Below are 57,671 nucleotides of genomic sequence, written 5' to 3' on the forward strand. Positions count from 1 at the left end.
CTCAAATAAAGAAATTTAGGTGCCTATATCGGTGGTGTCCACCTCTTCCCATTCCGAACAGAGAAGTTAAGCCCACCAGAGCCGATGGTACTGCGGTAACACGTGGGAGAGTAGGTCGGTGCCAAATCTTAAAAGAAACCCTTTAACAGAAATGTTGAAGGGTTTTCTTCGTTTATAAGCATTCTCTTCCGTAGCATTCGCTTTCCAGCACAGTCTTCTTAATGTCCTTGATCCCTTAATGGTGAAAGGGGATTGTAACAGCGGTTATTTCTGCCATTAAAGGGATTAAGATGGGTTAAGGGCCTGTTCCCGCAGATTATGCTGATCTCCGCTGAGTTTTTACACCTTCCGTCCCAGGTTCACTAGCCCTGATGGCAGCGGAAATCCCTTTTTGGCAGGGGTAGATTGTCTATCCCAAGGGTTTCCAAAAAGGATTGCAGCGTACAGCAGGACGGAACCGAACATACATGTTACTGTTACTGCGCTCCTAATAATCAAAAAATTAATCTTTAGATTATGCTTAATAAATAATATTGAATTTTAAATGTGGAGATTAAGCATTAGCTTCTTCTTTAACTGCTAACTGACCACAAGCAGCATCAATGTCTTTACCACGGCTACGGCGGATGTTGGTGTTGATCCCCTGGCTTTTCAAGTAATTAGAAAAAGCATCGATCTTATCGCCTTCGGCATTGGTGAAATCAGCGAAAGAAATGGGATTATATTCGATCAGGTTTACCTTGCAAGGAATATGTTTGCAGAATTTAGCTAAATCCATAGCATCCGAAATTTCATCGTTAAAGTGATTAAAAACAATGTATTCGTAAGTTACCGGATTTTTAGTTTTAGCGAAGTAGTATTTTAACGCATCGGCTAATGCTTTTAACGAGTTGGCCTCATTGATTGGCATGATCTCGTTACGTTTTTTATCATCAGCGGCGTGAAGTGAAAGTGCGAGATTAAACTTAGCACCGTCATCGCCCAATTTTTTGATCATTTTAGCAATACCCGCTGTAGAAACCGTAATACGCTTATAACTCATGTTTAAGCCATCTGGTGCAGTGATACGCTCAATCGATTTCAATACATTGGCGTAGTTTAACAACGGCTCTCCCATGCCCATATACACGATATTGGTAAGGGGATTGTTGTAATTCTGTTTAGCCTGCTTATCAATTAATACAACCTGGTCATAAATCTCATCAGCGTTTAAATTGCGCTTACGGTCCATGTAGCCAGTTGCACAGAACTTACAGGTTAAACTGCAGCCTACCTGAGAGCTTACGCAAGCGGTCATACGGTCTTCTAAAGGAATTAAAACCCCCTCTACAATATTACCGTCTGCTAACCTGAAAGTGTTTTTAATGGTATGGTCGTTACTAAACTGAGAATTGTTAACCTGAACAGCATTAATGGCAAAAGTTTCGTCCAATGCTTTACGAAGATCTTTAGAAAGATTGCTCATCTGCTCGAAACTTGTAGCCGATTTCTCCCAAAGCCATTGGTAAATCTGTTTAGCCCTAAATGCAGGTTGTTGCATCGCTACAAGATGTTGTTGCAACTGAGGTAGATCCAATGCACGGATATCGGTTTTTTTTGCTGTTACCATTTGTTGCAAAGGTACTTAAAAAAGGTGTAAGGCAGAAAGACAGAAGCTTGAGGGTGCCTACAAGATGCCAAATTTTACAATTAATTAGCTTTATCTTCCTCTGCCTCTTGAGTTTGACTTGCTGATAGCTTTACCTTTGGCAGGTCTGGAATTTCTGTTTCCCGCATTGCTTTTACCTGTTGGTTTTGCCACTGAATGACCTGCGCCCTTTTTTCCTGTTGATTTTGGGCCAGACGGCTTTGGTTTAAATGCCTTTTTTGGCTGTTCTTCTTTAAGTTCAGGGATTTCTTCCCACGTATTTGTTTTTTTCTTAGCGGTTTTAGGTTTTATTTTGGCCTCTGATGATGAATTTTCAACACTTTTGGTGATGCTTTTCATCTCATCCTCGGTAAGTTCTCTAAATTCTCCTGTAGGAATACCTTTTAGATTGATATTCATAATGCGCGTACGCTCGAGCTTGGTAACCTCATAACCAAAATGCTCGCACATTCTACGGATCTGCCTGTTTAAGCCCTGAATTAAGATAATATTGAATACAAATGTGCTGATCTGCCTTACCTTGCATTTACGCGTATTCACCCCTAAAATTGGAACACCATTGCTCATCTCGAAAATAAAATCTTCCGTAATCGGTTTGTTTACCGTTACCACATATTCCTTTTCGTGTTTATTACCCGCCCTTAAAATTTTGTTAACGATATCGCCGTTATTGGTCAGGAAGATTAAACCTGAAGAATCTTTATCCAATCGGCCAATTGGAAATATTCTTTCGCTATGGTTAACATAATCTACAATATTATCGCGTACGCTGCCTTCTGTGGTACTGGTAATGCCGACAGGTTTATTAAAAGCCAAAAGGATGAAATTACCTTCTTCTTTAGGTTCGATATTATGGCCATTTACCATCACTTTATCGCCTGCAAAAACTTGATCGCCTATTTTAGCCCTTTTTCCGTTGATGAAAACTGTGCCTTTTTCAATATAACGGTCTGCTTCACGGCGTGAACATAATCCACTTTCACTGATGAATTTATTTAAACGGGTTGCAGAGTTATTGTTCATACTGCAATTTTACGGAAATAAATCGTGTTATCCATTCTCCATACTGGCAACAAATGAATTGATGGTGCTTTTGAACGCGGTTAAAGTTTCCTCATCGGTAATTGCTGCCTCGTTATTGATCTTCGCTTTTGCAAATGAGATAAGCTGAGGCGATACCCTTGCTTCAATTACCGTTAAAATATCAATGATGGATTGATAAGCTTTTTCGCCTTGGGTTGAAGCAACAAGTGCTAAAACGGGTTTCCCTGAAAATGATGCTGAACTTACGGTCCAGTCGAGGAGGTTTTTTAACGAACCTGGTAAACCCATTGCGTATTCTGGTGTTGAGATGATGATTCCATCTGCCTTTTTGATGGTTGAGCGAAGTTCTTCGACGGGCTGTGGTGGATATTCCTGGTCTAAATCAGGATTGAAATGTGGGATATCTGCAATGGATGGAAAGTTTGTTACCTCGAAGTTTCCACCCAAAAACCTGGAGATGGCAGTTATGTAAAGTGCATTGGTTGATACTGCTTTCGTGCTTCCAGAGATTGCCAATATTTTTTTCATTGCTAAAAGTAGCAAAGCGTAAATGGAATATCAAGGTAGTCTGGTAATCGTGTTGTCATTTCAAAACGGGCCATCGAAACGCATCAGGTTTCAATAGCCCATTCGAAAAAATTATTAAGAACTAAAAGTTTTGATCGTCCGCACTTGGACCATAACTTCCTGGGATTGGGATATCCAACAGTCTTAAGTAAACGCCTAACTGTGCCCTGTGGTGGGTGGTTTGGCTAAGTGAATGGCGGATGGTTTCATATTTAGAATAATCTGCCAAGACCTGTTTGCCCATGCTCAATACCCAACGGCCATTTAGATCTTCTTCTGTAGCTTTTTCCAATTCTGCTTTTCCCAGTGCATAATTCTCCTCTAGGATTTTAACCAGGTCACCGGAGCTTTCTACAGGTTTTTCTACATATGGTGCTGTTTCAAAATCCAGTCCATCCGTAGTTAAAGCCAGTGAAACCCAACTCGGCAGATCAGCAATATGAACTGCAAGCGATTTCATTTTCATGCTTTTTTCGTGTGGTGCCCAGTCAAATTTATCTACAGGTACAATGGCCAGGAATTTTTTTGTTGTATTAAATTCAGCTTCTAACTCTTTCAATAATAATTTAATGATTTCCATATTTTTCTGTTTTGTTTTTTCTGCGGTATTTAAATCCATTAGTAGTAAATCAGCTATACTCATGATTTTGATGTTTAGTTACACAAAGAAAATACAGCCCACTGACAACCCTATGGCAGTGTGAAAAATATTTTTTTAATAATTTACAGGAAGCAGGTGCATGTATTCACTTAGCGGCATGTGCTGCATTTTTTTGAAAGGAATACCTAGATTTTTAAGGCAGATAATCCGGGTGAGGTTAAAATCACGGTATTCATTCCGGTAATGGCACCAGGCAATTAAATGCCAGCTAAAAGCATAGAAAATCAATCCAATTGGCTCTACTTCTCTTTTGCTCACTTCCTCCTTATTGTTTTTATAATCGAGTTCGATCATGTGTTTTTCGGTAATGGCGTGTTGAATAAGTGATAGGTATTCGAAGTTAAAATTTAACCTTTCCGGAATCTGAAGTTTAATATGTTGGTTTAAGGTTTCGAGCTTTTCTTTTTGTCCCGATTTTAATACCGCCTTTACTTTTGTCAGTGCTGTAGAGTAATGGGTGCGGATGGAATTATCAGCAAATCCGTTCACCAAACTTTCAACCAATAGCAATGCATTGGCTTCATCCATATTAAAAGAAACTGGGGGCAGGAAATAACCCTGAACCAGATAATAACCTTTATGCTGCTCAAAACTTACCGGTATTCCTTGCTCGCCTAGCGCTTTAATATCGCGATAAACCGTGCGTATGCTCATATCAAACCTTTCCGCAATTTTTTCTGCGGTAATGTATTTTCTGGATTGAAGCAGGGTTAAGATTCCGAAAAGTCGGTCGATACGGTTCATAGTTTGTTTTTTTAGGCATTTAAAATTAAAGTTTTTTAATCAATTTTTCTTGTGGTACGTTATTTGTAAAAGATAAATACATATCAATTCTACAAGTTAAGCCGTTATAATGATGGTTTATTGTATATAATCTGAATTAAATGGCTGTTATCCAAAAGCGTTTCTTCCGGGCAGTAAAAAGTAAAGTAATTATAGGTTTCCTGTTTGCCTGTTTTGCATTGTTACTGGCTTGGGGTATCAGTAAATTTGCTTTTACACGGATGCTGGATACTGTTGAAGAAATTTCGGCCCCAAACGACCGCTTAAGGATTGTAAATGATCTCTCACATAAGATTGCCAGGTTAGATCAGTTACAAAGGGATGAAGCTTTCAATAAACAAGGTACCTATAGTTTTCTTAAAGAGTCGCGTAAGTTGAGGGCTAGTTTAGATACCTTACGTAAATTGTACAAGGGCGATTCCGCTCAGTTGGCCAGGATAAAGTCGATCAAGAATCTGTTAACCGACCGGGATAAACAATTTATCAATTATTTAAAAGTGAGAGAAACATTGGTGAATACCAAATCTTTCTCTAATGAGGTTCAGAAATTAAATGAACTGGTTGCCACACGTACCAGGCAAACAGACAGTGCGGTACTGACCACCGAGACAACTACATCAACCACTACGGTTGCACCTGAAGAAGAACAGAAATCGAGGGGTTTTTTGAGTAAACTGTTTGGCAAGAAGAAATCTGATGTGTATAAAATCATTAATGAGGAATTTAAGGTAAAGCGCGATACGCTGAATGCTAAAGCTGAAGATAGCATTATGAAGAGCATGACGGGGGCCTTAAAAAATATCGAACTGGAGCAACGCCAGAAAAGCCAGAAATTTTTAAAACGCGAAGCAGACCTGTCAAATGCCAGTAATGCCCTGACTGCCCAGATGCTACAGATTTTAAGAGAAGTGGAGGGGGAGGCAGTGGCTCAGATAGATTTAAACGGCATCCAGGCCAAAGAGGTGGTTAATGATGGGATTACGCAGATCACAACCATTATCATTATCTTTTTTCTCTTAACGGTTATTCTGCTGTATTTAATTTTAGCTGACATTACAAAAAGCAACAGGTACAGAAGGGCATTGGAGCTTGCTAAAGATGAAGCAGAATACCATGGTAAGGCTAAGCAACGGTTTCTATCGAACATGAGCCATGAGATCAGAACGCCACTGCAGTCTATTTTAGGCTATGCCGAACTGATTACCCAGCAGGATGTACCGAATAAGAAAGATGTGGATGCCATTTATCAATCTTCCATTCATTTACTTCAGATTGTGAACGAGGTATTAGATTATAACCGGATTATTTCGGGCGAATTTAGTTTTAATAACCAAGTGTTCAACATCAAAAAAGCTTTAGATGAGGTAGTTTCGGTAATGCGGCCTTTGGCAGAACAGAAATCACTTCAGTTAAATACAGCACTTGATCTTGCCGATCTGGAATTTGTAAAAGGCGATGCTTTTAGGCTAAAGCAGATTTTATTTAACTTATTGGGGAACGCCGTAAAATTTACGTTGAAAGGTGAAATTAGACTTTCTGTATCGTATAAAAAGCAAGGCGACGATCTGCATTTTCATTTTACTATAAAAGATACCGGAATCGGTTTTGAAGAAAAAGATATTCCCAAAATCTTTAATGAATTTGAGCAGATAGAATCTCCAGAAAAATACATTATTAACCAGGCGGGCACGGGTTTGGGACTGCCTATTGTTAAATCTTTGATCGAAACACAAGGAGGAAGAATTTATGTGAAAAGTAAACCGGGCATTGGTACCACATTTAATATTTACATGAAATATGAAAATACTACCGAGCGTGTAAACGATACTTTAGATTTAGAACATTATGCGATTGTAAATCCAGGCACGGTTTGGGTAATTGATGATGATAAACTCATTCTGGATTTATGTGGAATGATTTTTCAGAAAAACAAAATCCCGTTTAGAAGCTTTACCCAGGTAGCCGATATCCTGCACGCAGCACCTGAGCCGGATTTAAAATATGTGCTGGTTGATATGCGCATGCCCGAAATGACAGGGTTCGAACTTTGCCATTTATTAAAAAAGAAACTCCCGGCGCACATTAAATTTTACGCCATTACTGCACAGGTTTTACCGGAAGAACGTGAAATGGTTTTGAGCGAGGGCTTTGATGGACTGATCATGAAACCTTTTAGGGCCGTTGATATCCTATCTATATTTGATAGAACCGAAATTTTAACCCAGCAGCCTGAATTCGATTTTTCTTCCATTGAGAAAATGACCTTTGGCGACCAGCAAATGCTGGAGAAAATATTGAACCGTTTTAAACAGGATTCTATAGATGATGCTGCAGCGTTGAAAAAACATTTGATCGATAATGACTTAGATCAGGCCAAGTTACTGGTTCACCGCCTTGCAGGACGAACGGCGCAAATGGGTTCGAAGACTTTAGCAAACGCATTCCGCACCCTGGAATTAGAAATTGCCGAAAAAGGCTTAACCACCAATATTAAATCTGAAGTTTTATTACAGATCAGAAAACTGGATAGCTTGATTGCCTTTATGGAGGAAATCGACTACGCCAATGCCGGATAATTATTCTATGCCGTAACGCTCCATCTTGGCGTAAAGGGTTTTACGGTCGATGTTTAAAATCTTCGCGGCTTTTGATTTGTTATGTCTCACTTTGATCAGCGTTTCAGTAATCAATGCTTTTTCATTCTGTTCGTTTACCGCTTTAAGGTCGGATGAATTACCTGGAGCTGACTGTTGACGGATAGAAATCATCATTTCATCAGGTAATGCACCAATCTGGGCAACATCGCCCGGGCTTAATAAAACCATACGTTTAATCACATTGCTAAGCTCGCGCAAATTTCCAGGCCAATCGTAACTAAGCAAAAGTGTTTTTGCCTCATTAGAAACACTTTTCACATTCCGTTCTAAATCTCGGTTTGATAGCTGTATAAAGTGGTTGATAAACAGTTCTAAATCTCCACCTCTATCTCTCAATGGCGGAAGCTGGATTTTGAACTCATTTAAACGATGATATAAATCTTCTCTAAACTCACCCTGTTGCATACTATTAGACAGATCATCATTGGTAGCCGTAATGATGCGAACATTAACAGGGATTTGTTTGGTACTGCCCAAAGGCTGGATTACCCTTTCTTGCAAGGCCCTAAGTAATTTAATCTGCACTTCGTAACTTAGGTTACCCACTTCATCTAAAAATAGTGTTCCGCCATTTGCAGCCTCAAACTGACCTTTTTTATCATTTAAAGCGCCTGTAAAAGCACCTTTTACGTGTCCGAATAATTCGCTGGCCGCTAAGTCTTTTGATAGTGCACCACAATCTATTGCTACGAAAGGTTTATCGGCACGCTTGCTCTGCTGGTGCAGGGTTCTGGCGGCAAATTCTTTTCCTGTACCGCTCTCGCCCTGTATAATTACCGACATATCAGTTGGGGCTACCAAGCTGATGTGCTCATACAGTTTATCTGCAACGGCACTTTTCCCTTTTATAAAATCACTGTTTGTTTCTTTTGGTTCAACACTTTTTAAATCCTTTTTAGCTAAAGAATTTTTGATCACCATTAGTAATTCATCTGGATTAACCGGCTTGGTAATATAATCAAAAGCACCCAATTGGATAGATCTGACTGCGGTCCGAACGTCATTAAAACTGGTCATGATGATTGCAGGTATGGATAGACCCAGATCACGGATGTGGCTAAGCACTTCAAGACCTGTCCCATCCGGAAGACGGTAATCGATTAAAAGTAAGTCGAATTCATTGTTTTCAACTTGCTTAAATGATTGCTTTACTTGGGTTACAAGGGTAATCTCATGACCGTTTTTTGTTAAAAAACCTTCAAGTAATTGAGCAAATGTAGTATCGTCTTCTAAGATCAGGATTCTCGCCATGTAACAAAAATAAGAAAAGCCGGACATAATCCGGCTTTCTTATAATAGGTAGATGTAATTATTTGGGTTTTTATTGTACTGGCTTACCGTCTTTATCAATTTTAACCGAACCAGTTTCTGCTTCTTTTTTAACATTGATTAAGTAGTACTCCTTTGTTCCTTCTTTAACAGACCAAGCTTCAGTAGCAGTCCATCCTTTATATGCATCAGATTTTAACGCTGTTGTAACGGGAGCAGGAAGTTCTTCCAATTTAACTGGAGTTTTAACTGCGCTATCTTGAACTGCAACAATTGCAGCATTTTTAATTGTATTTACTTCACTTGCCTGTACTGCTGAGAATCCTGCAAAAGCTAAGAACGCAGCTGATAAAATTAATTTTTTCATGATATTATTTTTTAGATAGTATTATTTTTTATTTTGCGCAGCCCGAAGGCCACGCTTATATTGATTATGCCTGTGCGGCGTATTTATTGAGGTTATTGTACTGGCTTACCGTCTTTGTCGATTTTAACTGAACCAGTTTCTGCTTCTTTTTTAACATTAATTAAATAGTATTCTTTCGTACCTTCTTTAACAGAGAAAGCTTCAGTAGCAGTCCAACCTTTGTATGCATCCGATTTTAATGCGGTGGTTACTGGTGCAGGAAGTTCTTCCAATTTAACTGGAGTTTTTACGGCACTATCTTGAACTGCAACAATTGCAGCGTTTTTAATTGTATTTACTTCACTTGCTTGAACTGCTGTGAATCCTGCGAATGCTAAAGTAGCGGCTAAAATGATCTTTTTCATGGTATATAATTTAAAGTGTTTGTAACTTGCGTTACGTCAATATGCTTGTTAATTATTATTTAATTATGGAACGATTATTTTTGTGTTGATTATTGAACTGGTTTACCGTCTTTGTCAATTTTAACAGAATTGGTTTCTGCTTCTTTTTTAACGTTGATTAAGTAATACTCTTTTGCTCCTTCTTTCACCGACCAGGCTTCAGTAGCGGTCCATCCTTTGTAAGCATCAGATTTTAATGCTGTTGTTACTGGCTCAGGAAGTTCTTCCAATTTAACAGGAGTTTTCACTGCACTATCTTGAACTGCAACAATTGCAGTAGTTTTAAAATCTTTTACCTCACTTGCCTGTACTGCTGAGAATCCTGCTAATGCTAATACTGTAGCTGCTAAAACGAACTTTTTCATAGTATATAATTAAAAATTTAATTTGTGTAACAATACTTGCTAATGTTTCACAATGATGCCAAACCGTTGATTTTAATTAACTATCTGTTTTTTAGGTGTTTGTGTGTGTGCCAAGATTTTGGCATTGTAGAGCTTCTCCACAATTTGTGGTGAATGACTACAAGTTTTGGCGTTATTTTTTGATAATTGGAAATGCAGATTGCATGTAGAGCGTTCTTGTGCGTCAGATGCAACATCTGACGGATTTTAGAAATTTTTTGGAGTTAATTAGCTGTCAGATGGTAATATCTGACAGCAAGCCAGAAAAAAATAATTTTCAATTTTTAAAAAAGAAGATTTTTTTCTATCATTGCAGCCCGATTGAAAGCCTCCTTAGCTCAGCTGGTAGAGCAACTGACTTGTAATCAGTAGGTCATTGGTTCGATTCCGATAGGAGGCTCTTTTTCTTTCCCCATTTTCCAATTTCTTTTAGAAGCGTAATTTCAAAGATCATTTCATTATCAGAATAGGCCTGGCTTAGAAAAATATTTTATTTGCTCCGGTTATTCCGCTAATTTGCGGTATGTTAAAATACTTTTCAGCCGATTGGATATTCCCTGTTTCATCACCGCCGATTAAAAACGGAGTGGTAGCCGTAAATCCAGATGGTGAAATTGAGGAAGTGTTAACCCCGGAAAAGGCCGCAAGTCTTGGTTTAGCCATTACAAAACATAAGGGATCAATCGTTCCGGGTTTTATCAATACCCATTGCCATTTAGAACTCTCGCATATGTTGGGGCAAATTCCAGAGCAAACAGGTTTGGTAGAATTTGTACAAAGTATTATTAAAAGCAGGCAGGGCGATATAGAAGAGATTAAAAAGGCTATGTATGCCGCTGATCAGAAAATGTTCGAAAATGGGATTGTAGCTGTTGGCGACATTTCCAATCAAATCTCGTCAAAAGAAGTAAAAGAGAATAGCAAAATATACTACCATACTTTTATCGAAGCCATGGGTTTTAATCCCGAACGGGCAAATGCGATAATGGATTATGTAAAGGAAATTAAGCAAGGTTTTGGCGCTTTGCCCACCTCAATTGTACCACACGCACCTTATTCGGTATCGCCTGAATTATTTGGATTGATAAAAGTGGAGGCTGAAAGAGATAACGCCTTTATTAGTATTCACAATCAGGAAACTAAAGATGAAAATGCTTTCTTCGAAAATAAATCGGGTGGATTTTTAGGGCTATACAAATTTCTAGGGCTCGATATTTCTTTCTTTACCCCCTCCAAAAAAGCATCTTTACAAACTTGGCTACCCTATATTAAGGAGCAAAAAACTTTGTTGGTGCATAACACGGTTTCGAGTCAGGCTGATATCGCCTTTGCAAAAGAAAACAACAATAATTTATATTGGTGCCTTTGCCCGCAAGCCAACTTATATATCGAAAATGCTTTACCCGATGTTGATCTGTTAATTGAAGAAAATGTAAAGATTACTTTAGGAACAGATAGTTTAGCAAGTAACCATCAACTTAATATCCTATCAGAAATGATCACGTTACAGAAATATAAACAGGTTCCTTTTGAAAAACTTTTGCGGTGGGCAACTATAAATGGAGCTGAATTTTTGGAGCTTGATCGACAAATTGGAACAATAGCGATTGGTAAAAAGCCAGGATTGAATCTAATCCAGCTATCCGCTGATTTTACGATTGAAAGCGACCATGTAAAGCGGTTAATTTAATATCTGGATATTATACATTAGTTATTTCTTATATCAATCTTAAAAAGTGTGTTTTAAAGATGATCTGTTCTCATGATAAATTTTAATGCCATTTAGCCTTTTAACATTAAAAATTTGATATTTTAAGGTTAAGTACTTTAAAATTGGACAGGATATTCTCAGGATAGCAGATATTTCCTAATTTGTCACTCATTTTGTAAAGTAAATATTTTCGATGAATCCAATCTGTAAACTTTTCAATATTAAATATCCAATTATCCAGGCGGGAATGGTTTGGTGTAGTGGGTGGAGATTGGCATCGGCAGTTTCGAATGCAGGAGGCCTTGGCATTATTGGAGCGGGTTCAATGTATCCTGATGTTTTAAGATCACATATCCAGAAATGCAGGTTAGCTACCGATAAACCCTTTGGTGTTAATATTCCATTGCTCTATCCCAATATTCAGGAAATTATAGATGTGGTAATTGAAGAAAAAGTTAAAATCGTATTTTCTTCTGCTGGCAATCCCGCCACATGGACGAGTTTTTTAAAAGAAAAGGGTATTACCGTTGTTCATGTAATTGCCAATACAAAGTTTGCCATAAAAGCGCAGGAAGCTGGCGTTGATGCTATTGTTGCCGAAGGTTTCGAAGCAGGTGGGCATAACGGTAGGGAAGAAACCACCACCATGTGTTTAATTCCGATGATAAGGGATGCTGTTAAAATTCCGGTTATTGCGGCTGGCGGCATTGGGAGTGGAAAAGCCATGTTGGCTGCATTTGCTTTAGGTGCAGATGCGGTTCAGGTAGGTTCGGCCTTTGCTGTTGCCGAAGAATCATCTGCTCATCCGGCATTTAAAAATAAAATTATTGCTGCTGCTGAAGGCGATACTAGGCTGGCCATGAAAAAACTGGTTCCGGTGCGGTTGCTGAAAAATGAATTTGCCGATGCGATATCGGTAGCAGAAGCTGAAGGCGCAGACCGGGGCCGCTTAATGGAGCTTTTGGGCAGAGCAAGGGCAAAAGCAGGAATGTTTAAAGGCGACATGGAAAATGGAGAACTCGAAATCGGTCAGGTTTCAGCTATGCTGGATGAAATTAAACCTGCAAAAGAAATCCTGGAAGAAATATGGTCAGGTTTTAGGGCCGAACTGCAAAGATTTAACAGTTTACAAAGCGAATTGGACTTATAAACATATGGATACACAATTGCTTTACTAACTTTGCAACAATAAATTTTAGCATGAGCGAAAAAAATATAAAGTCTCCACAAGGGGATTTAGGGATAAAACACCTCAATATAACAATAACAGGTAAAGTACAGGGCGTTGGCTTCAGAGAAACCACAAAAATTATTGCGAACCAAATGATGGTAACCGGTTTTGTAAGGAACGAAAAGGACGGATCGGTTTATATTGAAGCAGAAGGCGAAAATATTTTTCTGGAAGAATTTGTAAACTGGTGCCACGAAGGGCCAGACCGCTCGCGGGTAGAAAATGTGGCGGTAAGCGATGGTGAAGTAAAAAACTATCGTAATTTTGAAATCTTAAGAAAATAAATTGCTGAATTGTTGGATTGCTATATTGTTCCACTAAGGAGCCTATCTCAATACGCAGTACTCAAATCTCAATCATAAATGTCTGTATATAAAAAGTTTCTTGGACAAACCATGGTTTATGGTATCAGTACCGTTTTTTCCAGGTTGTTCAATTTTATCCTCACGCCTATCTACACGGGCGTTTACCAAAAAGGTGTTTATGGCATTTTCACAAATATGTATGCCAATGCATCGTTGATTAATGCAGTTTTAGCCTTTGGGATGGAAAGTACCTATTTTAGGTATTTGAATAAATTTGATGATAAAAAGCAACAGGTATATAATAATTCATTTCTGTGCATTGCTTTCATTTCATCACTTTTCTTAATTACAGGTTTAATTTTTTCCTCTTCAATTGCGGGTTATTTAGCCACAAAAACATCCGAAATTGCAGATTATAAACAATACGTAAGTTTCTTTTTATGGATCCTTTTTGTTGATGCTATTTGTGTAATCCCTTTTGCCAAATTGAGGGCCGATGGCCGGCCATTTAAATATAGCGTTGCCAAATTTTTGAATATTGGCTGCTTTGTTGGCTTTAATCTTATATTCATTTACCTGATTCCCGCGATCATCAAACACAATTGGATAGGTACAGAATGGTTTGCATCATGGTATAGACATCAATGGATCGGTTATGTTTTTGTAGCTAACCTTATTGCTTCTGTTGTTACCCTGATTTATTTGCTTCCCGAATTTATGAAGTTACAATTGCGTTTTGACGGTAAGCTTTTTGGTAATATGTTTTCTTACAGCTGGCCAATTTTAGTAGCGAACCTGTCATTCATCGTAAATGAGAACTTGGATAAAATAGTACTTCAAAAACTATTGCCACCCGAAATTGCCGATGGAGAGGTTGGAATTTATGGTGCAGTATGTAAAATAGCAATTTTCTTAAGTATTTTTATCACCGCTTTCAGGCTGGGTGCCGAACCGTTTTTCTTTAGCCATGCAAAAGAGAAAAATGCAAGGGATACCTATGCTACAATTTTGAAATATTTCGTAATTGCCCTATCTGTTCTTTTTATTGCCATTATTGCAAATATCGAACTGCTAAAATTTTTCATCCGCAAACAAGAGTATTGGGTAGGTTTACCAGCAGTTCCTTATTTATTGTTAGGCTATGTGTGCCTGGGAGTTTATATGAACCTGTCTATCTGGTACCGGCTATCCGATCAGACCCGTTTCGGACTTTATATTTCTGTTGCAGGAGCTATAATTACAATTGTGCTCAATGTGGTTTTAATCCCACGCTTTAGCTATATGGGCTCTGCCTGGGTAAGTATGCTGGCTTATTTTGTGATGATGGTTTTATCTTATGTGCTCGGACAGAAATATTATCCCATCCCTTATAACCTCAAAAAGATTTCAGCTTATTTAATTATTTCAACAATAATTGTGTTCTCTTCATTTTTTATCTTTAACCGGAACATTTATATTGGCAATGCCATGTTGATTGTTTTTGTTGCGGGTATTGCCTATTTTGAAAAGAATGATTTAATGAAAATACTGAAGAAAGGTTAATAATGACAAGGCTCATCTTTTAAGTTGATGGCCCATAGTCAATAGCCATTTAACTATGAGCTATTAGCCATAAACCTAAAGAACACATCTCAGAAAAAATGGAAATAAAAATTATCAATACATCCGAACACCCACTTCCACAATATGAAACTGCACATGCGGCTGGTATGGATCTGAGGGCATCAATAATAGAAGAAATGATATTGAAACCTTTGCAGCGCTTATTGGTGCCAACAGGTTTGTTTATTGAATTACCGATTGGTTACGAAGCACAAATCAGACCCAGAAGCGGCTTGGCCTATAAACACGGTATTAGCATTGTAAATGCTCCTGGTACAATTGATGCCGATTACCGTGGTGAAATAAAAGTTTTATTGGTAAATTTATCAGACACAGATTTTAAAATCGTTAATGGTGATAGAATTGCTCAAATGGTTGTGGCAAAACACGAAACTGTTAGCTGGCACACCGTTGAACAATTAGGGGAAACTGCACGCGGCGAAGGTGGCTACGGACATACGGGGAAATAAGTTTGGAGTTCACAGTTTTTCAGTTTTGAGTTAATTTTTGGATGAATAAAATGATATGAAATACAAAGTGCATTTTCTTGTTGGAGCCACTTTAGTGGGCTTCCAGGCCTTTGGGCAGGGAACGGTTACGCCAAGTACCAATCGCGATAGCAATATGGTAAAACAATTGTTTTTTGCGGGCTTACGGGAGAAAATGTCTGAAAATTATGTTGTTGCCTCCACCAATTTCAATAAAATTGTTGGCTTGGATCCAAATAACCATGCAGCCTATTTCGAGCTGGCCAATGCAAACCTGCGTTTAGATAAACTTTCGGAAGCTGAACAGCATATAAAACAGGCAATTAAATTAAACGCCGGCAATTTATGGTACTGGCGCTTACTCGGTGAGGTATACAAGCGCACCAATAAAATGCCCGAACTGATTGAAGTGTTTAATCAGCTGATCCGTCTCGATTCTGAAAACGATGCCTATTATTTTGATAAAGCCAATGCACAGTTCTTGGGCAATCAGCTGGATGCTGCAAAAAAGACCTATGATGAAATTCAGGCTAAATTTGGCGAATCAAGAGATCTGGTAAATGCCAGAAAGCGTCTGCAATCTAACGGGAATGCCACTGAAAGTGATATTGTTAAATTACTGGAAGGCAATCAGGCTGATGTAAAGAACTATTTATATGCTGCAGGTTTGCTTTTGCAGAAGGGAAATGATCCCGAAGCATTAAAGGTATTAACTAAAGCACAGCAGCTCGAACCCAATAATTTTGAGGTAAACCTGGCTTTGGCTGATATTTACCGTAAGCAGAAAAATGATGAAGCTGCCTTTTCTTCCTTAAAATTGGCTTTCGAAAGTAATGAAATGCCACTTACGGAAAAGGTGAAGATTGTCGCGGCACTTTTTCCGAAACTTAACCTACCCATTGTTGCCAAAAATGTAACTGAACTAAGTAAACTGGTTGCAGAAAAAAATCCGGCTGATGCAAAAGCATTGGCACTTTATGGCGATGTACTTTATCAGCAGAACCACTTAAAAGATGCATTGTCCCAATATCAGGCTGCTTTAAAACTTAACGAACAGGTTTATGTTGTGTGGGAACAGGTTATTAATATCCAAACACTGCTTGGACACTATGAGGAAGCGATAAAGGTTGGCGATGAGGCTCTAAGCATTTATCCCAACCAGGCCAGCTTATATTATTATATGGCTTATGCCCTGTTTAAAACAGGTAAATATGAGCCCGCTCAAAGCAATTTAAAAACCTCCTTACAGTTGGATGTGGAGAATAAAAGCCTGCAGGCACAGATTTATGCACTACAAGGCGATATCTACATCAACCAGAATAATTTTGCCTTAGCTAAAACAGCTTTCGAAAAAGCCATTTCAACAGAACCCGATAATTATCTCATCATGAATAATTATGCCTATTATCTGGCGTTAAGAAATGACGACTTAACCAAGGCGGCGAAATATGCAGAAACAGCGGCCAATGCTATGCCTAATAATCCTTCAATTGTAGATACCTACGCGTTTATTCTGTTTAAACAGCAAAAATACGATCTGGCGAAAACATGGATCGAAAAGGCTTTGCAAAACAATAGCAGTAAAAACAGTGTTTACTTGGAGCGATATGGCGATATACTTTTTATGAAAGGTGAAAAGGATGCTGCATTAATCCAATGGCAAAAAGCAAAAGAGGCTGGAAACGGATCAGAAGTATTAATTAAAAAGATAAATGAAAAGAAGTATTTTAAATAGCGCATTCCTGTTAGGAGCTGTAATTTTTGTTTCGGCATGTAAACCTAAAAAAGAAATTGTAGTGGCTCCTCCCACCAAAACAGAAACCAAAACTGATAATTCTAAAGCAGAGGCCTTAACACTACTAAATAGCAAACAACTTAAATTTAATACACTTTCTTTAAAAGCAAAAGCCACTTTAGATATTGCCGGTGATGTGAATGATGTAACCATGAATTTCCGAATGAAAGACAAGGAAACCATTTGGGTTAGTATTACGGCTCTAGGCGGGGCATACGAGCCAGCAAGAGCATTGATTACGCCAGATAGCATTAAAATTATGAACAGGGCAAAAAGTGAATATCTAAAAAAACCTTTCAGCTATATTTATAACTTCACCAATAAACAGGTTAATTTTAACACCTTGCAAGCCATTCTAACGGGTAATGCCATGGGCGAGTTTTTAAAGCCAGAATCGGATGTTAAACAGGAAAATGGTGTTTGGGTGGTTTCCGGAAGCAAATCGGAGTTAGATTATAAATTGCTTTTTAACACACTTTTTAAAGTAGCTGAAACCAATTTAAATGACACTAAAAACGGTCAGGCGCTAAAAGTTACCTATACCGATTATCAAAAATTAAACGAATCATTATTTCCTAGCGCATTGCAGATCAAAACACTATCTAAAGCAAAGCGGATAAACATCGACCTACAGTTTGTGAAAATTGATGGCAATGTTCCTGTCGATTTTCCGTTTAATGTACCAAAGAGATTTACGGTTGTAAAGTAGGCTTAAAAACTACATTCACATATGCTATCAATGATTTGCCAGGTTAGGTACTGCATTAGTACAGCGGCGCTGGCAATCTTTGTTATGTATGAAGATTGAGTGAAGACAGTTCTGTAATAAGTAATTATGACTTTAGTATCTCGATTTTAATATTTTTACTACAAAAATTTTTATACTTTTGGCTTAATGAAGCTACAAAAACTCCTATTTATCCTTTTTTTAAGCGTGTTAACCCTTTCGGCGGTTGCACAAACTGAAAGCCAGCTCAGAAGGAAAAAAGAAGCTATACAACGCGAAATTGAACAGCTTCAAAAGAATTTGAATAAAACTGCGAGTGGTAAAAAGCTTACTATACAGCAGATTAATACTATAAATGCCCAGATTAGATTGCGCCAGGATAAAATCGGTACAATCAACTCTGAAATAAAAAATCTGGATAACCAAATCTCTCAGAACACAAATACCGTACATACGTTACAAGGTCAGTTGGGCGATCTTAAAAAAGAGTATGCGGGGATGATCCGCTTTGCACAGCGGAACAGAAATTCGTACGATAAAATGATGTTCATTTTTGCAGCAAAGGATTTTAACCAGGCATATAAAAGAATAAAGTATTTACAGCAGTTTAGTCAATACCGTAAAAAACAGGCGGGATACATTGAGAATACGCAGCAAGATCTGAACGGCAAGATTAAGGTTCTGGATAAAACACTCAGGGAAAAAAGTGATCTGTTGAAGGAACAGGAAAGAGAGCGTGAGCGTTTAAGCAAGGATAAAAGTAAACAATCAGTAGAATTAAACAAACTGAGCAAGGACGAAAAACAGTTTAAACAGGATATTACCAGTCGTAAAAAACAACAGGCTCAGATAGACAGGGCCATTAGTGCTGCAATTCAGCGGGCAATTGAAGAAGCGAGAAGGAAGGCCGCAGAAGAGGCAAGAAGAAAAGCTGCTGAAGAAGCACGGATTGCGGCGGCAAAAGCCAAGGCTGAAAATAGACCTGTACCTACTGCACCAGCTACACCAACCGCTAAAGCAAAATCGACAGGAGAATTGCTTACTGCAACACCTGAGGCAGCCAGATTATCGGCAGGTTTTGAAAATAATAGAGGAAGGTTACCTTGGCCGGTAGCAACAGGAACAATAACCGAAAGGTTTGGTTTACATAAGATCGACCAGGCAAGTTATACCAATGATGGAGTAGATATCACTACCACTGATGGGGCAGCTGTTAGAAGTATATTTGCAGGTAAGGTTGTTATGGTGCAAAATATTATGGGTAGAACTGCTGTAGTAATTAACCACGGCGAGTACTTTACAGTATACCAAAACTTAAGATCGGTTAGTGTGAGTGTAGGTAATTTAGTTGAAACCAAACAGGCTATTGGAATTGTAGCAAATACTGGTGACGACGCCATTTTAAAATTCCAGATTAGAAGAGGCCAGGGAACTTTAAATCCTGAAGCTTGGATTAGTAAATAAACTTAAGACAAGTTAAAATGTCTATATTTGTATAAATTATATTAGTGATGTATCAAGGCACGTTATTAGAGTTTTTAAACATGGGTGGATCAGAGATCGTACTCATTTTAGTGGTGGTTCTATTGTTGTTCGGAGGTAAAAAATTACCTGAACTTGCAAGAGGACTAGGGAAGGGGATCAGAGAATTCAAAGATGCCTCTGATGGTGTAAAGCGTGAAATCCATCGGAATATCAATGCCATGGATTTAGATAAAGAAGAAGCAGAAGAAACAGCGGTAAACCATAGTCAGCGTCATCATCCAACAGAAGAATCACCGGTTGATGAAAAAATAGAGGCAAGTGAGTCACACATTGATCTGAGCAAGCCTACTGACGAAAAAATTGTAACTGACAAAGAAAAAGTTTAAACAAAAAAATCATGTTAAATACAACAATAGCAGCAATGCTTGGAACACCAGAAATTATCATTATTGCGGTAGTGGTATTGTTATTATTTGGTGGTAAAAAAATTCCTGAACTAATGAGAGGTTTAGGTAAAGGTGTTAAAGAATTTAAAGATGGTAAAGATGGCGTTGATGGAGAACAGGTAGATCCGTCTAACCGTGATAAAACCGTTTAATTGCAATAATTTTAGTTTTGAAGAAATACAGCTCTCTTAAAGAGATTCAAACACTCATTGCGCAAAAGCAATTAACTTTACCCGATTTATTAGCTTATTATTTTAAGCAGATTGAAAATAATGAACACCTCAATGCATTTAATGAGGTGTTTTTTTTATCGGCCGAAGTTCAGGCGAAAGCGATACAGCAAAAAATAGAAGAAGGTACTGCAGGTAAACTTGCAGGGATGGTAATTGGTATTAAAGATAATATTTGTTATAAAGACCATATCGTTACTGCATCGTCAAAAATGCTAGAAGGTTTTGTATCTCCATATTCTTCTACAGTTGTGCAACGATTGTTACAGGAAGATGCCGTTATTATCGGCCGTTTAAACTGTGATGAGTTTGCTATGGGCGGCTCTAATGAAACTTCATACTATGGGGTTGCTAAAAATGCTGCAAATCCCGATCTTGTTCCAGGGGGATCTTCAGGTGGCTCAGCTGTAGCCGTTCAGGCCGATATGTGTTTGTCTGCCCTGGGTACTGATACTGGTGGCTCGGTAAGACAGCCAGCTGCATTTTGCGGCCAAATTGGGCTTAAACCTACTTACGGGCGCATTTCAAGGTATGGTGTTATCGCCTATGCTTCTTCTTTCGATCAGGTTGGGCCAATTACATCATCAGTAGAAGATGCTGCCTTGCTTTTACAGGTTTTAGCCGGCGCTGATGATTACGATTCTACTGTTTCTCCAGTTGCAGTGCCTGATTACCCTGCTCATTTGAATGAACATAAAAAACAAAAAATAGCGGTATTAAAAGAAACTATTGAGAGCGAAGCCCTCGATCCCGAAATCAAATCGGCTATTTTAAAATCAATCGAGCAGCTCAAATCAGATGGCCATACTGTTGAGTATGTTTCTTTTGATCTGTTGGATTATCTGGTTCCGGCCTACTATATCTTAACAACGGCCGAAGCATCTTCAAATCTTTCGCGTTATGATGGCGTTCATTACGGACATCGTAACCTGGAGGCGAAATCGCTAAATGAACTTTATAAATTATCACGCGCCGAAGGCTTTGGCGAGGAAGTAAAACGCCGCATCCTTTTAGGTACTTTTGTTTTAAGTGCTGGATATTACGATGCTTACTATCAAAAAGCACAGCAGGTTCGCCGGTTGATCAGAGAAAAAATGGATGTTTTGTTTCAGGATTATGATTTAATTCTTTCTCCTGTAGCACCAACAGCAGCTTTTAAAATTGGCGATAATGTTCAGGATGCAATTGTGATGTATATGGCCGATATTTTTACCGTATTGCCTTCTTTAAGTGGAAATCCGGCTATTGCTTTGCCGCTAGGCAATAATGCCGCAGGATTGCCGTTAAGTATACAGTTTACAGCCAAACATTTTGAGGAAGATAAGCTTCTGGCTTTTTCTCAGGCATTTTTATCATAGTTTTATCGTCATTGCGAGTTACAAAGCATTATAGTTAAGTATGGCAATGGCATTTTATTAACTGTTTTTCTAGGCATTGTCTAGAAGGTTCGCAGGTTCTTACTCTTTTCTTAATTATGGAAAGAAAAGGAATCTGTATAAAGGTTTGTGGTGACACATGCCACGGTTAATGAAAATTTGAACCAATAGCCCATGATTAAAAAATTACTTTTTGCTTCAATTTGCGCTTGTTTAGGATACATTTCTTCTTCTTCTGCGCAACAAACGCTCAAACTGGATAGTCTTCCGAAGATTCACAACAACATTTTTATCAATACTGATACCGTAGCTGTACCGGCTGTTTCAGAAAACCCATTAACCATGGGCCAGAACTTTATCTATAAACTCAGGCTCGATTCTATTGCTAAAACAGTACCCCTTCCTTACAACGAGTACGTTCAGCAGTATATCGATATTTATGCCAAGCGTAAAGATATGTTCGGGAAAATGATCGGCTTATCTAGTTATTACTTCCCGATTTTTGATAAAGCCTTAAAAGATTATAATATTCCACAGGAAATAAAATATTTAACGATTGTCGAATCACAGATGAATCCGCATGCCATTTCTAGAGTAGGGGCTACGGGTATCTGGCAGTTTATGTTCGGTACCGGCAAAGCCTATGGCCTAAAGATGGATAATTTTGTGGATGAACGTAAAGATCCCATCCAGGCCAGTTATGCAGCGGCAGCCTATTTTAGAGATGCTTTTGAAGAGCTTGGTGATTGGCTGTTGGCCATTGCCGCTTATAACTGCGGAAAGGGGAATGTTAACCGGGCTATTGATAAAGCAGGATCGAGGGATTTTTGGGTAATCAGACAGTTTTTACCTAAAGAAACCAGAAATTATGTACCAGCATTTATTGCCGCGGTTTACGTAATGAATTATTCTGGCAAACATCAGATTACCGCGCAGGCCTCGAGCATGTTCTTAAAAACCGATACGGTTCAAACTACCCGTTTCGTGTCGCTATCTACCCTTGCAAAAGTGTTAAATGTTGATGAAGCGGCGATTATGGCCTTAAACCCATCGTACAAGAAAAAGATTGTAAATGGTACCGATGATGAGCCGAAGCGTATTGTAATGCCCAAGTTGAGGGATGTTGATTACGCAGGCATTTACGATGTGCTCAACAACCAGGAAGTGGATGTAAGCATGAAAGTGGTGGCTGCGAGTACTGATGATGCAAGAGATTTAAGAAAGAAAAAAATTAAAAGTATAGCTACGTCCTCAGTAGTTTATCATAAAGTTACCTCAGGACAGAGCTTAACAACTGTTGCTGATAAATATGGTGTAGAGGTGCAGGATTTAAGGGTTTGGAACGGTTTAAAAACCAAAACGCTGGTGCCGGGGCAAAGACTAAAGATTTATGCCAAAAACCGGATGCCATTAAAAGCACCATCATCGTTTTTAAGTTATAAGGTTAAAACCGGCGACACCCTGTCTGAAATTGCAGAGAAATTTGACGGTGCAACCGTTCAGAGCATCAGAAGAGACAACCGTTTATCAAAAGCTGGTTTGCAAGTAGGGATGATCCTGAAAATTAGCAGGGGTTAGTAGGGACGACCGAACAGTGGTATTCATTTCTTGATCAAATATTTAAAATTCTATCAGCAATGCTTGGTTTAATCCAATTAGTGTAGCGGTAGCTTAGTGTAACGTCTTATTTAACTTTTTTGAAAGGCTTTTTATTTTATGCCTCATAAAAAGAATTGTACCTTTGCCCCCGTCACTAATAAGTTACGTAATGAGTAAGACCACTAGAAAGCAAGATGCGCTTGATTACCACTCGCAAGGCCGTCCAGGAAAGATACAAGTAGTACCCACAAAACCTACAACATCGCAAAGAGATTTAACTTTAGCGTATTCCCCTGGCGTTGCAGAGCCGTGTTTGAAGATTGCAGAAAATAAAGAAGATGTTTATAAATATACCGCAAAGGGTAACCTGGTTGCGGTAATCAGTAACGGTACAGCCGTTTTAGGCTTGGGCGATATTGGCCCGGAAGCCGGAAAACCGGTAATGGAAGGAAAAGGTTTACTTTTCAAGATATTCGCTGATATCGATGTATTCGATTTAGAGTTGGATACCAAAAATGTTGATGATTTTGTGAAAATTGTTAAGGCTTTAGAGCCAACTTTTGGTGGTGTTAACTTAGAAGATATCAAAGCCCCAGAATGTTTCGAAATTGAGCGTCGCTTAAAGGAAGAAATGAACATTCCGGTCATGCATGATGATCAACATGGTACAGCGATTATTTCGGCTGCGGCATTGTTGAACGCTTGCGAAATCTTCAAGAAAAAAATGGATAAGATCAAAATTGTAGTTAATGGTGCTGGTGCCGCTGCAATTTCTTGTACCAAACTTTATGTTTCTTTGGGTGCTAAAAAAGAGAACATCGTTATGTGCGACCGTTCTGGCGTGATCCGTAAAGATCGTGAAGTACTTGACGATATTAAAGCTGAATTTGCTACCGACAGGAAAATCAACACTTTGGCAGAAGCCATGAAAGATTCTGATGTATTTATCGGTCTTTCATCAGCAGATTGTGTTACAGCAGAAATGCTGACTTCGATGGCCAAAAACCCTATCGTTTTTGCGATGGCCAACCCTAATCCGGAGATTGCCTACGAACTGGCGATTAAAACCCGTAAAGATATTATTATGGCTACCGGCCGTTCTGATTATCCGAACCAGGTAAATAACGTTTTAGGTTTCCCTTATATTTTCCGTGGTGCGCTAGATGTTCGTGCAACAGGAATTAACGAGCCGATGAAAATCGCTGCCGTTAAAGCCATTGCAGAATTAGCTAAAAAATCTGTTCCAGAGGCTGTGAACTTAGCTTACAACGCCCGTAACCTTAAATTTGGTAAAGAATATATTATTCCAAAACCTGTAGATTTCAGGTTAATTACTGAAGTTTCTATCGCGGTTGCTAAAGCAGCAATTGAAAGTGGAGTAGCCCGTAAAACTATTACCGATTGGGATGCCTATAGCGAAGAACTGAGAAAACGCCTGGGTTTGGATGATGCCATTATGCGTGCCATCACTACCAAAGCTAAAACAGATCCAAAAAGAGTGGTATTTGCTGAAGCCGATAATTACAAGATTTTAAAGGCCGCACAGATTGTTAACGACGAGAATATCGCAATTCCGATACTTTTAGGAAATAAAGATAAAATACAGGCGATTATTGATGAGCACGGTTTAGAGTTAGAAGGTGTTGAGATTATCGATCAGATGCAGAACCCTGATAAAACCAAACAATATGCCGAGGCGCTTTATCAAAAACGTCAGCGTAAAGGGGTTTCATTAACTGATGCCACTAAATTATTGAGAGACCGTAACTACTATGGTGCATCGATGGTTGAGTTTGGCGAAGCAGATGCGATGATTTCTGGTCTGACCAAAAATTATGGATCTACCATTAAACCTGCTTTACACGTAATCGGTGTTGATCCGAGTGTAAAACGCGTTGCTGGTATGTACATGATGATGACCAAAAAAGGTCCTGTTTTCTTCGGCGATACCACCGTAAACGTAGATCCAACTGCAGAAGAGTTGGTAGATATTACTTTATTGCTTGATAAATCTGTTAAGCAGTTTAACATCAAGCCGCGTATTGCTTTATTATCATATTCGAACTTTGGTTCAAATGATGGGGTAACCCCAAATAAAGTAAGAGAAACGGTTAACCTCCTGCATAAAAATCACCCAGAGGTAATTGTGGATGGAGAGATGCAAGGAAACTTTGCCATTAACAACGAACTGCTGAAAGATAATTTTCCATTTAGCACTTTGGCCGATGCTCCTGCGAACACTTTAGTGTTCCCAAATCTGGAGTCTGGAAACATTGCATACAAATTGTTACAAGAGTTAGGCGGTGCCGAAGCGGTGGGTCCGATCTTGTTAGGATTGAATAAACCTGTTCATATTGTTCAATTAGGTAGTTCTGTACGCGAAATCGTCAATATGGTTACCATTGCTGTTGTAGATGTGCAAGCAAAAGAAGAAATTGCAACATCGAAACGAAAAGGTATATTTGGAAAAACAACTAAAAAGTAGAATTACATGTACGCCTATATTGATGGTAGATTGACATTCAAGAACCCAGCCTATGTTGTGGTTGAAGCCGGAGGTATAGGCTATCATATAAACATTTCTTTAAATACATACAGCGCTTTAGCTGATGCAGAAAGGTGTAAACTATACACCTGGCTGCATGTAAAAGAAGATGCACATACATTATACGGCTTCGCCGATGAAGGCGAACGCCGTTTATTTTTACATTTAATATCGGTATCGGGAATTGGGCCAAATACGGGCAGAATGATTTTATCATCCATCACACCTGTTGAAATCCAGACCGCAATTGTTAAAGCCGATTTGCCTCTAATTCAAAGAATTAAGGGCTTGGGAGCTAAAACCGCACAACGCCTGGTTTTAGAGCTACAGGACAAACTAAAAAAAGAAGGTGTAGATTCATTAATTTCTATGCCTCAACACAATACTGTTAAAGATGAAGCGTTATCAGCATTGGTAATGCTCGGATTCGCCAAACAAACCGCCGAAAAAACTATTGACCAGATTTTAAAAGTGACAGAGGGAACACTTTCGGTAGAGCAACTAATTAAACAAGCTTTAAAAACTTTATAGATCTACTGCCTTTGAAGAGAATATCTACATTTCTGTTTCTCATCCCTCTTTTCTTAATTGCTTCTCAAAACGCTTTCTCTCAAGTTGTTCCAAGCAAAACGGATACTATTACCCCCAAAAATAATTTTAGTTTACGTGAAAAAGAACATTTAGGACTTAGTCCGGCCGTTAATCCGTTTTATCCGGCACCTAGCAATTTAAAACGTGTTGTAGAATACGATGCCAAGAATAAACGTTATGTGGTAAAGGAATTAATTGGCGAAAAATTTGTTTTAAACACACAATACTTAACCATTGATGAATACCAGCGATTGGTTAACAGTGAGATAAAACGCGGTAACTGGCGCAGCATTTCAAATGCAGAAGTAAGTGATTACAGAAGCACTGGTATTATTCCGCAGATCCAGGTCAACAGCAAAGCTTTCGAAAAATTATTTGGTGGAACAACCATTGATATTCAGCCCCGTGGAGAGGCAGAACTCACCTTTTTAGGTCGGGTAAACAAGAATGAGAACCCGCTTTTTAACGAAAGGCAAAGGGTACAGACCAATTTCGATTTTAATCAAAGGATCCAGATGGATCTGGTTGGTAATATCGGAACCAAACTAAAAATCAAAAGTAATTACAATACCGAGGCCCAATTTGATTTCGAAAATCAGATTAAGCTCGATTATACCGGCGGACCTGATGATATTATCCAAAAAATTGAAGCAGGTAATGTAAGCTTGCCTTTAAATACCTCTTTAATTACCGGAACCCAGGCACTCTTCGGTATTAAAACACAGTTGAAATTCGGGCGTTTAAACGTAACAAGTGTTTATACTCAGCAAAAATCTCAATCACGGGAAATTAAAATTACCAATGGGGCGCAACAAAATACCACCACGGTAAATATTGATAGCTACGAGGCCAATAAACACTATTTTCTCTCACAATATTTTAGGAATAACTACAATAAAAACCTGGCCAACGCACCTATTATTACCTCTCCGATTCAGATTACCAAAATTGAGGTATGGATTACCAATAAGGCAGGTAATACCACCGACTCCAGAGATGTATTGGGTTTAATGGATTTGGGTGAAAATGTTCCTTTTAACAATAATTTAATTACCGGAGGAACTTCTGGCTTGCCGGCAGGAACTACAGCTACGGGTTTCCCGCAACAGTCAAACAACTTGATCTCGCAGTTAAATGCTTATCAGGGCGGTGCCATAAGACAGACAAATTCCAATGCCGTCCTTTCTTTCTTCCAGACAACACCTGCCAATAGCAGCAATACCGATAACTTTGCCAAACTGGTTTACGCCAGGAAATTAACGGAGCGCGAATTTACCTTTCAGCCGCAATTGGGTTATTTGTCGCTGAACAACCCATTAAATGCCGATGAGGTTTTAGCTGTTGCCTACCGCTATACCTATAACGGCGTAGAGTATCAGGTTGGTGAGTTTTCTACCGATGTTTCATTTGATGCGGCAAATCCAAAAGTACTTTATGCTAAATTGTTAAAGAACGAAACCACCAAGATCCAACTGCCAACATGGGATCTGATGATGAAAAATATTTATTCTATCGGAGGGTACCAGATCAGCAGTCAGAATTTCAAACTGGATATTTACCGTATCGATAACGAAACCGGTGTGGATAACCCGGTAATGACTGAAGGACAAAATACTGCAAATAAGCAGTGGATTGCCTTAACCGAATTTGATCGTTTGAACCAGCAAAATGAGCGCAGGCCCGATGGAGTTTTCGATTTCGTGGCCGCAAATAATGCTTTTGGTTCTTATTCTACCGCAAGCAATGCCAATCAGGCGAGTATGTTCGGCGTGGGGAGCAATGGGCAAACTTCATTGGTTACCAATACCAATTCGGGTTATATCACTATCGATCCGGCAAATGGAAGGATTATTTTTCCTGTGATTGAGCCATTTGGTAAAGATTTAGCTGCAAAGTTTTTGCCGAGCGAGCAGGCTTTGATCAATAAATATACTTTTACTGCACTTTACGATTCAACCCAAACCATCGCTAAGCAGCTGTTTCAAAACCAGAACAGGTACACTATTAAGGTAAATTACCAATCTGATATTTCTTCTGAATTTAGTTTAAATGCCATTAACGTTCCAGAAGGATCGGTAAAGGTTTTTGCCGGAACAATGCCATTAACCGAAGGGGTAGATTTTACTGTCGATTATCAGGGGGGGCGGGTAAGCATCATCAACCAGGCACTTTTGGTGTCTGGTCAGCCGATTCGTATTACTACCGAAAACAGTGAAACCTTTGGCCTTCAGCAACGATCACTTTTTGGAACCCGTTTAGATTACCGTGTAAACAATAAACTAAATCTGGGTGGTACCATTATGAATCTAACCGAGAAACCTTTAACCCAAAAGGTAAACATCGGCGAAGAGCCTATTTCAAATACCATTTGGGGAGCAGATATTAACTACAGCTCTCCATCAAGATTTTTAACAAAACTGGTTGATAAACTTCCGTTCATTTCAACCAAAGCACCTTCGAGTGTAACGTTTTATGGAGAGTTTGCGCAATTGATCCCTGGGCATCCAAGAGCGCTGAATTTTGCCGGCAGTAAAAATGGAGTAAGTTATTTAGATGATTTCGAAGCATCCAGATCGGTAATCGATTTAAAGAGTGCCATTGCCTGGCAGCTGTCAGGTACGCCACAGCTTTTCTCAGAGTTTGATAAATCCAACGACTTATCTTATGGTTACAATCGGGCAAGAATTGCATTTTATAACATCGACCCAACTTTTTATAATTCGGCGGCATCTACCACTCCGTCCAATATCAGAGGCAACCGGGGAGAACTTTCCAATCACTATGTGAGGGAGGTAATTGAGCAGGAGGTTTTTCCGTTTAAAGAAACGGCAACCGGGCAGGCCTTAAACATTACCACTTTTGATGTGGCTTATTATCCAACTGTTAGGGGGCCATATAACTTTCGTTCAACAGATTTTAGGCCCGATGGAACATTATTGCAACCTAAAAATAATTGGGGAGGTTTCCAACGAAAAATCGAAACCAACGATTTTGAAGCCTTAAATGTGGGCTTTATTGAGTTTTGGGTAATGGATCCGTTTATCTATAAACCAAATTCTGCCGGTGGCGACATGTATTTTAACCTGGGGAATATCTCAGAAGATATTCTTAAGGATGGCCGGAAATCGTTAGAAAACGGTCTGCCAGCCACAAACGACCCAAGCAAATACGAAGAAACTGCTTGGGGCCGTGTACCCAAATTGCAACCCGTTGTACAGGCTTTCGATAACAATGCCGGTTCGCGTAGGGCACAGGATGTAGGTTTGGATGGATTATCAGATGCTGATGAAAAAGTAAAATTTGCTGCGGCAATTACGCAGATTAAATCGCAGTTAAATGCCACCGCTTCTGCCGCGCTTGATGCCGATCCATCATCAGATAATTATACTTATTTCAGAGGTCCGGCATTAGATCAGATCAACGCGGGTATTCTTAAACGCTACGAAAAATATAATGGAACGGAAGGAAACTCTAAAACTTCGCAACAGTCGCAAGAAGAATTAGGACTTGAAAATTCTGCATCTACTTCTTTACCCGACGGGGAAGACATCAACCGCGATAATAACATGACGCAAAGTGATGAGTATTTTCAGTATAAAGTTTCGATCCGCCCGGGAGATTTAAATGTTGGTCAGAACTTTATTACCGATAAGGTTACCTCGCAGGTAAAATTGGCCAATGGAAATACCCAGGCCGTTTCATGGTATCAATTCAGAATCCCGATCGGTCAGTACCAGGAGAAAGTAGGTGGGATCCAGGATTTTAAATCAATCCGTTTCTTCAGGATGTTTATGACCAATTTCGCTGATACTGCCGTGATGCGTTTTGCAAAGTTGCAGTTAATCCGTGGGGAGTGGAGAGAGTATAATGCGTCCAACCAAGCTGCACAGGTAATCGTTGATCCATCGTTGCCTGCACTTACTCCTGATAATTCGACTATTGAAGTTTCCACAGTAAACATCGAAGAAAATGGAAAACGTTCACCGATTCCATATGTTACCCCTCCGGGCATTCTTCGCGAGCGCGACTATAGCAACTATCGTGGCGATACACGTTTAAATGAGCAATCGCTATCGGTTATTGTAAAATCGTTAAGAGATGGCTATGGTAGAGCTGCATTTAAAACAGCCTACAGCGATTTCAGATCTTACAAACATTTGGAAATGTTTATTCATGCCGAGGCTGTTAATAACCAAATATTAAATGATAATGACGTTGCCGCATTCTTAAGAATCGGAACCGATAACCAGGATAACTATTATGAATATGTAATCCCCTTAAAGGTAACCAATCCAGGTACAAGCGATCCTGATGCCATTTGGCCGGAAGCCAATAGAATGGATATTGATTTAACACTTTTCCAAAATGCCAAGCTTGCCCGTAACGTAGCTAAACAAGCCAACGGACAACCATGGCCTACAAATGTCCCATTTACCTATACCGACGGAAATAGAACCATTATAGTTAAAGGGCAACCTGATATGAGCAAGGTTAGGGTGTATATGGTAGGAATTAAAAATCCGCTCCGTGCTGCCAGTGATGAACAGAACGATGATGGCCTTGATAAAAATGCACTGGTTTGGTTTAACGAATTGAGGTTAACTGAATTTGACGAAAAAGGCGGTTGGGCAGCTACAGGAAGATTGAACTTAAAATTGGCTGATTTTGCAGATGTAAATATTTCCGGAAGTAAATCTACCATCGGTTTCGGATCTATCGATTCGAAAGTGAGCGAACGGAACCGTGCAGATAATGTATTGCTTGATGTTTCTTCTGCCATGGAATTAGGTAAGTTTCTGCCGCAAAAATCGGGTGTGAAAATCCCGATGTTTGTGAGTTACTCTAAACAGGTTTCTACCCCGCAGTATAATCCGAGAACGCCAGATATTGAGCTCAAAAATGCGCTCGAGCAGTCGACAAAAGAACAGAAAGATTCGATTTTAAACTTTGCACAGGATTATACCGTTAGAAGAGGCATAAACTTTACAAACGTTAGAAAAGAACGGACCAATAACAGTAAACCTGTAAGGCTATGGGATATTGAGAATTTTGCCGCAAGTTATGCTTATACCCAATACAATCATCGCGATTTTATTAATCAGAGCAGTATTCAGAATACCTATAGGGCATCGTTACAGTATAGTTATTCTAAAGAAGCCAAAACAATAGCGCCGTTTGAAAAGATTATTAAATCGAACATGCTGGCTTTATTGAAGGATTTTAACTTCAGTATTTTTCCAAGTGCCATTAATTTCAGAATTGATGTAGACCGTTTATATTCAGAAAATACCTTGCGGAATAACGATCCAAATAATACGATTGGGGTTTACCAGAGTGGTTATGGTACCACCTTTAACAAAAACTTTACCATGAGCAGGATTTATGGTGTCGCCTGGAACCTTACCCGTTCGTTACAGTTAGATTTTAATGCCACAAATTATTCGATCATTGATGAACCGGATGGAAGACTTGACGGTTTAAAACGCGATACCGTTTGGCAAAACTTAAAACGTTTAGGACGCACAACCGATTATAACCATAATTTAAACGTTACCTATAATCTGCCAATTGATAAAATACCAGGACTAAACTGGATTACCGTTAAAACCCGTTATGGTACAAACTTTAACTGGCAAACTGAGCCGCTTTCTACTTTACGCGATCCGAATATTAATTTGGGTAACACGGTACAGAACAGCAGAACGGTACAGGTAAATCCAACCTTAAACCTAACTACATTATACAACAAGTTTGGTTTTATCAGAAAGGCGGGCAACGACCAGGAAGGAAGTGGTGCTAAGACATTTTTTATTAATCTATTAACGAGTGTAAAAAACGTTAATGCCAGCTTTGTACAAACCAAAGGTATTTTCTTGCCGGGCTATCTGCCAACCACCAAGTATTTTGGTATCGATAATGCAACGGGGGCACCCGGCTTGGGTTTTGCTTTCGGCAGTCAGCGTGATATTCGCGATATGGCCTTAAACAATGGATGGCTCACCACCGATACCTTGCAGAACCAATTGTATGTAAATACACTTAGAGAAGATTTTCAGCTTACCGGGCAGGTAGAGCCGTTTAAAGATTTACGGATTACGCTAAAGGCCAATAAGGCGCAAACAAGAAACTTTTCTACCAATTTCAGGTATGTAGCCAGTGTATCATCGTTCGAAAACTTAAGTGCCATTACCACGGGCGATTATAGTGTATCGTATATTGCTTTGGGGACGGCTTTCAAAGAAAATAACTCAACGGTAATTTCGGGTCTGTTTAACCAGTTTATGGCCAATAGGATTATTATTTCCAGAAGATTGGGTGCTCAGAATCCAAATTCGGGAGGCGTAAACGGCAGTTATGCCGATGGTTACGGTAAAGAAAGCCAGGATGTAATTATCTCTGCTTTTATGGCTGCTTATTCAGGCAAAGATGCTGGGAAAACGAAAATGAATGCTTTCCCTAAAATTCCACTTCCAAACTGGAGTTTAACCTATAGCGGTTTAACACGTATTCCTTTTATCGCCGATAAGTTTTCGTCTGTTGATATCAGACACGGCTATCGTTCTGCCTACAACATTAATGGCTTTAACTCATTGTTGCGTTATCAGGAAACCAATGGTGCGGTTAGCAGTAGAGACGTAAATAATAACTTTTTACCGGAATACCAGTTTGCCCAGGTAACCATTTCTGAATATTTTTCTCCGTTGGTTGGCGTTGATACCAGGTTTAAAAACAACCTGACTGCTTCTTTCGAATTAAACCGTTCACGTTTATTGGGATTAAGTTTATCAAACAGCCAATTGGCACAGCTATCAGAAAACAATATGGTTTTAGGATTGGGCTATCGTACCAATAAATTCCGCTTCCCATTTGGATGGTTTAAAAGCCTGAAAATGGATAACAACATGGATTTCAAATTGGATGTAGCTATCCGCGATAATAAAACCGTTATTTACCGTGCCGATGTTACCGAAGCCGAAGTTTCTTCAGGAGCGAAGAACATTACCTTAAGGCCAAGTGTGGATTATGTGTTGAATCAGAAATTTAATATCAAATTGTTTTACGATTCGAATATTACCAAGCCTTATACTTCTCAAACGTTTAATACTTCATTCAGTAATTTCGGATTTAGTTTAAGGTTTACGCTGAATTAATAAGTAAGTTGCTTAGGCAGGTAAAGGCTTGTCCTTTTGTGACGAGAATATGCTGCTAAATACATATGCCGTTAAGAACATAGGGGCATAGCTAAATAATAAATGATCAAAAGTCATCAGGTAAGTGCTTCCACTGGCGATTAGATAAAAGAGGAAGATCACAATCGAGTGGGCCACTGGCCTATCGTTGACAAATCTTTTATAACCTATTTTTGTAATCAGGTATCCACTTAACATGATCAATGCAGCGAGTATAGCTACAAAGATAAATACATGATTGAAAGAAAGGCTAAAATTAAACATCCAGTTCGGTGGGTTGATGAGCCTGATCAATCCGATATAGGCAAATCCAATTGCCATTGTTACCGGAACAGAAACAACTAGAGTGGCGAGACATACTTTTAAAGTATAAATTTGTGCAGGTTTCATGTTTGAGTGTTAATTTGTTAGGTGAATATAAAGATTTTTACTGAATCTGTTCATCTGTACAATTGCCAATTCGAAGCTGTGCGCGAAAAAAGCAAGATCAAACCTTTTACGATAAGTTAATTCACCAGGCATTGCGATATGTTAAACTAAATTGTATTTTTGGCAGGTAAACGCTGGGAAACGTTTTATCCATACAAGCTTAATAAAAAAAGAAAATTAAAATAACTTATATTCATAACTTACAAAACCATGAATTTTCCATCAGAATTAAAATACACTAAAGACCACGAGTGGGTTAAAGTTGAAGGTAACGAAGCTATTATCGGTGTTACTGATTTCGCTCAGCGCGAATTAGGTGATATTGTTTATGTTGATATCAATACTGTAGGCAGCGAAGTAGCAAAAGAAGAAGTTTTTGGTACTGTTGAAGCTGTTAAAACTGTTTCTGATTTATATATGCCAGTTACTGGTACAGTATTAGAAGTTAATGCTGAATTAAACGACAATCCGGAATTGGTAAACTCTGACCCTTATGGAAAAGGTTGGATGGTAAAAGTATCTTTGGCTGATTTAGCTGAAGTAGAAGATTTATTAACTGCAGAAGCATACCAGGAATTGGTAGGCGCTTAATTATTATATTTTGTACAAAGCACTGAAACAACAAAAATGGGCCGTTCTATGGACCATCGTAGTTTTAGTGCTTTGTAATATGGAGATTTCCGATTCTGTAGGTGGAAGCGGTTTTTTCTTTAAAGGCTTTGATAAAATGACCCATATGGGTTTTTTCTTTGTCTTATCGGTATTACTCTTCTACGGGAAAATAAGATATCAGCATACCTTCGCTTTCAGAACATTAACCATTTTTAAGATCTTGCTCATCAATGCGGTACTTGGAGGCGGAATTGAACTGTTACAATGGAAAGTTTTTACCTACCGGTCTGCAGAATGGTGGGATTTTGGCTGCGACATGTTAGGCGCATCAATGGCAGTTTTTAGTTATGTATTGCTTCATAAATTAAATTTCAATGAAACCATGACGAATACACCGCTTACCAAAAACAATTAATCTATTCGGAATAGCTTCATTGCAATTGAAAATAAAATAAAATCAATGAAAACGAAAGTTAGTATCATCTGTGTAATTGTGGCCATATGTTTAAGTGGATGCAGTATTTTTAAAAAGAACTGTAACTGCCCAAAAGTGTATTACAAAACTTATCCTTCACCGCAAAAATAATCCCACTTCCGATCCGATTTCCTTTTAGATCTGATCGCCTTGCTAAAAGCTGTATTTAAAATGTTACCAAGCTTTTAACACACCTTAACAAACCTTTGCGCCTTTCCCTAGTCTGATAGCTTAGTTTTGTATTATAATATCTAATTTTTTGATGAAAAAAAACGTTCAGCGGGCAATATTCATTGTGCTCCTATTTTGTGGATATATTGCCCAGGCTCAAAATACTGGCTCAATAAGCGGTAAAGTAATTAACGCGAAAGATAAGAAGCCGGTTGACTTTGCTACAATAGCAGTTAAGAGCTTAAAAGATTCGAGTGTTGTTGCTTCAGGGCAAACCAATCCGGATGGATCTTTTAGTTTTAAGGGCATTGCCCCAGGTAAATATAGAATCTACTCCGCCTTTTTAGGTTTAAAAACAGCTACTAAAGATATAGAAGTGAATAAAGTAGCAGTAAATGCCGGCGAAATTGCCATGAGCGACGATGGCGTTGATTTAAAAGATGTTAACGTTACCGCAACCATTCCAATTGTGGTAAAAAAAGATACCATTGAATTTGATGCCAAATCGATCAAGGTACGCGAAAATGCTGTTGTAGAAGATTTATTAAAGAAAGTACCGGGCGTAGAGGTAGCAAAAGATGGAAGTATTAAAGCCCAGGGCGAAACCATTACCAAAGTAAAGGTTGATGGTAAAGAATTTTTCGGAAACGACCCCTTATTGGCTACAAAGAATCTTCCTGCCGATATGGTTGATAAAATTCAGGTAATTGACGAGCTTTCTGAGCAGGCCCAGTTTACCGGTATTGATGACGGAACAAGAAATAAAATCCTGAACATTACAACCAAAAGCGGCATGAAACATGGTTATTTTGGAAACAGTACGGTAGGTTACGGTTCCAATGACCGTTATGATGCAAGTTTGAATGTAAATAAGTTTGATGAGGATAGACAGATCAGTTTTATCGGTCAGTTTAATAATGTGAACAAACAGAACTTTGGTCAGGGCGGTGGTGTAGGCAACGGATTTGGAGGCGGTGGTGGTCGTGGAGGCGGCGGTTTTGGCGGTGGTGGAGGCGGAAGTAGCGCTGGTGGAAATGGTGGTATCACCAATACAAATGCAGCTGGTTTAAACTTTGCCGATACCTATAAAGATGGGACCCAGTTTCAGGCCAGTTATTTCTTTAACAAAGCAACATCCGAACTGTTGCAGAATTCGCACACACAAAATCTTTTAGGTACAGGAACAACCGATATTAATCAGAAATTAAATAATACTACAGATCGGATCAACCATCGTTTCAATTTTATGGTTGATACTAAAATAGACCCTTCGTTATCGATCAAGATTCAACCCAATGTAACCTATACCGAAACTGATGGGAACAGCGTTACAGACTATACCCGTAATTTTATAACTTCATTAACAGAAGGTTTACAGCGGAACACGACAACTGCAGCTACGCCCGCGTTTAGCAATAATTTATTAGTAAGAAAAAGTTTTAAACGTAGAGGTCGTACCCTTTCGTTAAACGTTAGTACCAGTATTAATGATAATAATGGTACGAATCTTAACTATAGAGATGAAACGATTACCACTGGTGCTTCAAAGAGAGATTCATTAACCAACCAGTTGAATAATACAAGCAGTCATTCGATTAATAATACGACACGATTAGTTTATACTGAGCCCTTAAATAAAACCTTAAGCGTAGAATTTAATTATCAGAATGGATATTCAAATAGCGATTCGCAAAGAGATGTTCTTAATTACAATCCTTTAACTTTGCAGTATGACCTTGTAGACAATACTTTCTCGAACATTTATAATAACCGTACCCTTACCAATGCGGCAGGCGTTAGTTTAACAACAACGGAGAAAAAGTACAACTGGAATATTGGAGTAGCTGCACAGCAAACCAATAGGGTGAACACGAATTTAACTACTGGCTTAAAGCGTACGCAGAATTTTATTAATATTACCCCTTCTGCGCAGTTCAGGTATAACTTTAGCAACCGTAAACGCTTGTTTATTAATTATCGTGGTTCTACCACTCAACCAAGCATCGACCAGATTCAGCCAATTCCTGATAATACAAATTCGCAAACTATTTATGTGGGTAACCCAGCTTTAAAACCTTCTTTCAATAACCAGTTGAGGATTAATTTCAATAACTTCAATATTGAAAACGGCAGATTCTTTTTTGCTGGCTTAAATTTGACCCAAACTTTCAACAGTATCGGTAACAGTGTTGCACAGCTGCCTAGTGGTATTCAACAGGTGAGTTATGTTAATGTTGATGGCGTTTATGCAGGTAATGCCAATGCAACATGGTCTTTACCTTTAATGGCAGAGCGTAAATTAACCTTAAATATATCAGGTAATGGAGCTTATAACAGGAATGTAAATTACATTGTTCCACAGGGCGGTACCACATCAGTTAAAAACATTACCAATACGTATACCATTTCCAACGGTTATAAACTGGTTACCAACGTTGATAAATTTGATTTAACGGGTGGTATCACCGGTAGCTATACCAATTCATCCTTTTCAGCTCAGCAATCTGCCAATACACAGTTTTACACCATTAATCCAAGCTTTGATGTAAGTTATGTATTGCCAGCCAATATCAGGTTAGCCATAGATATTGATTATTTTAGAAATTTTGGTGGTGGCGATCTGTATAACCAGGAATATACTCTCCTTAATCCATACATCAGCCGCCAGTTCTTTAAAAACAGAGGCACATTTAAATTCTCTGTTAATGATGCACTTAACCAGAATACAGGAGTAAGCAGAACAGCTACAGGCACATCAATCCAGGATGTTAACTTTAATGTGTTAAAACGCTATTATATGTTGTCATTCACTTATTCGTTAACCCGTATTGGTGGCAGAACAATGAGTGGAGATATGCAGATGCCAGGTCAACGCGGTGGCGGTGGCGGCCAGCGCATAAGAATGTAAAGTATAGTGCTTAAAATAATGAGAGTCCTGATGAAAATCGGGACTTTTCTTTTTATGTCCATTTCGTTTCCATATTAAATGTGTGATTGACATTTATGTATTTCAAATGTTACCTAAGTAAAATAAACCTTTATAAAAGTCGCTAGTCTCTATGCTATAAACCAAACTAACCGAATGAAACAAATTTTTACGCTCCTACTTATTTTATCATCTTTTTATGCTTACGCTCAGAAAACGGGTTCAGTTAGCGGACGGGTTATTCAATCAAAAGATAAAAAACCAATTGATTACGCCTCTATAGCAGTTAAAAACTTAACCGATTCTAGTATGGTTGGTGCAGTGAGTACCGCCGAGGATGGAAAATTTGTTTTCAAAAACTTAAATCCGGGTACTTATAGGCTTTATGCGGCATTTTTAGGCTTAAAGAATATTACAAAGGATTTTACAATCGCTGCAGACAAAACAGATGTAGCCTTGGGCGATATTGTTTTAGAGGGTGGTGCAATAGACCTTCAAACGGTTGATATTAAAGCCGAAATTCCCCCAATTGTAGTAAAAAAGGATACGCTCGAGTTTAATGCAAGCTCGTTTAAAGTGGTAGAGAATGCTGTAGTTGAGGATCTGTTAAAGAAATTGCCAGGAGTAGAGGTAGATAAGGCCGGAACGGTGAAAGCGCAGGGCGAAACCATTACAAAAGTTAAGGTAGATGGTAAAGAGTTTTTTGGGAACGATCCTTTATTGGCCACTAAAAATCTTCCGGCCGATATGATCGATAAAATTCAGATTATTGATGAACTGTCAGATCAGGCACAGTTTACCGGAATCGATGATGGTTCGAGAACCAAGATCATTAATATCACCACCAGAAAGGATAAGAAAAATGGTTATTTCGGAAACAGTTCTGGAGGTTATGGTTCTAACGACCGTTACGATGTAAATGCGAACATTAACCATTTTAACCAGGACAAACGCTTAAGTATAATTGCACAGTTCAACAATGTAAACAAACAAAACTTTGGCGGCGGCTTGGGTGGGGGCAATGGCGGCAGTAACGGTGGCCGGGGAGGGATTACCGACACCAAAGCTGGCGGGTTTAATTTTTCAGATGAGTATGCCGATCAAACCGAAATCAGCCTGAGTTATTTCGTTAATAAATCTGATAACCTTATTCTGTCGAACAGTGTCAGGCAAAATTTATTGGGAAATGAAACCACCGTTTTTAAAAATGATCAGATCAATAATTCCGATCGGTTAAATCACCGCTTAAACTTTATGGTAGATACTAAACTCGATTCATTAACCTCACTTCGGATACAGCCAAATTTAAGTTATACCGATAACGAGAGCTTAAACAGCAGCACCTACACCCGCGATTTTAATAAGTATATGATTACCGGAACCCAAGCGTTAAGAAATCATAATACCACGCCATCCATTAGCAACAACATTTTATTGCGTAAAAAATTTATGCGGAGGGGAAGAACGCTATCTCTGAATTTAAACACCAACATCAACAATAACGATGCTGATAATTACAATACCAATCCCGAAACCAGAAAAGAAAACGGAACTACCACTCAAAAAACGACCGATCAGTTTAACGATCAGGAGAGCGAGTCCATCAATCAGAATACAAGATTGGTATATACCGAACCCCTGGATAAAACCTTGAGCCTGGAGTTTAATTACCAGAACGGTTATAACCACAATACATCCGATCGTTTTACCTATAATTTCAATCCAGCTACCTTACAATACGATCTGTTGGATGAAACCTTTAGTAATGCCTACGAAAATACCATTTTAACCAACTCGGCGGGTTTTAGCTTTAATAAAATGGCGAAAAAATACAACTGGAATGTGGGGATGGCGGTTCAGAATACTGATCGCACAAATAACAATATCAGTAAGGGATTTGTACTCAAGCAGAACGTTTTCAACTATACACCCTCGGCCATGTTCAGGTATAATTTTAGCAACAGCAAACGCCTGGTGTTTAACTATAGGGGCAGCACAAACCAGCCAAGCATTCAGCAGTTGCAGCCAATCCGGAACAATACCAACACGCAAAGTATCCCCGTTGGTAACCCCGATCTGAAACCCGAATTTAACAACACCCTTCGCGTAGCCTACAATACATTTACTGTCGGAAAAAACAGGTCGTTATTCGTGAATTTAAACCTGACGCAAACTGCAAACCGGATTGCGAATAGCAGTAGCTTAATTCAAAGTGGCGAAGACCAGGGAAAACTGGCTATTACTCCGGTGAATGTAAACGGTGTTTACTCGGGGTCTATTTCCTCTTCATTAAGTTTGCCGATTATGGCAGAGAATAAGCTGAATTTCCATATCAATGTCAGTGGAAGTTATGATAGGGATGTAAACTTTACCAACGCTTTAAAAAATATTACCAATAGCTGGTCTATTACCAATGGTTACCGCTTGGTTTCCAATTTAGATAAGCTCGATTTAACAGCTGGTTTAAACGGTTCGATTAACCGTGCAACTTACTCGGTTCAACCTAATTCTAATACGCGTTATTATACCTTTAGTCCAAATGTGAGTGTAAGTTATTTATTCCCTGGTAATATCCGTTGGGCAATAGATGCCGATTATAACCAGAATACCGGAAGGGGAGAGGGTTTTGATACGCATTTTACCTTGGTTAATTCTTACATCAGCAAACAGTTTTTCAAAAACAGGGGGACTTTTAAAGCGGCAGTAAACGATCTGTTGAACGAAAACCAGGGCGTAAGCCGTACGGCCAATAACAACACCATCCAGGATGTAAGTTATAATGTTCTGCAGCGTTATTTTATGTTTTCGTTTACCTATTCACTTAATCGCATGGGCGGTAAAAACCGCATCAGAGGAGGCGAAGAGGGAGGCAGGAACCGTAGAGGTAACGGTGGTGGCGGCTTTGGTGGGGGCAGACAGCGGAACTAGATCATTTTAGGGTAAAGCTGTGTAATTTATATCCCGCGCACAACTATCTTATTTGGAATAAATCTAAAGAAAGGTTAACTTGCGCCAAATTTAGCACATGAAACTGTCGCACCTAAAAGTTGGAGAAAAAGGAACAATAGTAGCTTTTACAGATTTAGATATGTCTGTGAAGTTAATGGAGATGGGCTGCTTGCCGGGTGAGGTGGTAGAGGTAGAGCGTTTTGCTCCTCTGGGCGATCCAATGGCGATCCGTGTTGCTGGTTATCAGCTTTGCTTGCGTAAAAGCGAAGCCGATGTTATCATTATTCAATAAAAAAGCTGGGTTTGGATATTAAAGTTGCGTTAGTTGGTAATCCCAATACAGGTAAATCTACTTTATTTAACCGTTTAACAGGGTTAAATCAAAAAATTGGAAATTTTCCAGGCATCACTGTCGATAAGAAAACAGGTTTTACAAAACTTGCCAATGGTAAAGAAGCCGAAATAATCGATTTACCCGGAACCTATAGTTTATATCCGAAAAGTGCTGATGAAAGTATCGTTTTTCAGGTACTTGCCGATAAAAAAAACAATAGCCACCCTGATGTTATTGTCCTCATTGCCGATGCTTCCAATTTAAAGCGCAATATGCTTTTGTATTCGCAAGTGGCAGATTTAGGCATTCCTATGATTTTGGCCCTGAATATGATCGATCTTTCGGCTAAACAAGGGATCGAGATCAATCTGGATAAACTTGCAGCGAAACTGGGCGTCCAGGTGGTTCCCATTTCAGCACGGAATAACATTGGGATCGACAAACTAAAACAAGCCATTGCCAATACCAATAGAATTGCCACACAGTTGCAGGATGTGGATGTGAATTTTCTGGCTCCTGAAGCTATTAATGCCATAAAATCGAAACTTAATTCTGATAACGATTATTATGCGCTGCAGGTTTTGCACCAGCATGAGCATTTAACTTTCTTTACCGAAAAGGAACAAGAAGAAATTGAAAATATAGAGCAGTCGCACCATTTTGAGTCTTCAAAAATTCAGGCTGCAGAAACCATTGCTAGGTACAAACACCTCAGTACTATTTTATCTGATGTGGTTGTTGATAAGGGTACCGAAAAGAAGTTTTCTTTCAGCGATAAATTAGATGCTATTTTAACCCATAAAGTATGGGGATTTGCCATTTTCTTACTGATTCTTTTTGTTATTTTCAATGCCATATTTGCCTGGTCATCCTATCCAATGGACTGGATTGAGACTGGTTTTGGTTTTATTACCAGTATTGGTCACGAATATTTGCCGGCGGGCATGCTTACCGATCTGTTATTGGATGGTGTTGTTGCCGGGCTAGGCGGCATATTCGTGTTTATCCCACAGATTGCAATACTTTTTGCCTTTATATCCATTTTGGAAGATACCGGCTACATGGCCCGTGTTACCTTTATGATGGATAAAATTATGAGCAAGGTTGGCCTTAACGGTAAATCGGTGGTACCGATGATAGGTGGTTTGGCTTGTGCAGTTCCGTCTATTATGGCCGCCAGAAATATCGAAAACTGGAAAGACAGGATGATTACCATCATGGTTACCCCTTTGGTAAGCTGCTCGGCGAGGCTTCCGGTATATATATTAATCATTTCGCTAATTATTCCTTCCAAAACCGTTTTAGGTGTTTTTAACCTGCAGGGACTAGCGCTAATGGTGATGTACCTGGTTGGGATTATTGCTGCGGTACTGGTGGCCTGGGTAATGAAATTCATCATCAAGACCAAAGAAAGATCTTATTTTATCATGGAATTGCCGGTTTACCGCATGCCAAGGTGGAAAAATGTTTTCTACACTATGTACGAGAAATCAAAAACCTTTGTTTTCGAAGCGGGTAAGGTTATCATCGCCATTTCCATCATCCTTTGGGTAATGGCCTCTTTTGGGCCAGGAAACCGTTTCGAAAGTATCGATAAAAAATACGAAACCGCTTTGGCTGATACCACAAAAAATACAGATCACATTAAAACCCTGGTAGCTACAGAGAAGTTAGAGAACTCTTATGTAGGTATCCTTGGCCATTGGATCGAGCCTGCCATCCGCCCGCTGGGTTACGATTGGAAAATTGGTATTGGTTTAATTACCTCCTTTGCTGCCCGCGAAGCCTTTGTAGGTACTATGGCTACGATTTATAGTGTCGATGGCGGTGATGAGGATACAAGCACCATTAGAGAGCGTATGTCGGCCTCGGTTAACAGTCGTACCGGTTTGCCTGTATATACTTTTGCTACTGGAATTTCATTAATGCTTTTTTATGCTTTTGCCATGCAATGTATGAGCACAGTAGCTATTGTTTACCGCGAAACTAAAGGCTGGAAATGGCCGGTTATTCAATTGGCTTATATGACAGCCATGGCTTATGTTGCTGCGCTGGTTGCTTATCAGTTGTTGAAATAGCTTTTCTTAGGGTGTCACCCTGAGGGGTAATTTATTGTATAAAAATCAATATGAATGACGTATATATTTGGTTATTGCCCTTGGCTCAACCTTGCCTCGGCTCGCCGCCGCCTAAGGGCTCTTTCTTTTTGGCATCAAAAAGAAACAAAAACTGCCGGCTGAAAATTTTTCTTTCGAAGCCAGCAGGTAGGCTTGGGCAGTGCAGCCCGAAAAATTTGTTAGGCCGGATTTAAGTAGAACGGGGATACCGTACTATGGCCTAGCTGGATGGAAATGCGAAATTTGTTAAAATGTTGATTAATAATTATTTGCAAAATAACGTCAATGGTAGCGTAGTCGAAGGGCATTGTCAAAAAAATATTATCATTATTTGGGTTTGGAGAGCAGTGTCTGTATAGCTATTCTGGTTTCTTCCCCGCTTTCCGTTTTACTTTGCCTGCGGCTTCGTGTTCACTTTAATCGGGTCTAGGTGGCTCGTTAGGTGGTGCTATTTTTGGCTCGATGCATACCTACCTCTTATCTTTAGTTTAAAGATCTCTCCACTCCGCGTTGCTCCGGTCGAGATGACGATTTTTCGATTGTAGTCTGTCAACAATAGCGTAGTCGAAGGGGCCGATAGGCAATTTGCTATTTATTGCATTGACCTTTGTTCCTAAACCCGGTAGTAGCGGCAGCCCGATTCTTCATCGGCTATAGCGAATAACGGGACTACTATTCCCGAAATCCCACTCAGCGTTCATTTCCTGATTATTAAGAATAACCAATAGCGTTTTACCATATAAGGCATATGAGATCATTTAAGCTTCGTGTTCTTAAATGAAATCTTTTTGCTTTAGTCTTTTACCTTTAGTCTTTGTGCTTTAACCCAGTTCAATCTGACGCTTAATGCTCTCTTCTAACGAGATTAAAGTCTCTGTGCGCTGAATACCGTTCACGGCCTGTATTTCTTCGTTTAAAACGTGGCGTAAATGATTGGTATCCCTGCAGATAATTTTGGCAAACATACTGTAGGCACCGGTAGTATAATGCAATTCTACCACTTCTTTAATTTTGCTCAATTGTGCAACTGCATCTTTGTACTGGATTCCTTTCTCCAGGTAAATACCCAAAAAGGCACAAATATCATATCCAGCCTTCTGCGGGTCAATGATTAAGTGCGAACCCTTAATAATCCCCATTTCCTGCAGTTTTTTCATCCTAACGTGTATCGTTCCGCCCGAAACAATCAGATCTTTAGCGATTTCTGTATAAGGTTTAGTGGCATCCTGCATCAATTGTTTCAATATATCGATGTCGAGGTTGTCAATTTCTAAATTGGAATTGTCTTTTTTAAGCATATTTTTGAATTATGATAAGCGAATTTACGAATATTTATCAATATTATAAAAATAAAATTAAATGTTTAAAATATTTGCAAGGTATTGGTTGTTCCTTTACATTTGTATCAAGCAATTAACAAAAAGGAAACGTTCTTTCAAAATTGCATAACATAATGTAGGGTGGTGAAACAGGCAGACACACCTCCTTGTCTCGGTGGCGGAGAATAATGGGAATATACCGGTTTCGGTACTAACCACTCCTTGAAGGTTCGATTCCTTCCCCTACAGCCAGTTCAGTTGGCAATTTACAGTTGGCAGTTTAAAAACTGAGAATTGGAAATTGAAAACTGTTAACTTTTAAAATGTTGGGTGGTGAAATTGGCAGACACGCCTCCTTGTCTCGGTGGTGGGGAATAATGGGACAAACGCAGTTTATTGGGTTGACCACAAATTAATTTTTTGAACTGTAGCTAACTACCCCTTGAAGGTTCGACTCCTTCCCCAACAGCATTTTTTATGAATAATAAGTTAGTTAATTGAGCAATCCTGGATAGGTTGCTCTTTTTCTTTTTAGACTAGTTTTTTTCATAACCCTCCTATATTTATAGATATATTGTTATATTACCAATCAAAATTTTATTCGTTCAATGCCTGTGATGAAGAAACGCGTTTCGATTAAAGATATCGCTAAACAATTAAATATTTCTATTACAACCGTATCGTTTGTAATTAATGGGAAAGCAAGAGAAAAAAATATTAGCGAATCGCTTACCAAAAAAGTTTTAGAACTGGTTGCTGAATTAAATTATCAGCCCAATACCCTTGCAACAAGTTTAAGAACAGGCAAAACAAAAATTATAGGATTCTTGGTTGATGATATTTCTGAACCTTTTTTCTCGGGTATAGCACGCCGAATTGATGAAATTGCTTCGAGCCTTGGTTATAAGATACTTTTTAGCAGTACTAGAAACGATACCGAAAAGGCAATAGAATTGCTGCAGATTTTTAAAGACAGGCATGTTGATGGCTATATAATGGCCTTGCCTGAAGGTTTGGAAGAAGAAGTTAAAAAACTGATTCAAACAGACGCTCCAGTTGTACTATTCGATCGGTATGTACAGGACGTTAAAACAGATTATGTAATAATCGATAATCAAAGCAGCACCTACGAAGCTACCGAGCACCTCATTAAGAATAATTATAAAAAAATAGGTTTTGTAACCATCGATACCTTACAGCAACAGATGGTAGACCGCTTGGCGGGTTACGAAAGTGCTGTAAAAAAATACAACTTGCCGGCATTTGTGAAAAAGATTAAATATGTAAACTCTGCCGAATCAATTGAGGAGATGATCAAGTTTTTTAAAGCAGAGAAACAGCTGGATGCGGTCGTTTTTGCAGCCAACTATATTTGTTTAGACGGTTTAAGAACTTTTAGAAAACTAGGTATTCAGATCCACAAGGATATGGCTGTTGTTTCTTTTGATGATTTTGAAATCCTGGAGTTTTGTGAGCCTCCGGTTACGGCTATTGCACAGCCTCTTGAGGCGATTGCAGAAAACGTGATGAAAATTTTATTGAACAAGCTTAAGAAAGTAGGAAAACCTGTCGAAAACATGCAGGTGTCGTTACCCACTATCTTAAATGTTAGGGGCTCAAGCGCAAAGCAATAAAAAAAGGGAATAGATTTAAGTCCATTCCCTCTCTTATTGTGTTTTATACAGATTAAACTGTCATTACATCTTTTTCTTTAGCTTCGGCGTGTTTGTCAACCTTGATGATATAAGCATCGGTTAATTTTTGCACTTCGCCTTCACCTGTTTTAATCTCGTCATCAGAAACACCTTCGCCTTTCAGTTTTTGAATTTTGGTATTGGCATCTTTACGGATGTTACGAACGGTAATGCGGCCTCTTTCGGCTTCTTCCTTTACTTTTTTTACCAAGTCTCTTCTACGCTCTTCTGTTAAAGGCGGCACAACCAGGCGGATAACAATACCATCATTTTGTGGATTGATACCAATATTGGCTACCTGAATAGCTTTTTCAATCGCAGTTAAAAGTGATTTTTCCCAAGGTTGGATTACGATTGTTCTGGCATCAGGCGTATTAATGCTGGCTACTTGTGATAATGCTGTAGCTGCGCCATAATAATCCACGAAAATACCATCCAACATTCCAGCTGATGCTTTACCAGCTCTGATTTTAGTTAATTCAGATTCACAATGATCGATGGCTCTATCCATTGCAGATTGAGCATCCATTAATTGTAATTGTATGAGGTCGTTCATAATTGTGTGTATTTCTACAAAAATAATAATTTTTATTCCTTATTTAACCAGGGTTCCAATAGGTTCGCCATTGGCGATTTTCATGAAGTTGCCATGTTTGTTCATATCAAACACAATAATCGGCACTTGGTTTTCTTCGCAAAGGGTAAATGCGGTCATATCCATCACGTTAAGCCCCTTATCGTAAACTTCCCTAAAAGAAATTTCATCGTATTTAGTGGCCAGCGGATCTTTTTCAGGATCGGCCGTGTAAATCCCATCAACACGTGTTCCTTTTAAAACAACATCAGCTTTGATTTCGATAGCACGTAAAGCTGCTGCAGAATCGGTTGTGAAGTATGGATTTCCTGTTCCTGCACCAAAAATAACCACACGGCCTTTTTCTAAATGGCGAACAGCTCTTCTGCGGATAAATGGCTCACAGATCTGCTCCATTTTAATGGCAGTAAGTAAACGTGTTTTAATCCCCACTTTTTCTAACGCATCTTGCAGGGCCATAGAGTTGATAACTGTTGCCAACATGCCCATATAATCGGCCTGTGCCCTGTCCATCCCACTTTTTTCGGCGCTTAAACCTCTAAAAATATTTCCTCCTCCAATTACGATTGCGATTTCTAAACCTTTATCGTGTACGGCTTTGATATCTTCTGCGTATTGTTTAACGCGTTCATTATCAATTCCATATTGTTTGTCGCCCATTAGCGATTCTCCGCTAAGCTTTAATAGGATGCGTTTGTATTTCATGACCTCAAAAATATTAACAATTTTTTACTTACGGGCTATCGTTTTAATATTTGATGTAAATATTTAATTAGGTTAGGTATATAAATAAAAAAGGGCGATATTTTCATATCACCCCTTCTGTTAATGGATTAATTATTGTGCTTTAGCAAGCCATAATGAGGCATTTAAATGCAAAGCTGGATGAGAGGTGTATCCAGATGGTACATCACCAGACCAACCATTAAATAAATTATCGTTCGTATCGCCGGTTCCATCATCAGAAGGCGAACTATCGCCAACAAAGGCTACCCTTCCACTTCCATATGTCGAAATTAATGCCATTACACCATTATTACTTCCTAATGTGCTGCTCATTCTCCAAAATAATCCTTGTACTGTAGAATTTTCTGTCGGAAACAAGGTTGCAGTTGTACCATTATAGAAAGCTAATTTTGAAGCATTTCCGGCAGCACCATTTAAAACCAGATTGGCACTGGTACTTGTTCCAGAGTAAACTTTTGTACTTGGTTTTTCGCTAATGTCAACATAATCTACATTGAAGCCGAAAGGTTTGTTGTTGTTAATGCCGTTATTGCTCATCAAATCATTCCAAACTCTTGGAGAATCGTAGCCATCGCCATCTCTGTCTGAAGGATTATAACCATTTGCATCTGTTCCGGCTGTACTTGCAGCAGTATGATCGGCCACCATCATTAAACCGCCGCCATTGGCCACAAAATTCATAATTGCCGTTTTTTCGGCGGCAGTAAATAATTTATTCGGTTCAATAACCACGTAAACATCGTAATTTTTTAAATCTTGGGGATTAGCGGTATTGCCATAAGTAATCGCAGTGCCGCCTGGCAAAGTTTCTACCAGTTCGCCACGTTTTACCAATTCTACGGCCCAGGCAGACATGGCGCCTTTCCAGTAGGTTTCAGGAGTTGAAGCAGTTATACCGGTATATGAGGGTGTAGGAAATCTCTGTGCTTTAAGTTCAACAGAGGTTCCTCCTTGATAACCCGGAACGCTTTCTGTACCATCTGCATCTATCTGCCAATCGGCACTACCTGCATTTTCCAATTTTGAAGCATCAAATAAAAACTTCTTGCCCGTAAGTACAGGATTTGTACCTGGATCGGTACCACCACCGTTATCATTAATGGTAATATCATCAAAGTTTATTCTGTTTGAAGCACCTGAAAGTTTTCTGATTTCTAAGCGGACATTTCCAGTAAGATTTAGGCTGAAAGATTGTATTTGTAAAGTTGACGTACTAGTTATATTGGCGCCCGACTGGGTCCAGCTGCTTCCACCATTATTTGAATACCATAAACCCCATTGACTGGCGGCATCGGTGCCATAAGTAGCATGTTGAATGCTTACCGAACTAATGCCGGCTGCAATATCAAACTGCATCGTAATTTTTCCCGAGTTACGGATACGGGCAGACCATGAACCATTTTTCTTATCAGCAGCAAGATTTCCGATTAACGCATCGAAAAAATTCCATGACTTTCCGCTAAGTGTAATGTCATCTCCACCTGCTGAGCCAGAAGGAGAAACATCATAAGCCGTTTTAGGACTGGTTGAGCCTACCTCAAAATTTTCTAAAGTTTGTGCCGTGAGTGTAGCATTTGAAGCAGAGAGACCCAATACTTTTACTTTAGGTAAAGCGTTTTGGCTGGTTTCAATATCTTGTTTTTTACAAGCGCTAAAGCTTAATAATGTAGCAAACGCTATTAAAGCGAAGCCTGTTAATTTAAATTGTTTTTTCATAATATTGATAGATTGAAGATATTAAACCTACTTTAATTATGTTAAGCAATTATTGCCGGCTTGTTACATTTACATTATCCCTTTTTATCCAAAATGGCTGAATCGTTATCCGATCCAGCCATTTTTTGATTTTTAAAAATTATTGATTAAATCTATATTTTAACCCAAATTGGATTCTCCAACGGGCAGTTTCATCAATATTGCTTGAAAATGTATTAACCAAAGGCACGCTGTTATCTGCATTTAGGTAAGGGAAAGAAAATGTAGGCTTACCTGATGTTGCATCCACTCCTTTAAAGTTAAGGAGTCCGTTAGCCCTATTGGCAAATTTTGGAACTCCCCAGGTTTTATTGATCATATTTCCGAAATTGAAAATATCAAAAGTAAGCTGAAGAGAATGCTTTTTACCTTTCAGGCTTGCGAATAAATCTTGTGCTAGTCGAATATCAAGCGTACCGATTACATTACCAACAAGGCCATTTCTTTCTGCATACTGGCCTCTTTTTTTGTTAAGATAATTGTCTTGACTGATGTAGCTGTTTAATTGACCCCAAAGCTGATCAGGTGTGCGGGTATCAGCAGCATTTTCTGGTACCAAAACAATGTCGGATTTATTTGCCGGAACATAAATTAAGTCGTTTCCGCTTAAACCATCATTGTTTAAGTCGTTTCCATAAGTATAGGAATATCTAAAACCATCCTGTAGTTGATAGAACATAGAGAATGTTGTACCTAAGTGGTTGATGTATTCTTTTCTGTAAACAACAGAGGCAATAAAGCGGTTTTTAACCATATAGCTTGAATAAGAAAGTGCATCTGTATTCGGGCTGCCAGAAACCTGACGGTCTCTCCACATACTTTGAGCAATAGAGCCACCATCATTAACTGATCTCGAATCGGTATAAGTATAACCTGCAGTTGCAAAAAGGCCACCTGCAAACTCTTTTGATAATGTTCCTGTAATTGCTAAACTATGGCCTTTATTGGTATTGGTCATTACAATTGCATCAGAAATATTTGGGTTTGCAGGAGTAGGGGTTGCTGAACCATAAATCCTTGAGCTGGTGTATCTTGGGCGGTTATCAGCGCCTTTTAAAAGGGTATATGCCGAAGTGTTTAAATTCACATTGCGGAAATAAACAGAATTAATGTCTTTTGAATATAACGCTTCGATTGTTCCGGTTATACCGCCAGGCAATTTCTGATCAACAGCCAAATTTGAACGCCAAACCTGCATAAATTTAAAATCCTGTTGGGCTACTGCCAGATTGTAGGCAGTGTTGTTTGCTGCTGTAGCCTTATTTACATTTCTATAAGCATCTACGTTGGGGGTAAATGGTCTGTTGGTTGGGTTGTTAATCGATTCTGAACCAAATTGAACACCATTGTTGCTGGCCTGGTTAGATACCCAAACCAGTGGAGGTCTTCCTGTAAATAGCCCGGTACCGCCTCGTACTTGTGTTTTTCCGGCATGGTTTACATCCCAGTTAAAGCCTAAACGCGGAGACCATAAAATAGAACTTTTAGGAAACCTGCTCACATCAATTTTTTCGTCATTTTCGAAAGTCAGCTTTTCTACATTTGGGTTGCTTAGTGATGCTGGTGAAGAAACGCTGGTTAAATCTGCACGTAAGCCAAGGGTTAATTTTAACTGATCGTTAACCGTAAAAGCATCTTGCGCATACAAGCCATACATATTCGACTGGATTTCTGCATAAGGGAATGATCCATCAGGCATAACCGAATATTGGACCTGGTATTTCGTTGCATTCGATACACCATTATTGGCGCTGTTATAAAAATCGGCAAGGCTGTTAAAGGTATAGGCACCATAATAGTTGGGAGCGAAACCGTTAAGCGTTCTGTAGCCTTCATAATTGGCGCCCAATGTTATTTCGTGGCGGCCTGCATAGATATTAAAATTATCTGTGATCTGGTAAACTTTAGTTTTCAAGGTGTTAAAAGCAGTAAAAGGTTCGTAGCCAAAAGCAGTATACGAACTTCCATCAGGATTCATAATATCAACAAGTGGAAAAGGTTTGTTACCCTTTGATTCTCTAAAATCGTTCATGCTGTTGTAACCAACAGTTAACTGATTAGAGAATTTATTGTTAAAGCGTGTTCTAAACTCAAGATTAACGTTATCCATGTTGTTGTTTATGCCATATCCTGCCGATTGAAAAGGAAGGCCCAACTGCGATGGCTGGCGGTTATTTTTTGGAGCACCGCTATTACTTGGCAAAATATCTTTATAAGATCTGAAATAGAAATATTTTAAACTTAAAGTGTTTTTATCATCAATATTATAGTCTAATTTGGCAGATAGTTTATCGCTCCTGGTTTTTAAAGCATAATTTTCGTAAGCCCCCGGATCGTAACCAAGTGTTTGTAAAAAAGAACTTAACTTATCTAAGTCTTCGCCTTTTGCCTGAGATATATTTGGTCCTGTGCTTCCACCCCTTGAAGCTGAAAATCCAGTTCCTGGATCTGATCTTCTTTCCAATTCTCCACTGGCAAAAAAGAATAATTTATTTTTAATAATCGGTCCGCCTAAAGTAAACCCATAACCTTTAAGGCTAAAATTGGTTACCGGCACCTTTAATCCAGCATAGTTGTAATCACTTACTAGGTCCTGATTTCTATAGTAAGTATTTAAAGAGCCTTGAAATTCATTTGTACCACTCCTGGTTACCGCATTTATTGCAGCACCTGTAAAACCACTTTGACGAATATCATATGGTGCAATATTTACTGTAATTTCTTCGAAGGCGTCCATATTTATCGGTTGAGAACTTGTTTGGCTTCCAATGGTACCCTGTAAGCCAAATGCATTATTAAACAGCGCTCCATCAACCGTAAAATTGTTGGCCAGGTTACTTCTTCCCGCAATACTTGGGCTTCCAAACTGTAAAGAGAACTGAGGGGTAAGCTTCACAAAATCGGTAAAGCTTCTGTTTAAGGTTGGCAAATTTTGAATTGCTGTTCTTGATATATTCTGTGATGCACCCGTTCTTCCCGAGTTAAAAACTTTACTTTGTTTTCCTGATACCGTAACTTCTGATAAATTACTGGCGTCTTCACTTAAAGATACATTTAAAGTAGAACTTTGGCCAAGGGCCAATTTTTCAATACGTTGTGTCTGATTTTTAAAGCCAATAAATGAAACGGTAATGGAGTAAGGGCCACCAATACGCATGGCTGGTAAATTGTAACGGCCATCCGATCGGGTAGAAGTGGCATATCTCGAACCTGACGGTTCATGTATGGCAATAACTGTAGCCCCGCTAATTGGCCCTTTAGCATCGACAACCATTCCATTTATAGAGGCTGTTGTTTCATTTTGCGCAACAGCATCTATTTTTAGGAGTATCAAAAATAGAAATGTTGTAAATAGAAGTAAGGTTTTTTTCATGAGTAATTTTTAAGCAAAAATACTCCGACTTACTGTAGCTAATGTTACATTTATATTAATTAATGGTTAACAGTTTCCCTTGCTTAGGAAATATTAAGTTTAAATTCAGCGCGTTTTCGGTAAGTAATTGATGTTTTATTTTTTCGGCGCTACGTTGCGGGGGTTTAATATGGGTTACAATGAAAGAAACTTTTTTAATGGCATTACCATCTGTTAAGCTTTTAAGTTTGCCAATTTCACTATAAAAAAGCTTTGTGTAAGGTGCCCGAATAATTGTTTATCAGGCTGTTCATTTGGGAAAGAAACCTCCAAAAAGATGGCTTTTAATTGGCCTTTATTAATCAACGGAGATATGGTTTGCCATAAGTTGGCAAGTTTATCCGATTTTTCAATTTCATCTGCACCGGTATCTCCAAGGTACAATACATAACTATCATTGTGACTGATCAAAAAAGCAGTGCTTTTATAGGGATTGCCATGACTTAGCTCAAAAGCCCTTACTTTCATTTCCGTTCCTTCAAGCGGATAAGTTTCACCTTCATTAAGTGGTGAGTAGGTGTACTTTTTTAGTTGTGGTTTTTCGCCTTCATTTGCAAAATTGGCCCAGGCATCCCAGGTAAAATATTTATCCCTCAAAATATTCAGTACCGAAGGTATTCCGTAGATGTTTTTGGATGTATCGGCTGGTGAATTGATAATCAAACCTGCTACATGATCTAAATGTGCATGTGAGATCAAATATCCTTTAATCTGTTTTCGCTGAATTTCTTCGCTTATTCCGCTTAATGATTTATATTCTATGGCCTTTTGAATACCGGCATTTATGGTGCCTGCATCTAAACAAACATAATTTTCGCTGCCTTTTGGAGCAATCATATAAGAGGATAAATTACTCTCATCATCTCCGCCCTTCACCCCAAGGGGTATTATTGTAAAAGCAGTACCTATTTCTTGTCCCCAAGAATTACTGGTATAAACTGATAAGAATATTATCGCTGCGAGGATTTTTTTGAACATGTTAAATTAATTATATCGTTTCGCCTTTAAATATGACCTCTTTTAAATTCAGGTCATCGTCAAGTACCAATAAGTTTGCCTGATGTCCGGTTTCTATCGCTGCAGTAAGATTTTCGATCCCAATTAATTTGGCGGGGTATAACGTTCCCATTTTTATTGCATCATTTAAGCTGATGTCACAATGTGATACACAATTTTTAACAGCTTCTAACATCGTGAGCGATGAGCCGGAAAGTGTACCATCAGGCATAACATATTTATTGCCTTTTTGAACATGCTGATACGGCCCTGTTGAACAAGCAGTAACCGCATCGGTGATGAGGAACAAACGTTCTTTTAAAAGTTTTTGGGCAAACTTAACCACTTCGAAATCTACGTGCTGACCATCGGCAATAATGCTGGCCATAGCTTTGTCGTGGCTAAAAACAGCGGTCGGGATACCCGGTTCGCGGTGATGGATAGGACTCATGGCATTAAAAAGGTGTGTAGTGGTCTGGATGCCTTTGTTATAAGCAGCCGTTGCCTCATTGAAGGTCGCATTACTATGCCCTAAAGAAACCAATACTCCGTTAGCTAACAAATATTCGATCACTTCGTCATCCTGCAGTTCTGGGGCAATGGTCATCATTTTAATTACGCCATCACCAAAATCAATTAATTTCTTAATTTCATCTAACGAGGCCTTTCGTACAAAGGCCGGAACATGGGCACCTAAGCGTTTTGGATTTAAAAATGGCCCTTCTAAATGTAGCCCCAAGAAATTTTTTGCAGCTGTACGGTGTTCTTTAGCTGCTTTGATACATTCATCAAAAACTTCAGGAGAATTTGTTGCCATACAAGCTAAAAAGCCTGTAGTACCTTTTTTAAGCAGATCGTTTTCCATGATGCTTAACGATTCAGTGCTTGGCTCGGCTGAAAATAACCTGTCGCCAGCACCATAAATCTGTAAATCTATAAAACCTGGTACAACGAGCGAATGGCTGGTTTCTTTGTTGTCGCTTTCCTTAATATTGGAAATTAGAGCGCCATTAATTATGATGTTCTGATTTTTTTTTAAATCGTTGCCCTTAAAATAGGAGATATTGGAAATTACTTTAGGCATATCAAACGTTTGAGTAAATTTAATCTTACACGGTCAAAGTTAAATATTGTAGCTATATATTTGGGTAATAAGATAAAATAACCAAATGAATGAAAATCAGTCTAATAGAAGGGGTTTTTTAAAGGCCGGACTAACTTTAGGTGCTACTACTTTGGTAGCTCCAGCAATGGCGATTGCAGATGTACCCGCTGAGGAAGAGGGTTTTAAAATTGCAGTAGGCCCTTATCTCCAAACCAATTTTAATAACTCGATGACCATTCTTTGGTTAACCAATAAAAATGCTGCTGGCTGGGTAGAATTTGGAGAACAGGCAGATCAGCTTGGCCAAAAAGTATATGGAAAGGCCGAATTGGGTTTAATGCAGGCTAATAGCAAGTTAAATGCCGTAACGCTCAAAAATTTAAAACCAGGAACAAAATATTATTACAAAATTGTTTCGAAAGAAATTAAAGATTTCCAGCCTTACAAATTAACCTACGGCGTAACGGTAAGCAGTGCTGTTGAAGAATTTGTGAATGCAGACCGAGCGAAAGATGAGGTTTCGTTCTTAATGATGAATGATACGCACGATCGCCCGGAATCAATCCCTCAATTGTTAGCGCTTGTTCCCGATAAGAAGCAGGACTTTATTTTCTTTAATGGAGATATATTCGATTATCAAACCGATGAGAAACAGATTATCGAACATATGCTGCAACCCTGTGTAGATAATTTTGCAAAGCATACACCTTTTATCTACGTAAGGGGCAATCACGAAACACGTGGTAAATTTGCACGTGAATTTCCGCAGTATTATATGCATGTTGGCCATGCAGCTTTTACCTTAGGGCCTGTTCGCTTTGTAATTTTAGACACTGGTGAAGATAAAGAAGACGCACATCCAGTATATGCCGGTATTGTAGATTTTGATGATTATAGAGCTCAACAGGCTGAATGGCTGAAAACAGAAATAAATTCAAAGGAATTTAAAAGAGCACCATTTAGAGTAGTATTGATGCATATTCCACCACGCTTTTCGGGCGATGCACATGGACCAAAACATTGCACTAAACTATTTGAGCCATTGTTGAATCAGGGTAAAGTAGACTTGGTTTTAAGTGGTCATACCCATAAGTACATGGTGCATCAGCCTGATAAAGCATTAAACCATTACCCTTTAATAATCGCTGGTGGGCCAAGGACAGGAACAAGAACAATTACCAAAATAAAAGCAGATAGAAATAAACTTGTGGCGAGTATGATCGATGATTCGGGTAAGGAAGTAGGCGCTTATACTGCACTTAGAAAGTAGGGTGGATAACTGGTCGTCATTTCGAGCGGAGTGTAACGTAGTCGAGAACCACGAATGCCCCGCGAAGCTAAATCTAGCTTGATAGATCTCTCCATTTCACTGCGTTTCAGTCGAGATGACGGAAATTATTGGAATATAAGGCATAAAAAAAGTCCTGATGAAAATCAGGACTTTTTAATATGATTCATAAGTGCTTATGCACCTAATTGTACACGTTTGAAAGCCGTTACCGTTAAACCTTTAGAAGTGTTATCTAAATATTTACGCACATCGATAGAACTATCTTTAACAAACTCCTGGTTTAATAAAGTGCTGTCTTTGTAAAATTTATTCAATTTACCAGCAGCAATTTTCTCAACCATTTCTTCTGGTTTGCCTTCTTGACGGATAACGTCTTTAGCAATCTCGATTTCACGTTCGATAGTAGCAGGATCAACACCGTCTTTATCAACAGCAACTGGGTTCATTGCAGCAATTTGCATCGCAACATCTTTACCAGCTTCGGTAATATCTGCACCATTAGCGCCTTCAAATACTACTAAAACACCCATTTTACCATTAGAGTGGATATAAGAAACGATTTTCTCGCCAGATATATTTGCATACTCTTGAATAACGATTTTCTCTCCGATTTTACCGGTTAGTTCAGTTATGGTTTCGGCAACTGTACGTCCATCTTCCAAAGTAATCGCTGATAATTCTTCAGTAGTAGCAGGATTGTTGGCAACTGCAGCAGCTAAAACGGCCTGAGCCAGGTTACGGAAATCTTCAACTTTAGAAACCGGCTCAGTTTCACAAGCTAAAGCAACTAATTTACCATTTGTGCCATCCGCTGAAACATTGATAGATACCAGGCCTTCAGAAGTAGCATTACCAGAACGAGCGGCAGATACTTTTTGACCTTTTTTACGCAATAAATCAACAGCAGCTTCGAAATCGCCATTAGCTTCTAATAATGCTTTTTTGCAATCCATCATACCAGCACCAGTTTGTTGGCGTAGTTTATTTACATCAGCGGCAGTAATTTGTACTGTAGACATTTTATTTCCTTTTTTAAATTTTACAATCTTGTTACAACAATTACAGGTTACAAGTTACAAGTGCCAAGTTAAACTCATGTTAAGCCAACTTAAAACCTGAAACCAGTAACCTGCAATTAAAAAATATTACTATTCTTCTGTTTTAGTTTCTTCTGATGAAGGAGCTTCAACTTCTGCTTCAGCAGTTACCTTTTTAGTAGTTGGTCTTTTTTCACCAGCTGCTCTAGGCTCTTTTGATTCAGGTGCATCAGCTGCAACTTTCGCTGCTACTGCTTCTTTTTCAGCTTCATCATCTTTTTCGCGTTTACGCTCATCTAAACCTTCTTCAATAGCTTTGATAATTACATCAGTAATTAAAGAGATTGATTTGGTAGCATCATCATTCGCCGGGATAGGGAAATCGATGTTAGAAGGATCAGAGTTAGTATCAACCATCGCAAAAGTAGGGATGTTTAATTTTAACGCTTCAGTAACTGCAATGTGTTCTTTCTTAACATCAATTAAGAATAAAGCTGCAGGTAAACGGTTTAAATCAGCAATACCACCTAAAAGTGATTCTAA

The 57,671-nt window shown here is 38.9% G+C and carries 44 protein-coding genes, 3 tRNA genes and 1 rRNA gene (1 of these 48 running past the window's edge); 29 read left to right on the forward strand and 19 right to left on the reverse strand.

Going from position 1 to position 57,671, the window contains the following annotated elements; genetic code table 11:
* The first annotated feature begins 15 nt into the window (after positions 1–15).
* A 5S ribosomal RNA gene (gene rrf / locus LQ227_RS10125) occupies positions 16–127 on the forward strand.
* 426 nt (positions 128–553) lie between these two features.
* Here the strand turns inward: rrf and rlmN are convergent.
* The 5 genes from rlmN to LQ227_RS10150 all read right to left on the reverse strand — a co-directional run bounded on the left by rlmN (position 554) and on the right by LQ227_RS10150 (position 4,664).
* On the reverse strand, positions 554–1,609 hold the full coding sequence (gene rlmN, locus LQ227_RS10130; RefSeq protein WP_029280032.1) for a 23S rRNA (adenine(2503)-C(2))-methyltransferase RlmN: 1,056 nt from the start codon (positions 1,607–1,609) through the stop codon (positions 554–556).
* Between the two features lie 90 nt (positions 1,610–1,699).
* Positions 1,700–2,671, reverse strand: coding sequence for a 23S rRNA pseudouridine(2604) synthase RluF (gene rluF / locus LQ227_RS10135; RefSeq protein ID WP_230149252.1), 972 nt, complete (start codon positions 2,669–2,671; stop codon positions 1,700–1,702).
* Positions 2,672–2,698: 27 nt separating this feature from the next.
* Positions 2,699–3,220 (reverse strand): NADPH-dependent FMN reductase, encoded by a 522-nt coding sequence (locus LQ227_RS10140; protein ID WP_230146511.1) that lies wholly within the window; start codon positions 3,218–3,220, stop codon positions 2,699–2,701.
* 121 nt (positions 3,221–3,341) lie between these two features.
* Positions 3,342–3,902, reverse strand: coding sequence for a DinB family protein (locus LQ227_RS10145; protein WP_230146512.1), 561 nt, complete (start codon positions 3,900–3,902; stop codon positions 3,342–3,344).
* Between the two features lie 72 nt (positions 3,903–3,974).
* Positions 3,975–4,664, reverse strand: coding sequence for a YafY family protein (locus tag LQ227_RS10150; protein WP_230146513.1), 690 nt, complete (start codon positions 4,662–4,664; stop codon positions 3,975–3,977).
* A 140-nt stretch (positions 4,665–4,804) separates the two neighbouring features.
* Between LQ227_RS10150 and LQ227_RS10155 the strand changes: the two genes are divergently transcribed.
* Positions 4,805–7,279, forward strand: a complete 2,475-nt coding sequence (locus LQ227_RS10155) for an ATP-binding protein (RefSeq protein WP_230149254.1) — start codon at positions 4,805–4,807, stop codon at positions 7,277–7,279.
* Here LQ227_RS10155 and LQ227_RS10160 read toward each other — a convergent pair whose 3' ends face one another.
* From LQ227_RS10160 to LQ227_RS10175, 4 genes are all read right to left on the reverse strand, one after another.
* The gene (locus LQ227_RS10160) at positions 7,280–8,611 is read right to left on the reverse strand and encodes a sigma-54 dependent transcriptional regulator (protein ID WP_230146515.1); all 1,332 of its coding nucleotides are present in this window, start codon (positions 8,609–8,611) and stop codon (positions 7,280–7,282) included.
* Between the two features lie 70 nt (positions 8,612–8,681).
* The gene (locus tag LQ227_RS10165) at positions 8,682–8,996 is read right to left on the reverse strand and encodes a hypothetical protein (RefSeq protein WP_057931901.1); all 315 of its coding nucleotides are present in this window, start codon (positions 8,994–8,996) and stop codon (positions 8,682–8,684) included.
* A 92-nt stretch (positions 8,997–9,088) separates the two neighbouring features.
* Complete coding sequence (locus tag LQ227_RS10170; RefSeq protein ID WP_057931900.1) at positions 9,089–9,400, reverse strand: hypothetical protein; 312 nt, start codon at positions 9,398–9,400, stop codon at positions 9,089–9,091.
* A gap of 89 nt (positions 9,401–9,489) precedes the next feature.
* The gene (locus LQ227_RS10175) at positions 9,490–9,804 is read right to left on the reverse strand and encodes a hypothetical protein (RefSeq protein WP_215124870.1); all 315 of its coding nucleotides are present in this window, start codon (positions 9,802–9,804) and stop codon (positions 9,490–9,492) included.
* A 366-nt stretch (positions 9,805–10,170) separates the two neighbouring features.
* On the opposite strand from LQ227_RS10175, the gene LQ227_RS10180 reads away from it, so the two are divergent.
* The 16 genes from LQ227_RS10180 (at position 10,171) to sprA (ending at position 33,125) form a co-directional block, all read left to right on the forward strand.
* A tRNA-Thr gene (locus LQ227_RS10180) sits at positions 10,171–10,243 on the forward strand.
* A gap of 123 nt (positions 10,244–10,366) precedes the next feature.
* The gene (locus LQ227_RS10185) at positions 10,367–11,533 is read left to right on the forward strand and encodes an amidohydrolase family protein (protein WP_230146516.1); all 1,167 of its coding nucleotides are present in this window, start codon (positions 10,367–10,369) and stop codon (positions 11,531–11,533) included.
* Positions 11,534–11,747: 214 nt separating this feature from the next.
* Complete coding sequence (locus LQ227_RS10190; RefSeq protein WP_230149256.1) at positions 11,748–12,704, forward strand: nitronate monooxygenase family protein; 957 nt, start codon at positions 11,748–11,750, stop codon at positions 12,702–12,704.
* A 50-nt stretch (positions 12,705–12,754) separates the two neighbouring features.
* Positions 12,755–13,069, forward strand: coding sequence for an acylphosphatase (locus LQ227_RS10195; RefSeq protein ID WP_230149258.1), 315 nt, complete (start codon positions 12,755–12,757; stop codon positions 13,067–13,069).
* A 78-nt stretch (positions 13,070–13,147) separates the two neighbouring features.
* Entirely contained in the window at positions 13,148–14,632 is a 1,485-nt protein-coding gene (locus LQ227_RS10200; protein ID WP_230146519.1) for an oligosaccharide flippase family protein, read from the forward strand.
* Between the two features lie 98 nt (positions 14,633–14,730).
* Complete coding sequence (gene dut / locus LQ227_RS10205; protein ID WP_230146520.1) at positions 14,731–15,162, forward strand: dUTP diphosphatase; 432 nt, start codon at positions 14,731–14,733, stop codon at positions 15,160–15,162.
* A gap of 55 nt (positions 15,163–15,217) precedes the next feature.
* Positions 15,218–16,915, forward strand: a complete 1,698-nt coding sequence (locus LQ227_RS10210; RefSeq protein ID WP_230149259.1) for a tetratricopeptide repeat protein — start codon at positions 15,218–15,220, stop codon at positions 16,913–16,915.
* Positions 16,893–17,684, forward strand: coding sequence for a DUF4292 domain-containing protein (locus LQ227_RS10215; protein ID WP_230149260.1), 792 nt, complete (start codon positions 16,893–16,895; stop codon positions 17,682–17,684). Before LQ227_RS10210 ends, LQ227_RS10215 begins: the two co-directional genes overlap by 23 nt.
* Before the next feature lie 186 nt (positions 17,685–17,870).
* On the forward strand, positions 17,871–19,166 hold the full coding sequence (locus LQ227_RS10220) for a murein hydrolase activator EnvC (protein WP_230146523.1): 1,296 nt from the start codon (positions 17,871–17,873) through the stop codon (positions 19,164–19,166).
* A 47-nt stretch (positions 19,167–19,213) separates the two neighbouring features.
* Positions 19,214–19,573 carry a twin-arginine translocase TatA/TatE family subunit gene (locus LQ227_RS10225; RefSeq protein ID WP_036669953.1) on the forward strand — a complete coding sequence of 120 codons (360 nt, stop codon included), beginning with the start codon at positions 19,214–19,216 and terminating at the stop codon, positions 19,571–19,573.
* A gap of 11 nt (positions 19,574–19,584) precedes the next feature.
* On the forward strand, positions 19,585–19,785 hold the full coding sequence (locus tag LQ227_RS10230) for a twin-arginine translocase TatA/TatE family subunit (RefSeq protein WP_029287719.1): 201 nt from the start codon (positions 19,585–19,587) through the stop codon (positions 19,783–19,785).
* 17 nt (positions 19,786–19,802) lie between these two features.
* The gene (gatA, locus tag LQ227_RS10235) at positions 19,803–21,221 is read left to right on the forward strand and encodes an Asp-tRNA(Asn)/Glu-tRNA(Gln) amidotransferase subunit GatA (RefSeq protein ID WP_230146524.1); all 1,419 of its coding nucleotides are present in this window, start codon (positions 19,803–19,805) and stop codon (positions 21,219–21,221) included.
* A 192-nt stretch (positions 21,222–21,413) separates the two neighbouring features.
* Positions 21,414–22,817 carry a lytic transglycosylase domain-containing protein gene (locus LQ227_RS10240; RefSeq protein ID WP_230146525.1) on the forward strand — a complete coding sequence of 468 codons (1,404 nt, stop codon included), beginning with the start codon at positions 21,414–21,416 and terminating at the stop codon, positions 22,815–22,817.
* Positions 22,818–23,007: 190 nt separating this feature from the next.
* Entirely contained in the window at positions 23,008–25,323 is a 2,316-nt protein-coding gene (locus LQ227_RS10245) for an NADP-dependent malic enzyme (protein ID WP_230146526.1), read from the forward strand.
* Positions 25,324–25,329: 6 nt separating this feature from the next.
* The gene (gene ruvA / locus LQ227_RS10250; protein WP_116248904.1) at positions 25,330–25,914 is read left to right on the forward strand and encodes a Holliday junction branch migration protein RuvA; all 585 of its coding nucleotides are present in this window, start codon (positions 25,330–25,332) and stop codon (positions 25,912–25,914) included.
* A gap of 11 nt (positions 25,915–25,925) precedes the next feature.
* Positions 25,926–33,125 carry a cell surface protein SprA gene (gene sprA / locus LQ227_RS10255; protein WP_230149261.1) on the forward strand — a complete coding sequence of 2,400 codons (7,200 nt, stop codon included), beginning with the start codon at positions 25,926–25,928 and terminating at the stop codon, positions 33,123–33,125.
* Positions 33,126–33,137: 12 nt separating this feature from the next.
* On the opposite strand, the gene LQ227_RS10260 is transcribed toward sprA, so the two are convergent.
* A complete protein-coding gene (locus LQ227_RS10260) occupies positions 33,138–33,554 on the reverse strand; it encodes a hypothetical protein (protein ID WP_230146528.1) in 417 nt (138 codons plus the stop codon).
* A 249-nt stretch (positions 33,555–33,803) separates the two neighbouring features.
* Here LQ227_RS10260 and gcvH point away from each other — a divergent pair, with 249 nt between their 5' ends.
* The 7 genes from gcvH (at position 33,804) to feoB (ending at position 43,138) form a co-directional block, all read left to right on the forward strand.
* Positions 33,804–34,184 (forward strand): glycine cleavage system protein GcvH, encoded by a 381-nt coding sequence (gene gcvH / locus LQ227_RS10265; RefSeq protein ID WP_108197822.1) that lies wholly within the window; start codon positions 33,804–33,806, stop codon positions 34,182–34,184.
* 10 nt (positions 34,185–34,194) lie between these two features.
* On the forward strand, positions 34,195–34,620 hold the full coding sequence (locus LQ227_RS10270) for a VanZ family protein (RefSeq protein WP_230146529.1): 426 nt from the start codon (positions 34,195–34,197) through the stop codon (positions 34,618–34,620).
* 45 nt (positions 34,621–34,665) lie between these two features.
* Positions 34,666–34,791 carry a hypothetical protein gene (locus LQ227_RS25570; RefSeq protein ID WP_256449931.1) on the forward strand — a complete coding sequence of 42 codons (126 nt, stop codon included), beginning with the start codon at positions 34,666–34,668 and terminating at the stop codon, positions 34,789–34,791.
* 151 nt (positions 34,792–34,942) lie between these two features.
* Positions 34,943–37,759 carry an outer membrane beta-barrel family protein gene (locus LQ227_RS10275; RefSeq protein ID WP_230149262.1) on the forward strand — a complete coding sequence of 939 codons (2,817 nt, stop codon included), beginning with the start codon at positions 34,943–34,945 and terminating at the stop codon, positions 37,757–37,759.
* Positions 37,760–37,933: 174 nt separating this feature from the next.
* Positions 37,934–40,705 carry an outer membrane beta-barrel family protein gene (locus LQ227_RS10280; protein ID WP_230146650.1) on the forward strand — a complete coding sequence of 924 codons (2,772 nt, stop codon included), beginning with the start codon at positions 37,934–37,936 and terminating at the stop codon, positions 40,703–40,705.
* Between the two features lie 97 nt (positions 40,706–40,802).
* Positions 40,803–41,018: a FeoA family protein gene (locus tag LQ227_RS10285; RefSeq protein ID WP_055913318.1), complete on the forward strand. Its 216-nt coding sequence runs from the start codon at positions 40,803–40,805 to the stop codon at positions 41,016–41,018.
* A gap of 11 nt (positions 41,019–41,029) precedes the next feature.
* Entirely contained in the window at positions 41,030–43,138 is a 2,109-nt protein-coding gene (gene feoB, locus LQ227_RS10290) for a ferrous iron transport protein B (protein ID WP_371823050.1), read from the forward strand.
* A gap of 860 nt (positions 43,139–43,998) precedes the next feature.
* Here feoB and LQ227_RS10295 read toward each other — a convergent pair.
* Positions 43,999–44,475, reverse strand: coding sequence for an Lrp/AsnC ligand binding domain-containing protein (locus LQ227_RS10295; RefSeq protein ID WP_025145395.1), 477 nt, complete (start codon positions 44,473–44,475; stop codon positions 43,999–44,001).
* A gap of 156 nt (positions 44,476–44,631) precedes the next feature.
* On the opposite strand from LQ227_RS10295, the gene LQ227_RS10300 reads away from it, so the two are divergent.
* From LQ227_RS10300 to LQ227_RS10310, 3 genes are all read left to right on the forward strand, one after another.
* Positions 44,632–44,748, forward strand: a tRNA-Asp gene (locus LQ227_RS10300).
* 72 nt (positions 44,749–44,820) lie between these two features.
* Positions 44,821–44,965: transfer RNA gene (locus tag LQ227_RS10305), tRNA-Asp, on the forward strand.
* A 148-nt stretch (positions 44,966–45,113) separates the two neighbouring features.
* Positions 45,114–46,130 carry a LacI family DNA-binding transcriptional regulator gene (locus LQ227_RS10310; RefSeq protein WP_230144300.1) on the forward strand — a complete coding sequence of 339 codons (1,017 nt, stop codon included), beginning with the start codon at positions 45,114–45,116 and terminating at the stop codon, positions 46,128–46,130.
* 52 nt (positions 46,131–46,182) lie between these two features.
* Here the strand turns inward: LQ227_RS10310 and frr are convergent, their stop codons facing one another.
* The 6 genes from frr to nagA form a co-directional block, all read right to left on the reverse strand.
* The gene (gene frr / locus LQ227_RS10315) at positions 46,183–46,746 is read right to left on the reverse strand and encodes a ribosome recycling factor (protein WP_230144301.1); all 564 of its coding nucleotides are present in this window, start codon (positions 46,744–46,746) and stop codon (positions 46,183–46,185) included.
* Positions 46,747–46,785: 39 nt separating this feature from the next.
* The gene (pyrH, locus tag LQ227_RS10320) at positions 46,786–47,490 is read right to left on the reverse strand and encodes a UMP kinase (RefSeq protein WP_029279061.1); all 705 of its coding nucleotides are present in this window, start codon (positions 47,488–47,490) and stop codon (positions 46,786–46,788) included.
* A 132-nt stretch (positions 47,491–47,622) separates the two neighbouring features.
* Entirely contained in the window at positions 47,623–49,248 is a 1,626-nt protein-coding gene (locus LQ227_RS10325) for a hypothetical protein (RefSeq protein WP_230144302.1), read from the reverse strand.
* Positions 49,249–49,387: 139 nt separating this feature from the next.
* On the reverse strand, positions 49,388–52,660 hold the full coding sequence (locus tag LQ227_RS10330; protein WP_230144303.1) for a TonB-dependent receptor: 3,273 nt from the start codon (positions 52,658–52,660) through the stop codon (positions 49,388–49,390).
* A gap of 213 nt (positions 52,661–52,873) precedes the next feature.
* Entirely contained in the window at positions 52,874–53,677 is an 804-nt protein-coding gene (locus LQ227_RS10335) for an MBL fold metallo-hydrolase (protein WP_230149263.1), read from the reverse strand.
* A 10-nt stretch (positions 53,678–53,687) separates the two neighbouring features.
* Positions 53,688–54,779, reverse strand: a complete 1,092-nt coding sequence (gene nagA / locus LQ227_RS10340) for an N-acetylglucosamine-6-phosphate deacetylase (RefSeq protein WP_230144305.1) — start codon at positions 54,777–54,779, stop codon at positions 53,688–53,690.
* An 85-nt stretch (positions 54,780–54,864) separates the two neighbouring features.
* On the opposite strand from nagA, the gene LQ227_RS10345 reads away from it, so the two are divergent.
* Positions 54,865–56,070, forward strand: coding sequence for an FN3 domain-containing metallophosphoesterase family protein (locus tag LQ227_RS10345; protein ID WP_230144306.1), 1,206 nt, complete (start codon positions 54,865–54,867; stop codon positions 56,068–56,070).
* A 194-nt stretch (positions 56,071–56,264) separates the two neighbouring features.
* Here the strand turns inward: LQ227_RS10345 and tsf are convergent, their stop codons facing one another.
* Positions 56,265–57,110 (reverse strand): translation elongation factor Ts, encoded by an 846-nt coding sequence (tsf, locus tag LQ227_RS10350; protein ID WP_108197831.1) that lies wholly within the window; start codon positions 57,108–57,110, stop codon positions 56,265–56,267.
* Between the two features lie 129 nt (positions 57,111–57,239).
* Positions 57,240–57,671, reverse strand: partial view of a 30S ribosomal protein S2 gene (gene rpsB, locus LQ227_RS10355; protein WP_029279074.1) — the 3' portion only. 429 nt of this gene lie beyond the right edge of the window; the window shows 432 of its 861 coding nt (coding positions 430–861); the start codon falls outside the window, past its right edge — the gene reads right to left on this strand; the stop codon is at positions 57,240–57,242.

It is taken from the genome of Pedobacter sp. Bi27 (genome assembly GCF_918698255.1).
Lineage (GTDB): Bacteria > Bacteroidota > Bacteroidia > Sphingobacteriales > Sphingobacteriaceae > Pedobacter.

What these genes read in the sequence shown, in the direction of transcription:
- LQ227_RS10190 (WP_230149256.1), top strand. Translation starts at nt 11,748, where the DNA reads ATGAATCCAATCTGTAAACTTTTCAATATTAAATATCCAATTATCCAG.
- rlmN (WP_029280032.1), bottom strand. Translation starts at nt 1,609, where the DNA reads ATGGTAACAGCAAAAAAAACCGATATCCGTGCATTGGATCTACCTCAG.
- LQ227_RS10225 (WP_036669953.1), top strand. Translation starts at nt 19,214, where the DNA reads ATGTATCAAGGCACGTTATTAGAGTTTTTAAACATGGGTGGATCAGAG.
- LQ227_RS10310 (WP_230144300.1), top strand. Translation starts at nt 45,114, where the DNA reads ATGAAGAAACGCGTTTCGATTAAAGATATCGCTAAACAATTAAATATT.
- dut (WP_230146520.1), top strand. Translation starts at nt 14,731, where the DNA reads ATGGAAATAAAAATTATCAATACATCCGAACACCCACTTCCACAATAT.
- LQ227_RS10260 (WP_230146528.1), bottom strand. Translation starts at nt 33,554, where the DNA reads ATGAAACCTGCACAAATTTATACTTTAAAAGTATGTCTCGCCACTCTA.
- LQ227_RS10140 (WP_230146511.1), bottom strand. Translation starts at nt 3,220, where the DNA reads ATGAAAAAAATATTGGCAATCTCTGGAAGCACGAAAGCAGTATCAACC.
- LQ227_RS10145 (WP_230146512.1), bottom strand. Translation starts at nt 3,902, where the DNA reads ATGAGTATAGCTGATTTACTACTAATGGATTTAAATACCGCAGAAAAA.
- LQ227_RS10245 (WP_230146526.1), top strand. Translation starts at nt 23,008, where the DNA reads ATGAGTAAGACCACTAGAAAGCAAGATGCGCTTGATTACCACTCGCAA.
- ruvA (WP_116248904.1), top strand. Translation starts at nt 25,330, where the DNA reads ATGTACGCCTATATTGATGGTAGATTGACATTCAAGAACCCAGCCTAT.
- LQ227_RS10220 (WP_230146523.1), top strand. Translation starts at nt 17,871, where the DNA reads ATGAAGCTACAAAAACTCCTATTTATCCTTTTTTTAAGCGTGTTAACC.
- nagA (WP_230144305.1), bottom strand. Translation starts at nt 54,779, where the DNA reads ATGCCTAAAGTAATTTCCAATATCTCCTATTTTAAGGGCAACGATTTA.
- LQ227_RS10160 (WP_230146515.1), bottom strand. Translation starts at nt 8,611, where the DNA reads ATGGCGAGAATCCTGATCTTAGAAGACGATACTACATTTGCTCAATTA.
- LQ227_RS25570 (WP_256449931.1), top strand. Translation starts at nt 34,666, where the DNA reads ATGAAAACGAAAGTTAGTATCATCTGTGTAATTGTGGCCATATGTTTA.
- LQ227_RS10200 (WP_230146519.1), top strand. Translation starts at nt 13,148, where the DNA reads ATGTCTGTATATAAAAAGTTTCTTGGACAAACCATGGTTTATGGTATC.
- LQ227_RS10170 (WP_057931900.1), bottom strand. Translation starts at nt 9,400, where the DNA reads ATGAAAAAGATCATTTTAGCCGCTACTTTAGCATTCGCAGGATTCACA.
- LQ227_RS10325 (WP_230144302.1), bottom strand. Translation starts at nt 49,248, where the DNA reads ATGAAAAAACAATTTAAATTAACAGGCTTCGCTTTAATAGCGTTTGCT.
- LQ227_RS10150 (WP_230146513.1), bottom strand. Translation starts at nt 4,664, where the DNA reads ATGAACCGTATCGACCGACTTTTCGGAATCTTAACCCTGCTTCAATCC.
- pyrH (WP_029279061.1), bottom strand. Translation starts at nt 47,490, where the DNA reads ATGAAATACAAACGCATCCTATTAAAGCTTAGCGGAGAATCGCTAATG.
- LQ227_RS10275 (WP_230149262.1), top strand. Translation starts at nt 34,943, where the DNA reads ATGAAAAAAAACGTTCAGCGGGCAATATTCATTGTGCTCCTATTTTGT.
- LQ227_RS10280 (WP_230146650.1), top strand. Translation starts at nt 37,934, where the DNA reads ATGAAACAAATTTTTACGCTCCTACTTATTTTATCATCTTTTTATGCT.
- LQ227_RS10230 (WP_029287719.1), top strand. Translation starts at nt 19,585, where the DNA reads ATGTTAAATACAACAATAGCAGCAATGCTTGGAACACCAGAAATTATC.
- gcvH (WP_108197822.1), top strand. Translation starts at nt 33,804, where the DNA reads ATGAATTTTCCATCAGAATTAAAATACACTAAAGACCACGAGTGGGTT.
- LQ227_RS10335 (WP_230149263.1), bottom strand. Translation starts at nt 53,677, where the DNA reads ATGTTCAAAAAAATCCTCGCAGCGATAATATTCTTATCAGTTTATACC.
- frr (WP_230144301.1), bottom strand. Translation starts at nt 46,746, where the DNA reads ATGAACGACCTCATACAATTACAATTAATGGATGCTCAATCTGCAATG.
- LQ227_RS10155 (WP_230149254.1), top strand. Translation starts at nt 4,805, where the DNA reads ATGGCTGTTATCCAAAAGCGTTTCTTCCGGGCAGTAAAAAGTAAAGTA.
- LQ227_RS10295 (WP_025145395.1), bottom strand. Translation starts at nt 44,475, where the DNA reads ATGCTTAAAAAAGACAATTCCAATTTAGAAATTGACAACCTCGACATC.
- LQ227_RS10175 (WP_215124870.1), bottom strand. Translation starts at nt 9,804, where the DNA reads ATGAAAAAGTTCGTTTTAGCAGCTACAGTATTAGCATTAGCAGGATTC.
- LQ227_RS10215 (WP_230149260.1), top strand. Translation starts at nt 16,893, where the DNA reads ATGAAAAGAAGTATTTTAAATAGCGCATTCCTGTTAGGAGCTGTAATT.
- LQ227_RS10210 (WP_230149259.1), top strand. Translation starts at nt 15,218, where the DNA reads ATGAAATACAAAGTGCATTTTCTTGTTGGAGCCACTTTAGTGGGCTTC.
- tsf (WP_108197831.1), bottom strand. Translation starts at nt 57,110, where the DNA reads ATGTCTACAGTACAAATTACTGCCGCTGATGTAAATAAACTACGCCAA.
- LQ227_RS10330 (WP_230144303.1), bottom strand. Translation starts at nt 52,660, where the DNA reads ATGAAAAAAACCTTACTTCTATTTACAACATTTCTATTTTTGATACTC.
- LQ227_RS10195 (WP_230149258.1), top strand. Translation starts at nt 12,755, where the DNA reads ATGAGCGAAAAAAATATAAAGTCTCCACAAGGGGATTTAGGGATAAAA.
- LQ227_RS10240 (WP_230146525.1), top strand. Translation starts at nt 21,414, where the DNA reads ATGATTAAAAAATTACTTTTTGCTTCAATTTGCGCTTGTTTAGGATAC.
- LQ227_RS10185 (WP_230146516.1), top strand. Translation starts at nt 10,367, where the DNA reads ATGTTAAAATACTTTTCAGCCGATTGGATATTCCCTGTTTCATCACCG.
- LQ227_RS10165 (WP_057931901.1), bottom strand. Translation starts at nt 8,996, where the DNA reads ATGAAAAAATTAATTTTATCAGCTGCGTTCTTAGCTTTTGCAGGATTC.
- LQ227_RS10345 (WP_230144306.1), top strand. Translation starts at nt 54,865, where the DNA reads ATGAATGAAAATCAGTCTAATAGAAGGGGTTTTTTAAAGGCCGGACTA.
- rluF (WP_230149252.1), bottom strand. Translation starts at nt 2,671, where the DNA reads ATGAACAATAACTCTGCAACCCGTTTAAATAAATTCATCAGTGAAAGT.
- LQ227_RS10285 (WP_055913318.1), top strand. Translation starts at nt 40,803, where the DNA reads ATGAAACTGTCGCACCTAAAAGTTGGAGAAAAAGGAACAATAGTAGCT.